A 40878-nucleotide genomic window follows, 5' to 3' on the forward strand; every position below is an offset into this window, starting at 1 on the left:
ACTAAGGTAATTTTCACCCCTGGTGTCCGAAGTTACCTCGACTTCGGACAGAACTGATATAACGTTGCCTTATACTGTTCAAAGCAGCACAAAACATCAGACGCTATTACCCGTCTGATGTTTTGTGCTGCAAGAGGAGTTTAAAATTACATATCGCCCCCTTTATATGACCTTCTGCCTTTCTGCCGTTTCTATTTGATGAAAATGGAGGTCTAGATCCTTTAATGCCGCAACAAGAGCATTTGTCGCCTTGCCTCGGTAATAGGTTTCAATCTCTTCAATTAAACCTTCCACTCCATCTTTTAGACTAACGCCCTTTAATATACGACCAATAAAGTCGCTCCCATGTTCGGTTGCTAGAGTACAAGACGCCTCGACAATTACGCCATATTTACGATCAATTTCAGCTGTGATTGTTAACGTATCGAAGACACTTTTTGCTGCCATTCCTTGCGGCAGACGAGCGTGACCTGCAATAAAAATAGTCTTTCCATTCAGCATAATAGGCCTACCTCTCGAAGGAATTATTTAAACTAGTATTGCTTCTTTTAAGTTTGTTTGTTCTGGTATTCTATTCACAACTTCTTTTCCGATTTCGATTGAAGCCGTTGCAGCAGGAGATGGTGCATTACATACATGGATCGTTCGTTTCCCTTGAATGATATGGAAGTCATCCACCATATTCCCATCGCTCCTTAATGCTTGAGCACGGACTCCAGCAGGTGCAGGGATTAAATCATCTTCTTGGATCTCCGGAATCAGTTCCTGAAGGCTCTTTGTAAATTGTTTCTTACTGAAGGAGCGAATATATTCATCAAGCCCCTCCTTCGCAAATTTCCCTGCCATTTTCCATAATCCAGGAAAGCTTAATGATTCTAGTAAATCCTTTGCATTAAAATCTGTCTTTCTGTATCCTTCCCGTTTAAAGCTAAGCACAGCATTTGGTCCCGCATCGACTTCACCGCTGATCATTCGTGTAAAATGAACCCCTAGGAATGGGAACTTTGGATTTGGAACCGGATAAATTAAATTTTTTACTAGATAACGCTTTTCAGGTTTTAATTTGTAATACTCGCCTCTAAAAGGCAAAATCTTCATATCTGTTTTATATCCTGTTGCTAGTGCTACACGATCACTGTGAAGCCCAGCACAGTTAATGACCATTCCAGCTTTTAATGTTCCGCGATTCGTTTCTATGATAACTTGATCCAATTCTTCTTTCATTTTCTCCACTTTTGTATTTAGACGAATCTCTCCGCCATTCTCTTGGATAATTTCAGCGAACTTCTCACTAACTTGTCTGTAATTTACGATGCCAGCCGCCGGAACACGTATTGCTCCTAAACCTTTAACATGTGGTTCTATTTCCTTTAATTCATATGGACCGATTCTATGAATAGCTAATTCATTTTCCAGCCCTCGATGATATAAATTTTCAAGAAGTGGTAATTCCTCTTGTTTCGTTGCAACAATTACTTTTCCGCAAATATCATGGTCTATACCATGTGTTTGGCAGAACGCAGTCATCGATTTACTTCCTTGGCGGGCAAAACGAGCTTTGAAACTACCGGGCTTATAATAAATGCCTGAATGAATCACACCGCTGTTATGCCCTGTTTGATGTTCCGCAACAAGTGATTCCTTCTCAATGACGACTACCTTCGCGTTGGGAAAACGCTCATAAATGGCCATCCCTGTTGATAAACCAACAATTCCTCCGCCAACGATTGCAAAATCATACATTTTCATTAGGACCCCTCTCTGTTTTGATTTTCCTATAGAAGTAAGGATTACATTGAGTCCATATAAACAGTCTTCACTTCTGTATAAAACTCAATAGCAGCTTTTCCTTGTTCACGACTGCCGGAACTAGAATTTTTACATCCTCCAAAAGGCATTTGTGGTTCTGCTCCCGAAGTTTCCGAGTTCACATGTACAAGTCCTACTTCCGCATCTTCAACGAAGCGGCGGGCCAATGTTAAATTGTTTGTGCAGATGGCTGCGCTAAGACCAAACTCAGTTTCATTTGCCATTTCCACTGCTTCCTCGTAATTTTTGACTTTAAACAATGCAAGAACGGGACCGAAAATTTCCTCACGGGCAATCACAGCATCTTTAGGCACGTTTTCAAAGATTGTTGGTTTTACATAAAAACCATTTTTTAATTCTTCATCTTCCGGGATCTCTCCACCGCAAAGCAGCGTTGCTTCTGATTTCCCCTTTTCGATCATTTCGAGCACCCCATCAAGCTGTGCTTTTGATACGGCCGGCCCGATAACGGTTCCCTCGTGAAGCGGGTTATCAATGGTTAATTCCTTCGTACGCTTTACAAGCCTATCACGGAATGACTCGTAAATCCCTTCTTCGACAATCACACGACTCGTTGCTGTACATTTTTGACCGATAGATTTAAATGCTCCGCCTACAGCTATTTCAACCGCTCTTTCAAGATCCGCATCATTTAGAACAACTAGCGGATTCTTTCCTCCCATTTCCATCTGAACCTTTTTTCCGTGTTCTACAGCCTGTTTTTGAATCTGCCGACCCACTTGGTTCGAACCGGTGAAAGAAATGGCTTTTATATCTGGATGGTTCACTAATTCATTCCCAATAACAGATCCTCTGCCAAATACACAATTAAGGACACCTGCTGGCAGACCAGCTTCATCAAAAGCCTTCATAACGTGATAGACAGATTTCGGTGTTAAATCAGCAGGCTTAATCACCACTGTATTTCCGTATATAAGTGCTGGTGCCATCTTCCATACTGGAATCGCAATGGGAAAATTCCAAGGTGTAATTAAGCCAATAGGACCTAGGGGTGTACGGGTCGTATACAAAAATGTTTTCTCATTCGCGGAAGGTATGACATCTCCAAGTGGCTGCCGTGCTTCTGCCGCAAAATATTCGAGGATGCTTACCGCGCGATTCGCCTCCCCCATCCCTTCCGAAAATGCTTTTCCTTCTTCCTTAATTAGATCCCGTCCTATTTCCTCTATGTTTTCTTTCAAAATAGCCGCAGCCTTTTGTAAATAAGCGGCCCTTTGTTGAATAGAGAGCTTTTTCCAGGCAGGAAATGCATTTTTTGCTGCAGCTACAGCGTCGTTAACATCAGCTGCTGCACTGGATGGGAATTCCCCCAAGCCTTCTCCATTATGTGGACTAAGATTCTCTTTATATTCATTTGTAGTTGGTTCTTTCCATTGGCCGTTAATGTAATTCAAATGGCGCATCGATAAATCCTCCTATACTCTTCCTTCTATCAATCTTTTCTATTCTTTTTTTATACTAGATTACTAATAGTAGTGTCATCATCCACCCTAGCCGCCGATTTCTTCGTTACAACACTTACTCCCAACGTTACAGCAATATTGATCATTAATACGGCTAATCCTAAATCTAAATCCTTAATGACATTTGGAAATGACGGGAATAACGTTGCAACTGACATTTCTGTAATGGTTGAATATGCGACAATCATAATACTGACAATCATTCCAGCAAAGGCCCCTTGAACGGTAACAGGATTCCTTTTCCAAAGGCTAAAAAACAGTGCAGGAAATAACTGTACCATAAAACTATAAGACATAAGATATAGCGTAAGAACGGAGTTTCCGCCATTGAATGAAAAGTAAAGTCCCACCAAAGCAATGACAGGAACCAACATTTTGCTCAACTTTACCAACTGTTGATCCGTTGTATTTGGTTTCCATACTTTATAGATATTTTTAGAAAGGAGCGTTGCAGTTGCCGTCAATATTAATGAACTTGGGATAAGAGCGGCCATTGCTCCAGCTGCCCCAATCACACCAACAAACCAAGGATCAAAAGACATTTTCGCCATTTTAAACAAGGCTAAATCTGCATCTGTACCATTTAAATTTGGAACTTGAATAATAGCGGAAAAGCCGATAAGCAAGGAAAAAACGATAATAATCTGATAAATGGGCATTACCCCCGCATTCACACGCAGTGATTTAGCACTTTTAGCCGTGAACACCCCCGCTAGCATATGTGGAAACATGTAAAAGCCTAGTGCCGTCATGATCGTTGCAGAAACAAACCATGATATACTCAACCCTTGTTCAGGGAATAGTAAAAATCCACTTTTTGCCGTATTGATTGCTTCAAACATCGGCTGTATTCCGCCGTAATAATGAAAAGGAAAATAAAATCCCATAAAGACGACCACAGCCAGGATCAGAATATCTTTAATAATCGCTGTCCATGCGGCCCCATGCATTCCTGATACCGTTACATAAATTGTGATGGCAATCACCCCTACCACTATCGCCATGTTGGGAGAAATCGAACCATAGGATGCTTGGGATACAATAATTCCTAACCCTTTTAACTGCATCACCAAATACGGGATAATGGCAATAACACTTATTATTGCTACTAGAACGCCGAGAGCCGGGCTATTATACTTTTTTTCATAGAAGTCTGATTGGGAGAGGACATTATGTTTCTTCGCATACTTCCAAACGGGTGGCAACAACCAGTAAGCAATTACAAAATAGAAGCAATTAAAAGCGTATAGGGCTGTGGGAATACCAGATCTATAGGTACCACCACTTGCTCCTAGAAAAGTATAGGTAGTAAACATCTCACCCGCTAATAAAAAGAACAGTAATATACTTCCAAAACCCCGTCCCCCGACAGACCACTGTTCCATATTCATATCTTTCCCTTTACGAGCCTGTAGTCCTAACCATATACACAAAACTAGGAAAAAGAGGATAACTAGAAGGGCTGCGTTCATAATTCTTCCTCCTCCTTATTCGCTGGATCCAGCTTATTAGCAATTATCAAGAACAAAGATGTCAGGCCAACCCAGCATATAGCCCAAAAAAGGACAAATGGCAATCCAAGTACATATGGTTCCACTCGATTAATGACAAAAAGTGAGCCCAAAGCCGGTATTAAAGTTAATAGAAAAACCTTTTTCATATTTCACCATCCTAATTTGAAATATATAAAATACACTAAACGATATGTTTTATTTGGATAGCCAATATTTGAACCTTCTGACAATTAAAACTCCATCAAACCATTTTCCTCTTTGAAATGGAAAGGTATCTAATCCTTCATTGCCATTTATTGCTTCTGCACCACTTAGACTTTTTTAAATCTATTGCACTAGTTTATCAGGCTCCCCATTTGTTAAGACGGTTGTAGCCACTTTCTTTCTTGTAAATTTAAAGTAGTAAAAAACATAACAAGCGATAACAAAGCCAAATCCAATATAAAGCGATGTCCGCTGCGTTGGATCAAAAGCAGTAAACACGACGATTCCTACGCACATGAGAAGGCAGACAATTGGAACCAGCGGGAAGAAAGGAACTTTATATTTCAAATCCGCAAGCTTTCCGCCACCCGCAATATACTGTTTGCGGAATTTATATTGTGCAAACGCTATGGCCATCCACGTTACTACCCCTCCAACACCACTAATCGCAAGCAGGACAACAAATAATGTCTCTTCTGCTATCACACTGGTAAGCAAGGAAAGTAAAGCAAAGGCGAGTGTCACAAGCAAGGCGTTCATAGGAACACCGCGTTTGTTTACCTTACCGAATGCTCGCGGTGCCTGACCGCTTTGGGAAAGTGAAAAAAGGATTCTCGTACAAGCAAACAAACCTGTATTTCCCACTGAAAGGATCGCCGTTAATATAACAAAGTTCATAATATCAGCCGCATAAGGAATTCCCGTCATATCGAATACAGTTACAAATGGGCTTTCGAGCACACCCGCCTGTTTCCACGGAACGATCGCTGATAAGACAAAAGTGGCTAGTACATAGAAAAGTAAAATTCGGACGATGATACTCCGGATTGCTTTTGGTATACTCTTATCGGGATCTTCTGTCTCACCTGCTGCAACTCCCATAATTTCTGAACCCATAAAGGCATAAACGACTGTCATCACGGATATAAAGACGCCGATGAAACCTGTAGGAAAGATTCCGTCACCGAAAAAGTTTGAAAAGTAAGGGGCTGATTGTCCCTTTATAGGAACCAAACCGAAAATCGCTGCCCCGCCAATGACAATGAAAAAGAGAACAGCTACTACTTTAATGGCTGAGAACCAGTACTCCATCTCAGCAAAGCTTCTTGTAGTCAAGGCATTGATACCGAATAAAAGTAAAGAGAAAACGGCACACCATACCCATACCGGTACATCTGGAAACCACCTGGCCATCAGCAAACCGGCTGCAATAAACTCTAATCCTACATAAATGGCCCAGCTAAGCCAGTAAGTCCAGCCGATCATAAACCCAGATGCAGGGCCGATAAACCGCTCAGCATGGGCCTGAAATGAGCCGGAAACCGGCATTACGACGGATAGCTCCCCAAGACAAACCATAACCAAGTACATTAGCAAGCCGCCGAATAAATAGGCGGTAATAGCCCCAAAAGGTCCGGCTTCACCAATCGCATATCCCGATCCTAGGAAAAGACCAGTTCCAATAACTCCCCCTATAGACAGCATAAATAAATGCCTGCTTTTCATCGAACGTTTTAATTCTACTGGTTGACTTCCTTGTTCTGGTTTCATCCAATTCCCCCTGTATTTTTTCTATCCGTATCAGAGATAAGGCAAATCATAACCCATTTAATTACCTGCTTATCTGACTGCTTCCTTTTCAGACATGCTTGTAAACTCTACTAAATCACTGACTTCAGGTTTAAAAATTTCATACGCAACATCCCGCTGATATCTGTTTTGTTTCTTCGCTTCTGAAAATAGTTGATTGGTATTTTTTCGGCATAGCTTTTCAATATCATCCATCACTGCCTGCGTGTCTGGTTTGACCAGTCCAAAAATAACAGCGTCGTAAAATCGAATTGCCCCTAGGTTCGCAACAAAATCATTCACAATGTCAATTCCTCTTTGTTTGATGATTTTATCTCCTTCAGAAGATACGGGTATATTAGCCGCTTCAACAATCAAACTCGCTTTAACTCTATCCGCATTAGACTTGTTGATCACGTCCTCTAATGCACAGGGGATAAGAATATCGCAATCCACATCGAGCCACTCAGAGTTTGGCCTTACCGTATAGTTTGGTGCAAAAGAATCTTGGTCCATTTCTCCATATACATTCTTATGGTCGATAAGTTTTTGAATATCCAATCCTTCATCACATGTGACTAACAGGTTCGCGTCTGAAATTCCGACGATGTTGTAACCTAGTTGAGAAAGTTTCAATGCACAGCTTGCCCCTACACAGCCAAAGCCTTGGATGACAACCTTCGCGCCGTCCTTACCATTTTTAAACTTCCAAGCTTCATCTGCTGAAAACGCAACACCATATCCTGTGACAGCGTCATTTAAAAGTAATCCATCAATTCTTGTTTTCATCAGCCCATCAAAATCCTTGATTCCTTGAAGAATCGCAGGATTTTGTTTCATTGAATTTGTCAGCGGGATGTCGATGCCGAATTCGTTAAAGATTTGTAGTACATCTTCGTACTTCGTACCTAGGTCACTTCCTAGAGATACCCCGCTATCAATATAAGGCATCATGGCAATTAAAAATCTCCTTAATACGGCATTCGCATCTGGAGCTTTATAATCATATTTAATTCCTGCCTTACATCCTCCTGTCGTTCCGCTGTCACTAGCTACGTACTTATAAGCCATCGCTTTGGCCAATCTTTCAACCTCTTCTTTTGTTACTGTCGGATGCATTCTCGTACCGCCGCCTGTATATCCTTTCACGAAATTATGAACAACAAGCCACCCTTGCGCGTTCGTTTCTGTATCATTCCACTCAACAATTAAATATGGTTTAGACATTCCAATACCTCCCTAAAATTTCTTCTTTCTACCATCCTACAGCACTATTAAAAATACTATTAACACTATGAATTTGTTGTTATTACGCTAAAAAAATAAAATACTATTCAAACCAGCGAATAGGCACAGGATCCAGATTAATGTTAATCTGTTTTGTTTCCTGGTATTCATCCAATCCATACGTACTTAGGCTTCTGCCGATGCCACTTTGTTTATATCCGCCCCATGGCGCTTGAAGATTTGTAAGATGGTAAGCGTTTACCCAGGTAATGCCGGCACGAACCTTTTTGATGACACGTAAGGCTTTGTTTTGGTCTGTAGAGAAAACAGCACCAGCAAGTCCATATTCTGTGTCATTGGCAATCTTAATGGCCTCATCTTCATCTTTGAATTTCTGAATCGTAACCACTGGGCCAAAGATTTCTTCCCTGACAATCCGCATATCGGCCGTTACATCGGTAAAGACGGTCGGTTCAATGAAAAATCCATCCTCTAAACCGTTACCCTCGATTCTATTTCCTCCAAGAGCAAGATTCGCACCTTCTTCTTTACCAATCTGGATGTAATTTAAAATACTCTTAAAGTGCTTTTCACTAACAATAGCCCCCATTTGGGAGTGCACATCATGTCCAGGACCTACTCTAATCTTTTTTGCCTTTTGTATATATTTCTGAACAAATTCATCGTAGAGCCCTTCTTGGACAAGAATCCGGCTCCCAGAAGAACAAACTTGACCAGATCCCATGAAAATGCCAAATAAAGAGTAATCAAGTGCTGTTTCCAAATCGGCATCATCAAAGATGATATTCGGAGATTTCCCTCCCAGCTCAAGGGACACTTTTTTCATATTACCTGCTGCTGCTTGCATGATATGACGGCCGACTCCTGTGCTTCCAGTAAAGGAAACAATATCTACATCTTCACTTTCAGCAATCGTCTGGCCAACAATCGGTCCATCTCCCATAATGAGGGTAGCTGCTCCCTTTGGTAAATCGGACTGATCCATCAGTTCAAACAATTTTACTGCTGTCATCGGAGTAATTTCTGCTGGTTTTAAAAGGATACTATTACCAGCCGCAAGTGCCGGTGCAATCTTCCATACACTCATTAATAAGGGAAAATTCCAAGGGACAATTAATCCTGCAACTCCGATCGGTTCCTTAATAATCAATGTCTGCATATTTCCGGAGGTTTCATAAACCTGGCCGTTAGGCACATTAAGCAGACCTGCATAATAACGGAATGTATTCACGGCCTCCTCAACATCCGACTCTGCTTCTCTTTTCGTTTTTCCATTATTCTGTACTTCTAAATCTCTTAATTCATCACTGTTTTCCTGTATTAGATCTGCAATCTGGAGTAAAACAGCACCCCTCACCTGTGGAGATTGATCAGACCATATTCCACTTTCAAACGTTCTTTTTGCTATTTTGATTGCCTCTTCTGTTTCTTCCTTCGTAGCGCTCGGTGCCCTGGCGATGACTTTCTGTGTAGCGGGATTAATAATATCAAGTTTGTTCGGGCTACTTGATTCTACCCATTGCCCATTTATATATTGTTTCAATTCTATTGTCATAACTTTGTTTCCTCCCCACTTGCCTTGGCTGGCTTATCCTCATCACATGTAAGCGCTCTATCAAGTTACTAAACCATACACAATCTTTGATAGGCTTTAGGACCCTGCTGAATTTAGCTATTCTGATCACGATCAAAAGCGAACAAACTATTTACTCTTTTTAAATTCTGTCTTAACATTTTCCAATAAGTGTTTATCTGTTAAAACATCGTATCCCGTATAAGCTAATGCTAGTGCACCATTAACAAGGGCTTGACGGCCTTCTTCTGAAACTGTACGATCAGCAAATTCCTGGGTATGCAATACTAACTCTGTATCATTCAATCCAATAAAGGGATGAATTGCAGGTACAACACGACTTACATTCCCCATGTCCATAGATCCATTACTATGTTCAGAAGCTAGAATCGGTTGATCGATGATTTCTTTTAAATTCTTAGTGAAAGCTTGGGATAGATTTTGATTGGTAACCATATTATCATAGCTTATTTGATAATTTGATATTTCAAGTTCGGAACCCGTCATAAGGGCAGCACCATTTGCGATATTTTTCACTTTTTTTACAACTTCATCTAAAGTGGAACGTTGTTTTGCTCTAATATAAAATTGAGCAACGGCTAAATTTGGAACAATATTCGGGACTTGACCACCTTCAGAAATAATCCCGTGCACACGAACATCTGCCGGCAAATGCTCACGAAGTGCATTTATACCATTAAAAAGTTGGATAACACTATCAAGTGCATTAATTCCATGTTCAGGAGCCGTCGCTGCATGCGATGCTTTTCCTTTATATTTGAATTGAAGGGCATCTATCGCCAACGTTGTTCCACTTGCAACGGATACATTATTAGGATGGAGAATCATCGCAACATCTACACTTTCGAATACTCCTTCTTGACTCATTGGAACTTTGGCACCATTCGTTTCCTCTGCCGGAGTACCTAATACGACAACGCTTCCCCCTATTTCACTTATCAGCTTGCTAAGAATAATACCAGCGCCCACACTCATCGTGCCGATCAAATTATGTCCGCACCCATGGCCAATTTCAGGTAAAGCATCATATTCTGCTAAAAAGGCGATTGTAGGACCTGCTTTTTTACCTTTAAATTCAGCTTTGAAAGAAGTTGACCGGTCAACCAATCCTGTTTCAATCCGAAAATCGTGTACAGACAAAAAGTTTGTCAATAGTTGCATGGATTCAAATTCCATGTCGCCAAGTTCAGGATTTCTGTACATCTGATCGCTGATTTCCCATAACGTTGACTTTATTTTATCTAATTCAAGTTTAAGTAGATCCCTCACCTTTAACATTACCGTCCTTATTTTTCAGATTATGTTTTCTGAATATAACCAGTCATTACATCGGAATAATAATTGCTATATAGTGAATTACTGGCCATATTACTTCATATGGCCACCAATTCTATCTTACTTTTAATAGACACATAGGCTCTTTAAGAGCGAGCGGTTCATTAGCTAAAACTTATCCCTGTTTTGGACGGAAAGAGGCAATGTATTCGTCCGAATCCTTGTATTCCAATACTCCAACTGCCTCTACATCTACTACAACCATATAAGGCTTTTTGCTTACGATTGCATTTGCTAATCCTGCTCTGAACTCTTCAACACAGCGAACTTTCTCGGATTCGAATCCCATTGATTTTGCCAGCATGACGAAATCAGGGTTTTTCAAGTCTACAGATATACGCCGGCCATATGCTTCTTCTTGATAGTATCGTAAGATTCCATATCCACCATCATCGAATAATAGAATGATAATCGGCGCATCCTCCTGAATTGCTGAGATCATCTCACTTGAATTCACCATGAATCCACCATCACCAGCAATAAGAACGACTTTCTTTTCCGGCTGACCAATTTTGGCGCCAATCGCCATTGGCAAACCTTGTCCGATTCCGCCGCCTGTCATGTAGAGGTAGTCTCTTGGTTCATAAATATCGAACAATTTATTCCCCCACGTGTATCCAGGAATCGTTACGTCCGTCACCAAAACTGTATTCTCAGGCAGATGTTCACGCATAATATCCGCCACTTCACCATAAGGCCCAATTTGGCTTCGAAGGTCATCACGTACAGCCTGACGGACTGACTTCACTTCATCAACATAATCTGCATCAGGATGGATATCCTTATTGGCCAAAAGACGATTAATCTCTTGTAAGACTGCCTTGGCATCTCCGTTCAGTGTATACAATGTATCAAAGTTACGATTAAAGGCATTCGGGTTCAAATCAATATTGATGTGATTTTCCGGTACCGGAAGTGTCCATCCATTCGTTTCACTACCACGGAAACGGACCCCAACACTAATAAGTAAATCCGACTTGTTTAATAGTGCCTCCACTTGAGGGAAAAACGCAAAGTTACCGATGCAAAGCGGGTGGTTTTCAGGGATAGACCCTTTTCCGGATTCACTTGTAACAACCGCAGGCTGAATTTTATCTACCAGCTTTTTCAGTTCCTCTGATGCACCTGATGCAATTACCCCATTGCCTGCCCATATGATGGGTCTTTTTGCTAAAGCAATCCTTTCAACAACATCAGCAGGAACATTGAGTTTTACCTCCTGATTTTGAAGCGCTTCCATTTCAATCAAATGATTGTTAGGAATAATCTGTGCCTGGAAATTCGTTGGAATGGAAACAGTTACCGGACCTGTTGGTACCGTCAGCGCTTCTTTGATCGCTTTACGCATAAACGGAATGATTTGCTTTGGACGCTTCAACAAATAAGCTGCTTTGTTGACTCCCTCCATCATTTTTAACTGGTCTTTCGCCTCGTGGATATAACGTTGATCCGTTCCAATATAATTAGAATCCGCTTCCCCAGTAATGTGCAAAACTGGCGTGCTTGAGTTCCATGCTTCTGACAATGAACCTGCACCGTTCCCTGCACCAGAACCTGTACTTGTGATGACAACACCCAATTTTCCTGTAGCACGGGCATAGGCGTCAGCCATGTTGACTGCTCCGCTTTCACCACGGGCAGTAACGGTCCGGATGTTTCCATCCCTAAGGATCGCATCATAAATTGGCATATTGTGAATACTAACGATTCCAAATACTGCTTCCACTCCTGCTTGCAGGAGTTCTTTTACAATGGCATCCGCAACGGTGAATTCTGTTTGGTAACCTTTAACATTGGGTTCTGCAACGGCTGTGAATTCTGTTTGATTATTCATTTTAATCCTCCAAATATGTCTAGTAATATATTTCTATATAAATCTATTTTCATATACACGAAGGGGTACGCTATAGCATTCCTTCTTTCACGTTCATAGCTTCTTCATAAAGGTTGTGAAAAAATTTTAGTGCATACTCAGTCGGTGAATACACTCCATGCTTGAAGGCATTCGTATGGAAACCTTTTTGCAATAACTCTACAAGGTCGAAATCCTCTAATCTTACCTGATCGACAAAACGAATCAGTTCCTCTTGCTCTTCGCTAATTTTATCCGATTTAAAGTAGTAGCTATAGATGGCAAGTGATTTATCCGGTGTCAGCGGTAAGATTTGACTTATCGTCATATTGCCTTCTTTTCCAGGATAAATGCTCACCATCAAGTTGGGCCATACCCAATAGAAATTGGCGTGATCTTCTTGTTGTTCATTCGATTTATTGGTTAACTCTGAATATTGGCATGAGAAATTGCCATGTAAATCGATGTGGTAATTTTTCATATCGAATGTTTTTGAAAATTCAGGATGGGCAATCTTACAATGATCACACTCAAGATAATTATCAATAACCGCTTTCCAGTTAGCTTCAATGACCCTTTGGTTTACCCGAACCTTTTTCAAAGACTCCAAGAAAGTGTATCTTTCCAGATTGGCCATAAATTCTCCGTACGTTTCTTCCATTGGTCTTGCTTCTGGGTTCAAATTTATGAAGATCATGGACTGGAATACTTCAAGCTTTACTTGTGGCATACAGCTATGGTTTCCTAATTCTTTTGTATCGAAGTTTGGCGCCCTATTTAATTTCCCGTTCATGTGGAATGTCCAGCCGTGATAGGTGCAAGTGAAAACCTTTTTATTTCCACACTCGTTTTTTTCCACTTTGGTTCCTCTATGCGGGCAAATGTTGTAAAAGGCATTCAATTCATTGTTTTTATCCCTGCTAATGATTAATGGCTGATCTGCTATATCAAAAGTAAAAAAATCCCCCGGTTTTTCCACCTGGCTTGTGTGTCCAGCTAAAACCCAGCTGTCTTGAAAGATTTTTTTCTTTTCCTCTTCAAATATTTGCGGATTCACATAATTTTCGTACGGGAGAGTGTGCTCCAGGGTATTCCCTGTTAACGGTTTCATTTGTTGTTCCTCCTTTTGTCATTCAAATCCTTTAAAGTACTTTTCATATTTTATTAAATGCAAATTTCGTGCCAACTATCTTTTTAACTAAAAAGCCGAGATTAATAGGATTTTAAAAAGAGGAAGTGAGTTCATTTGTGTTCACCGGCTGACTTTCCCAAGGAGATATTCCTATTTCCGCCACTTTTCCGGCTATTTACAATTCAAAATATTTCGACTACTATTAGAGTGGATGTGATTATAATCACACTTTTGCCTATTTTAACACTTTTCTGAATACAGTCAAACTCACTCTGAGTTCCATTGAACTCAGAATATGATTTTCGGGAGGTTCCTTCATGACATTATCCAATTTTCTAACCGATTTAGATTTAAATATGGAAGCGCTTATAAAAATCTTAGATTATTCTTCTGACGAAATCTTTGTATTAAATAAGGATAAGAAAATTATCTATGTGAATGATGCCTGTAAAAAGCATTATGGGTTAAATAAGGAAGACGTTATAGGGAAAACGAGCATGGAATTTGCAGATAAAGGCTATTGGTATCCCTCCATTTTCCCCGATGTTTTGGAAAGAAAAGAGCCCATTACGATTAAACAAACTACCATCCTCGGTGCGGAACTGCTCACCTCTGTTGTACCTATCTTAAATGATCAAAAAGAAGTGGAATTAATCGTAACGACCGCAAGGGAATTACAAAGTTACAAAATGCTGAAAGTAAAAGAAACGGATTCAAAAAATAGTAAAGAACCTGAAGATCCATTTGGCAGCAGCATTATTACAAATAATGAAAAGGTGAAAAATGTGCTGAAGTTTGCCAAGAAGGTGGCAGCTGCAAACTCTACTATATTAATTCTCGGTGAGTCCGGAACAGGTAAAAGCATGTTAGCCCAATATATTCATGAAAACGGAACTAGAAGGAACGGCCCCTTTTTAACCATCAATTGTGCTGCAATCCCTGCTGAATTAATGGAGTCCGAACTTTTTGGCTATACACCTGGTTCTTTCACGAATGCAAACCGTTCCGGTAAAAAAGGGATACTGGAATCCGCAGATGGGGGTACGGTGTTTCTTGATGAAATTGGGGACATGCCTATGCCTCTTCAGGCTAAAATATTGCAAGTTATTCAGGAGAAAAAATTCATTCCCATTGGCGGCAATAAAGAAAAATCAGTCGATATCCGAATTATTGCCGCGACCAATAAAGATTTAAACAAAATGGTAACAAACAAAATGTTTAGAGAAGATTTATATTATCGGCTGAACGTAGTGGATATCAAAATGCCTCCGCTTCGGGAAAGGCAAGAAGATATAGTCCCGCTCATCTATAATTTCTTATACAAATTTAATCGAATCCTTGAAATGAATAAATTAATTTCTAAAGATTGCCTCGATTGGCTTACCCATTATTCATGGCCCGGAAATATAAGACAATTAGAAAACCTAATAGAAAAGCTTGTCATTGTCAGCAATGATGTCATCGGTATTGATGACCTGCCCGAAGGCATTTATAACCAAGGACTGGCCCAAATTGAAAATACTGCTCCTGCTACCCTTAATGAGGCCGTCGAATTGGCAAAAAAAGAGATGGTTCGTAAATCCTATAAAGTGAATAAAAGCTCTAGGCGCGTGGCCAAGGATCTGCAAATCAGCCAGACCTATGCGGCCAGATTGATTAGAGAATATTGTCAGGACTAGTTCAGGAGTGGTCAATCTGATTCCTGAATCCCAATAAGCGGAGAAATTCCGATTAAATTTGGAAATACCCATATTTCCTTAATAATAAGCGGAGTTTTTCCGCTTATTGTATCCAAATCCTTGAATTTTGTCCTTTTTAAGTCAGTTAACTGGAATATCTCCGCTTATATCTGCTTCTTAAGCTTCCTCTATAACAATAGCCGGAAATTCTCCGCCTATGAATTTTCAACACTACTCGAAAATCAACAATGAATAATAACAGAGCCTTTTTATAAAAACTGAACAGCCAATCTCAAAGAAAGAATCCATTTTGATCAATCTTTTTTTCAAAATGGATTTTTTGGTTTACCATAGAATGCGAATTTGTAAGAAGTTTTTAATCAAACTTTATTCCAAAGCTACAGTTAGTCCAATGCGCTGCCAAGCGCACAAAAAACGGCTCAACCCTAAGGTTGAACCGATTTTTTGCTATTCGATGATATAGATTTCAACAATCTTGGTATTGCCTTTCGTATTGACGAATACATCATAACGTCCTACTCGGTAAATTCCCTCAGCATTATTTTTGATAAGAATGGTCTCAGTAAATTTCCCGCTTCCCTTACCGTCTGCATAGACTTCTTCGATGGTGATGACCAATTCATTCTGATTTCCTATCAACTCGTTGACCACTGCAGAAGCTACCACAGTTTCAATAGTTTCAAGATTCTCAATGGCTCCTTCTAAATTAGCAAGTGCTTCATCCAGTTCTGCTTGTGTTGTAGCCTTTTCTAATGCTTCTTCTGCTGTTCTAATTGCTTGATTTAAAGTCTTAAATGAGTCTTCTGAGTAATCCTTTGGATTAAGCTGCTTAGCTTCCGTGATCAAGGATTCTAATTTAGTTTTGTCTAGGATTGTAAATATTTTTTCTAGGGTACCTTCGTATTTTGCAATACCCGTAATGACGATTTTAGCTTCACCGGCCTCAACGTTATTTTCATATGTTACGCGATAGTCGATGCCTTCTTCAAGTACGGTAGAATCTAAAGTAACAGTTGCTTTAGGAGTTTTTTCATTTCCATCATATGAAAATGAATCTTGATCAAGTGTAACTTCTGCACTTTCTAATGATTCTTTTGCAGCAGCTGCTTGACGAAGCCTAATTTCTTTTGCTGTCATAAATCGATTAGCTTGACCTCCATCACCGTAGGATGACAGGGCTGTGAGTCGTACGAATTTGGCTTCTTTTGGTTCGTCGAATGTTGCAATCGACCATGTATCCGTTTTACTTGACCAATTACCAACTGATACCTCTTCCCATGTTTCATTATCTAAAGAAATTTCAACTTTATACTCATTTACAATACCGTTACTATTGCCACTACGTGATAAATAACGGAGTGCATCAATTTCTGTTACTTCTTCCATTTCCAAGGTAATCCAGAAGTTTGATTTATCTGTCCCACCCCATGGAGTATGGAATATTGTAGATGTTTTGTTATCCACAGCAAAATTAGGGTCACCTTCTGTTGCGTGATTCTTGTGGTAAGCTCCTGCAGTTGCCGTAGTTTTTCCATATGGATAGTCTCGGGAATCATCATCTGCTGGTAAATTCATATCAGGTGCAGGTTGATCTAAATTAACCGTATAAATTTCTCTGGTTAAGTGATCTTCTGATTCTGTAATAATGCGAATTACATTTTTGTATGGTTTCAGTACTGTTACTGCAACGTTTTTATCACTTCCTGCTTCAACAACTGCTTTTTGGTATTCAGTGTTAATCACTTTATCTTTAAGTTCTTTAGGTGAGACACTGTTACCATTGAGTAGTAAATTATTGAGTGTTGCTTCGGCATTTACTTTAAGCGAACTATGTTCAACACGTAATTCTACCTCTGAAAGTCCGACCGCTAATTTCTTACCAGCACTATTGGTTCCAGGATTACTTGTTAAGACAATCTTAAATGCAACAGCTGGAACACCATTGAAACGATAATTTATTTTCGTAATATTCGGCGTACCTGCTGATGTTTCTCCACGTGTTTCTTTTACGTTTTCTAACTTTGTCCAGTTTGCGCCCTCTGTACCTTCATTGGACCAATATAGTTCTACATTTTCAGGTAAACGCGCAGCCCAAGCATCTTGATAGAAGTATAAGTCTGCAGATCCTAAGAATTGTGCCGTTGCATAGGTGAAAATAATTTCTGCTTTGTTATGTCCTGTTTGAGCCATATCATAGTTTGTCCAAACAGAAGGATTTGGTCCTGATTGAACCGTTTTGAATCCTGTTTTACCATCGATAATGGCTTCCAAACTATCAGATTGCAATTCTGTTGATATATCTTGTGTTAATGTCAATTTATTACCTGCTATATTATCACCTAACGTAACCTCTGCATCATTAACGCGAACGGACGCCGTTACAGGAATTGCTTCACCAAACACGGTTGAAGTTCCTTTAATGGTTACAAGTCCTGGCTTTTTATAGTTTTCAGCATCTTGAGTTTCCCATTCTACTGGGAATTCAGTTTTTAAAACATCACCGTTCTCTAAAACAAGCGGTCTACTTGCTGGCAGGTTCACATTGTCAACCCCTGTTGCAGCGGCTAGTGAGTAGTTTAGTAGTGCACCTACTGATTCAATTACTGTAACATTCGTTAAGACACGAAGATTAAGCTGATCGACATGACCTACAACATTAACAGTTCCAGGTTTATCAAACATGTTTTCTTCAATATCCCATGTAATTGGATGAGTTTCTTCCGTTCCATCACTAAAAAGTATCTTTGTTTCTGATACAAGTTTTGGTTGGTATCCTAATTTCACATAGTAATTTTTAGGCATTGTATACCCTATGACATGTTTTTCTGTTGATACTTCAGGATTAGGTGTGGTTGTAATGGTTAGACTTTGACCTTTGATTCCATCAGATTCTACATGAAGTGTCATTGTTCCTGCAGCCGTTGTTGATTTTACAATAGCAACCAGTTTTCCGTTAAATGCTTTACGTTTGCCACTATCATATGGTTCATGATCCACCTGGTCACCATTGTCAAGCGCCATCAGTTCCCCATCACCACTTACACTTACATTCATTAAGTTTGAAGCGTCCTCAACAATATCACCATTTTCATCGATAACATCAATAGTAATATAGGACAAGTCACGTCCATTAGCCACAATCGATTCGCGATCTGCTTTAAGCGTTAGTTCAGATGCCTCTTTAAATGTAGTCACACTGTCACGGCCTTGTGTATCAGTGATCACATTGCCATTTTCATCATAGGCCTTAGCATAGACCGTTCCATCTGCATAAGGAACATTCCATGTTAGATAGAGATTTCTGAAATCTTGAGCCTTTTTATCACTACCCTCATATACCTGATACGTATGCCCTGCATCTGTCGTGTATTGTGTGAATGTTTTCTTGCCCAGCGATTTTTCTTCCCCTTGGGCATTTTTAAAGAATAATTCAACACTTCTTGCATCACTATACACATCAACACGGACATTCCCATTAGTATCGATATTAACCATATCTCTTTTCCAAGCTGGAAGGATATGAAGCGTGTTTACTTTATCATTCCATTGTGATTGATAGAAATAGAATCGATCCTTTGGAAGACCTGCTGTATCAACAATACCAAAATAGCTTGATTTTGGTGAAGGCCAACCTCCTGTGGCACCTGAACCCACGTTATTCCAAGGTGTCGGTTCTCCAAGATAGTCAAAACCAGTCCAAACAAATTCTCCCGCCATAAAGTCACGGGTAATAATTGTATACCATGAATCCGCTGAAAGCTTACCCCATCCTACAGTTGACTCATCATAAGATGTTAAGTGCTTATCATAATTTGAAGGTTTATACACTCCACGACTGTTGATGGATGAGGCTGTTTCTCCACCATACATTTTCCACTCTGGGTAATTTTTATGAAATTGGTCAAATTGATTTCCATTTGCATAGTTAAAACCAACAGTGCCACCAAGTTGTGTCAATTTGTTACCAAAGCTTATTGCCTCATTCCAGTTTGCTTTCAGTTTGTTGTCACCAATCGTAGCTGGACGAGTTTGATCAACTTCTGCAACCCATGTTGCTAATTGCCCTAAAATAGTTGGATATTCAGTATATGGACCACTATTACCTTCCATCACTTCATTACCTGTTGACCAGCTAATGATGGATGGTGCATTTATACCGCGGCGAACCATGGTCTTAATGTCAAATTCTGCCCATGTAATATCTGCAGTTGCACCCAATAATGGATTATCACCAACCGATTTTTTAAACCATGCAGCATAATCATTGGAGTTACCATTTTTGCTGCTTATCCAAGTATCAAATGCTTCATCAATGATGAGCACACCTTTTCGATTTGCAATTTCAATGAGTTCATCAGCTGCAGGGTTGTGTGTAACACGGATTGCATTGACACCCATATCTAACAAGATTTCGACTTGGCGTTCCATCGCGCGAACATGCGCTGCTGTACCCAATGCACCTTGATCAGAGTGCATACTTACACCTTTTAATTTAACGGCTTCTCCATTTAAATAAAACCCTGTATCTGTTGTAAATTCAAACGTTCTAAAACCATAGTCCGTTACATATTCATCAATAACCTTATCATCGACTACCACTTCTGTAACAATTTCATAAAGTTGCGGATTAGATAAAGACCAAAGTGTTGGTTTATTTATTTTCAAAGGAACACTTGATGATACTGAGCTATTCGCCTTTATGTTTAATAAGCCACTTTGTTCACTAACGATTCTATCTTCTGAACCTTTTTTACGAATGCTTTGTTTGACAACTGCATTCACATCTTCAGAGGACTGATTCAAAATTTTAGCATTAACCTCTACATCAACATCTTTACCTACTTGATTTTTAAGATTTGGGGTTAATACTTGAACCCCATAATGATCAACATGAACATCATCTGTTATTGTTAGATGCACATTACGGTAAATACCACTTCCTGAGTACCAACGGCTTGATGGAAACTTATGATTAACACGAACCGCAAGCACGTTTTCCCCATTGTAATTGATATAGTCAGTTAAATCATATGAAAATGGTGTATATCCATTTGGATGGTCACCCAATTTATGTCCATTAATATACACACTTGCATTCATGTAAACGCCACCAAACTCAACAACAACACGCTTGTCTTTACTGGCTTCACCCAGTGTAAATGACTTACGGTACCATCCAATACCACCAAGCTTATAACCACTCTCTGCTTCACCTGCTTGGCTATAAGATAGACTCAAACTGTAATCATGTGGCAATTGCACATCATCCCATTTTGAATCATCATATGCATTCAACTGAGCATTACTTTGTTCACCATAAAAAAACTTCCAATTATCATTAAATAATTGACGACGTTTATTATCACTTAAATCTGTTTTATAGATAAAAGTTTCAGGCGAACTAATTGAATAATCTTCTTCCGCTGCGTTAACAGTATTTTGATTCCCATTACCTGCCAGTAATAAAACAATTAATAACCATACAACTGTTTTTTTTATTTTCCCCCACATATTATGCCTTCCTCCTGAGTTCAACTTAATCTAATATAAATATATATAATAGGCACAACTCATAAAACTCTACTCTGCACAAGCGATCTATTCAGCACTACTAGATTCAGAGATACATAATACAAAGAGGGACATCTCCATTGTCCCACTGCTATTTTTTCTGGTACAGAACCTACCTTCCCTTTGCCCCACTATTTTCCTGCTCTGTTTTTGTTGTAGATATCGAAGCCTACTGCGAGTAAAAGAACTAGCCCCTTGATTGCTTGTTGCCAGTCAATACCTACACCAATTAGGGACATGCCGTTATTCATGATTCCCATGACAAGTCCACCAACAATTGCTCCAATGACAGTTCCAACACCACCAGCCATTGACGCACCACCGATAAATACCGAAGCGATTGCATCTAGTTCAAGCATGTTACCAGCTGCAGGTGTTGCAGAGTTAAGACGGGATGCAAACATTAATCCAGCCAATGCTGCGATGATACCGTTGTTAACGAATACCCAGAATACAACACGTTTTGTTTTAACCCCAGATAGATCAGCCGCTTTCTTGTTACCCCCCGTTGCATAAATGTGACGACCCATAATCGTATTCTTCATGATGAAGGTGTAGATGACGATGAGAATAATTACAATGATTAACACTGTTGGAATACCCTTATTTAACGCCAATTGATACGCAAACCAGTTAATAACTACGACGAGCAATGCTAGTTTTGTTAAAGGAAGCCATAAAGGACTAACCTCTTGACTATAGGATAACTGGTCTTTACGATTCTTAAATTCCATATAAATTAGGATTAATGATAGAGTAATAGACAATATGATGGTTAGTAAGTGTAATTCCCCTGACCCAATAGCAGGTAAAAACCCTCCACTTAGCATTCCGAATGAATCTGGAAAAGGCGCAAGGGATTTTCCATCCAATAGGTATAAGGTTAATCCTCGGAAAATTAACATACTTGCTAGTGTAACAATAAAGGATGGCAGCCCCATATATGCAATCCAAAACCCTTGCCAAACCCCGATTACCGCACCAACAACAAGGGATAAAATAATAGCTAACCATACTGGCACATTATGATTGATCATCATTACGCCGGCAATGGCACCGACGATTGCTACGACAGAACCAACGGATAAATCGATATGTCCCGTAATAATAACTAAGACCATTCCAATCGCCAATACAAGGATAAATCCATTTTGGAGGATTAGGTTGGTTAAGTTTAATGAACTAAATGAAATACCATCTGTTAGGATCCAAAATAATCCAGCAATGAACACCAGTGCAATGATCATTCCATATTCACGGATATTGTTGCGAAATAAATTAGTTAGTGTTTGCACGTTTAGTCCCTCCTGCTCCTGTCATATAACGCATCACGCTCTCTTGATTCGCCTCTGCACGATCAAGTTCACCCGTTATACGACCTTCATTCATGACATAAATACGGTCTGAAAGTCCTAACACTTCAGGTAGTTCTGATGAGATGACAAGTACACCCATTCCTTCAGCCGCAAGTTCATGTATGAGTGAGTAAATTTCAAACTTTGCTCCTACATCGATTCCACGAGTAGGTTCGTCCAAAATTAAAATGTCTGGCTCCGTAAAAATCCACTTGCTTAATACAATTTTTTGCTGATTACCACCGCTTAAATTACCAGCGAGTTGAGCCAATGTTGGTGTTTTAATGTTTAATCTTTCCCGTAAAAGCTGCGCTTCCCGGAATTCTTCATTTTCATCGATGACCGAATTTTTCGAAACTCGCTTGAGATTAGATAGCGTTATATTCCGTTTGATATCATCGATTAAATTTAATCCATATGTTTTCCGGTCTTCTGAAACATAAGCAATTCCATGCTCAATCGCTTCACTTACCGTATTTGTTTGGATTTCTTCTCCATTTTTGTACAGTAAACCCGTAATTTTTTTCCCATAGGTTTTACCGAAAATACTCATCGCAAGCTCGGTTCTACCTGCTCCCATTAGGCCTGCTAATCCGACAATTTCTCCACGTCGAATATGAATGTTCACATTGTCAATGACTTTTCGGTCACGTTGTAAAGGATGATACACATTCCAATTTTCTATTTCAAAAATCTTTTCCCCGATGTTAGGTACCCGCTCTGGATATCGGCTTGTCAACTCACGACCTACCATTCCTTTAATAATACGTTCCTCAGTCGCCTTTCCACCCTTAGCCTCGAACGTTTCAATGGTTTGTCCATCTCGTAAAATCGTGATATTATCCGAAATACTAGATACTTCATTTAATTTATGTGAAATTAGAATGGAGGTAATTCCTTGTTTTTTCAGTTCAAGCAGGAGCTTCAATAGATTTTCACTATCTGTTTCATTAAGCGCCGCTGTCGGTTCGTCAAGAATTAATAGTTTTACATTTTTTGATAAAGCTTTTGCAATTTCAACAAGCTGTTGTTTTCCAACTCCAATATCCATAACTGCTGTGTTCGGAGATTCTTTCAACCCAACTTGTTCTAATAGTTTTCTTGCTTCTAAAAACGTATCAGGCCAATTGATAATACTGTTTGATTGTCTTTCATTTCCAAGAAAGATATTTTCAGCAATTGATAAGAAAGGGCTTAATGCCAATTCTTGATGAATGATAACAATGCCTATTTGTTCACTTTGCTTAATATCTTTAAAGTGACATTCTTCGCCTTCAAAATAAATACTACCCTCATAGGAGCCACTTGGGTAAACACCACTTAATACTTTCATCAATGTTGATTTTCCAGCACCATTTTCACCCACTAGTGCGTGAATTTCGCCCTTTTCAACCTTTAAATTTACGTTATCTAAAGCTTTAACCCCTGGAAATGTTTTTGTGATGTTACGCATTTCTAAAATATAATCAGGCATATCCTCACCACCTCGTTAAGTATCACGAATGAAGTAATTTAGTGGTGATCGAAATCACCACTAAATCAAGTTTCTTATTTTAAGTCGTCTTCTGAATAATATCCGCTATCAATTAACAATTCTTTGTAATTGTTGATGTCTACTGATACAGGGTCAACTAAGTAAGAAGGAATAACCTTTTTACCATTATCGTACGTTTCAGTATCATTCACTTCTGCTTTCTCACCAGCTAGAATAGCTTCAGTCATTTTTACTACAATAGCAGCAAGATCACGTGTATCTTTGAATACTGTTTGTGTTTGTTCTTCTGCAATAATCGATTTAACAGAAGCAGACTCTGCATCTTGTCCAGTTACAATTGGAAGTGGAAGATCAGCAGAACCATAACCTACTCCTTTTAATGCTTGAATAACTCCACGGCTGATTCCATCATATGGTGATAAGACAGCATCTACCTTTTCAGAACCTGAATATGCTTTACTTAAGATGTTTTCCATACGAGATTTCGCTGTATTTCCATCCCAGCGCATTGTTGCAGCTTGTTGGAAGTCTGCTTGTCCACTTTGGACAACTAATTTTCCGCTATCGATATATGGTTTAAGAACAGAGATCGCACCATCCCAGAAGAAATAAGAATTATTGTCATCTGGTGATCCACCAAAAAATTCAATATTAAATGGTCCAGCTTCTTCCTTAAGTTTAAGTGCTTCTTCAATATAAGCAGCCTGTAACACACCTACCTGGAAGTTATCGAATGTTGCATAATAGCTTACATTTGGTGTTTCCATAATCAAGCGGTCATACGCAATTACTTGAATGTCTTGTTCAGCTGCTTTGTCTAATACATTCGTTAATGCCGTACCATCAATTGATGCCACGACTAGAACTTTTGCGCCTTTTACAATCATATTTTCAATTTGTTCGATTTGTTTATCAACATCGTCTTCTGCATACTGTAAATCTGTTTTGTAACCAAGTTCTTCAAATTTCTTCACCATATTGTTCCCATCATCTACCCATCGTTGAGATGATTTCGTAGGCATGGCAATCCCAATTAGTTCTTCCTTAGAGCCTTTCTCAGATCCTGAAGATTTGTCATTTCCACTACATGCCACTAACATAAAGATCAAACTTACGATTAGTGCTAAAAAACTAAATTTCTTCATAATTGTATCCCCTCTCACCCTCTATTGTCTGACTATTAATAAAATAGCATTTTTCTCTTATGTAAGGCTTTACATAAATTTAAACACTTTTTTCAAAAATTTAAACTATTTTTAATATTTACTATTCAAGTGTTAGACAGCTCTAGAATTTAGCCGCCTATATAAAAAATGCACCTTCTGCTGAAAGTGCATTTGTGAATGGTGTCGATCAATTTTTAAATTGCATCGGAGATACGCCGACTATTTTTTTAAAAGTAGTACTAAAATAGTGTTGGGAATCATACCCGACAGCTTCAGCTATATCACGAATGGATAGTTCCGAAGTTTTCAATAAATCAACCGCTTTGTTGATTCGCATTTGGGTTAACAGGCCAACGTAGGAAATACCTAGTTCGTGTTTCATCATACGACTTAAATAGACTGTTGTAATATGTAATTCCTCAGCTACCCTTTCTAGTGTAAGGGAGGAATCCTGATAATGCTGTTTGATATAGGCAAGCGCTTGTTTAACGATAGGAGAAACTTTTATTTGCTTATCTACTTCTCTTTTACATCGATCATAGACCTTATATAAATGAATGAAGTCTAGCTCCTTTATATCTTCCATATGATAATAGATTCTGATAGTAAAATAACGTTGAACGAGATCTTCAATTTTTGACATTTGGTCCCGACTGATTGGCTCCCATAAGCATATATTTAGCAAATACGCTCTGTCCCAAAAGACTACCGCCTCTTTTGTGTCGATCATTTCTTTTGCAATATTCTCGATTGCAAATAAGTATAATTGCCTGTCAGTTTCTTGCATAAACGTTTGATTCAAATGATAATCAGGCCATTTAATTACGATAAATTGAATCGGTGCTGTTACGGGCAAGTGTAAAAATTGTAATTGCTCTTTTATTTCTTCGTTCGCTAACTGCCCTTCCGTCCAATCTTGAAAAAATCTTTCTTGGAGATGTGTCTGGTTCCTCTTAAATTGGTTGGTGGCTTGTTTTAAGTATTCTTTCTGATTACCTTCTACATCTAGTTTCCGTTGCAGCTCCATGATGATGGCTTCTAGCTTTTCAGGATTCACGGGTTTTAATAGGTAATCTTCCACCTTCAAACGAAGTGCTTCCTGTGCATAACGAAATTCATCATAACCCGATATCACCACCATTTTACAGGTTGGCAAATGTTCTCTGATCTGTTTCATAGCCTCAAGACCGCTCATGATTGGCATATTTAAATCAATGAGTAAAATATCAATCTGATGATTGATTGCTATTTCAACTGCTTCCTCTCCATCCTCTGCTTCACCAACCACTTCCATATTATATTTCTCCCAATCAACAGAAGAATGGATGCCATCACGAATAATAAATTCGTCATCAGCGATTAATACCTTCCATTTACGCATTCAATTTCCACTCCTCTTCCCATCCAATATCTTCATCCAAAATAGGTAAAAGCATTTCAATTGTCGTGCCAACCTTTTCTGTACTTTCTATCGTAATCCCGTATTGTTCACCGAATGCTAGGACGATTCGTGCTTGAACATTTAAGATTCCATATCCATTTTTACTGTTCGATTCGCCTTGATTTTCCGTTCTTCTAACAGCATCCTTGAGAGCTGCACGGATTTCTTGAAGACGTGATTCAGACATCCCGACACCGTTATCTTGAAGAACAAGCACTAATTTTCCGTTCTTTTCATATGCGCTCAATGTAATTTGACCGGGACCTCGCCGCTCTTTAATTCCGTGATAGATCGCATTTTCAATCAGAGGCTGCAAAATAAATTTTAGAACATATAACGAGCTGCTATTTTCGTCTACCTCAATCTGATACTGAAGTTTTTCACCATACCTTGTTTTTTGGATCCTTAAATAGCTTTCGATATGTTCGATTTCCTTATCGAGCGTGATGATATCTCTTCCTTTGCTTAACCCTATCCGGAACAATTTAGCTAAGGATTCAACGACTTCTGCGATATCAGTGGCTTTTTGTTTTCTCGCCATCCATTGAATGGTATCTAGCGTATTATAGAGAAAATGGGGGTTGATATTAGCTTGTAAACTTCGAAACTCTGCTTCTCGCTTCTGTCTTTCATGTCGCTCCGTTAGACGCAGTAACTCATTGATTTGTTTCAGCATTTTATTAAAGCTTCGACCAAGCATACCGATTTCATCATCTCGTTTTTCGATATAACGGACTCCGAGCTCTCCACCTTCTGCTTTACGCATAAACTTCATTAATTGTCCAATCGGTTTTGAAATCGAATTGGCTAAAAAATAAGATAACGGTATACCAAACAAAAGAATGATAAACACAAAAACAACTAAATAAAATTGGATTTCACTGATTTCATAGATGGTTTCCTCTGTTGGAAAGACACCAATGATGGTCCAGTTTGAATAGGGCGACTTTTGGTAAATGAATTGCAACTTCTGTGAATCGACTTCTTTTGAAAACGCACCTGACTTTTTTCCTTCCAACCATTCATTCGGGATTGTGTCGACTAAAGGATCTTTAGGCTGATAAATTGGTCTGTTCTGTTCATCGACAACAGTCAAATAACCTGTTTTTCCCAATCGAACATCTACCAATGTTTCTGCAACCGTCCTTACCTTTAAATCTATTAAAATGACCCCTACTACTTCCTGAGAGATCGGGTCAATGACTGCACGAACTGCCGACACAACTTCATCGTTTTTGTAGTTTACCAACGATGAGATATGACGATCTTTCGGTTGGCCAATGATTTTAAAAATCCCTTTATTTTCTACCGCTTCTTTATACCAAGATTCTTCTGTTAAATCCTTTGTAGACGGAGCATAAAGTTCATTACTTACATATTCCCCTGAGCTGTTCACTACTAAAACACCAGCTACTTCTGGTAATAAAGTTGTAAAATTACGGAGGTAGCGTTGTATTTCATATTCATTGGTTTTGTTTTGACCTGTCTGTTGACTATCATTATGGAAAAAATCTTGCATGCTTTCATTATAGGAAATAAAGTAGGTGACCCGTTGCATGTTGTTCAAGTAAAATTCAAGTGCTTCGTCCACTTTACTTATCAACTGCAGCGTATCCTTATTAACCTGCTCTTCAACGATACGTTCAACTGTCCAATTAATTAATAGCCCTAAACAAATAATCGGAATGATACTAATGATTAAAAAATGAGAGATTAGCTTATATCGAATGGGTAAATTATTTATTTGTATAAGATTTTTCAATAGAACCAATCCATTCTAAGAAGTTTATTGCGGATAATAGGATTGAACATTTTCTTTCGTCACAATTGTTACACCCGTATCTACATAACGAGGTAATGGTTCATTTTTATGATTTTGTTCAAAAATACCATGCTGCAGGTGAAATAAAAATTGCATGGACCAGTACCCCATTTCCCATGTCCCCTGTGCGATTGAGGCAGAGATAACACCATCTTTAATCATATCTAAGGTTCCTTTATCTGTATCAAAACTGATAATTTTAATCGAATCTTGGAGGTTATTCTTCATGATCGTTTGTCCGACTCCCACTCCACCATTTGCCTCTGTCACAAAGATTCCTGCTAGATTAGGATTTTCGGTAATCATTGTTTCAGCCATCTCTTTTGATAACACCGGATCTCCCCTACCATCTTTGATAGAGACGACCTTCATTTCCGGATATTCCATAAAAATCGTGTCCTGAAAACCTTGTGTCCGTTCCTGGTGGTTTAACTGATGGGGGAGTGTAATGACACCAACCTCTCCCTTTTTATTTAAAAGTTCCGCTATTTTGTGAGCTGCCTCTACGCCAGCTTTATAATTATCAGTTCCTAGGAATGAATATGCCTTGCTTTCTGGTGCGTCTGCATCAAACATGACAACCGGAATTCCAGCCTCAACCGCTTTATCAATAACAGGATTTAACCTTTCAGGATCCATCGTGGAGATTGCAATTCCCGCAGGATTTTTGGCAATAACCTGTTCCAGTACGGTAATTTCCTCGTGAACATCATATTGCGTTGCACCCCGATATTCAATCGAAACATTTAACGCTTCTGCTGCATCCTCAAAACCTTTTAACGCTCTTTTCCAGTAATCAATACCAACCATAAACGTTACCATCACGTACGTTTCATCCATATTACCGACCAATTCATAATCATTCCATGCACGTTTCACCGAACTCTTTGCTTGATAGTTATATATATATAACACAAACAAACCAATGAGCAATAAGTAAATGAAAAGCAGCTTTTTCAACTATGTAACCCCTTTCAGAAAGATCGTTAAGTAGAAGTTAAATATAATGATATGACCATTATAGCTTAAACCTTCAAAAAATTCTCATTATTTCCAGTGGCCGAGGGCAGGGAAACGGGTGGGACACAAGGACTATTCAATATGGTTTCGGAACAGTCGGTGGCTTTCTAGCTGATAGAGACTGTTTTAAGAATTTCCATTGAAAAAATCTATTATAAAAAATATGAATCTTTTATATACCTCAAGCATAAAAGTGTGTACCGGCTTTTTTCAAAATGGTTCGGAACATAATTACAGGAGGTGTATGTCTTACTTTGTGTAAGACTACTTATTGACAACTATTAACTTATTATTGATTGCTTTACTCATTGCGTTAACAGCTTTTTTCGTAGCGACAGAATTTGCGATGGTAAAAGTCCGTGTTTCTCGAATTGACCAGCTCATATCCGAAGGGAAAAAAGGTGCTGTTTCCGCTAAAAAAGTGGTTTCTCATTTGGACGAGTACCTATCTGCCTGCCAACTAGGAATCACCATAACAGCATTAGGATTAGGGTGGCTTGGTGAACCCACTGTCGAAAAGCTATTGCACCCTTTATTTGAGTATTTTCAGTTAAATGAATCACTTACCCATATTTTATCTTTTGGTATTGCGTTTGCATTGGTCACCTTTCTCCATGTTGTGATTGGAGAGCTGGCTCCCAAAACGGTTGCCATCCAAAAGGCAGAGGCCGTTACCCTTCTGTTTGCCGTACCGATTATTTGGTTTTATAAATTAATGTATCCATTCATCTGGTTTTTGAACGGGTCAGCCCGTGTTCTTGTTGGACTTTTCGGCTTAAAACCTGCCTCTGAGCATGAAGTGGCTCACTCAGAGGAGGAACTTAGGATTTTGTTATCGGAAAGTTATAAAAGCGGTGAAATTAACCAGAATGAATTGAACTATATGAATAACATTTTCGCGTTTGACGAAAGAATTGCGAAAGAAATTATGGTACCCCGAACGGAAATCGTTTCTATATCCATCGATGATCACTTCCAAGATATAATAAAAGTTATCCAATCAGAAAATTACACACGCTATCCCGTAATTGATGGTGATAAAGATAATATCCTTGGATTTATCAATATCAAGGAACTGTTAACAGAAAATATTACAATGAACCGCAACGAAGATATCAATCTGAAAAAATTCATCACACCCGTAATTCGAGTAATCGAAAACATCCCAATCCATGACTTGCTGATTAAAATGCAAAAAGAACGAACCCATATGGCGATTCTGATGGATGAATATGGCGGTACAGCTGGTCTTGTAACGGTCGAAGATATACTGGAGGAAATTGTAGGAGAAATCAGAGATGAGTTTGATGATGATGAGGTCCCAGAAATACGGAAGCTAAAGGAAAATCACTATGTTTTAGATGCCAAATTGCTTATTGATGAGGTGAACGACCTGTTAGCTACAAGCCTTGTACATGAGGATGTGGATACAATTGGCGGCTGGTTCTTGTCTCAAAACATCGATACAATAGTTGGTTCTGAAATCGAAGCAGAAGGACATATTTTTAGAGTTCTTGAGTTAGATGGGCACCAGCTTAAATACCTGGAAGTTGTAAAATTATAAACCAGAGGCAGGGTTCGGATTTAGTATCCGGGCCAATTTTTATTTAAAAAGAGGTAATTTGCTCTGCATTTTTAGAGGTGCCAGTTATCCCTTTTGATTAAGAACAAATCCTCGGGCAGGTGCGTTTGATTTGTCCTCAAGACCTGGGGTTGAGGACGAATCCTTTGGGTTGCGCGTTCGGTTTGTCCTCAAGACCTGGGGTTGAGGACGTATCCTTTGGGCTATGCGTTCGTTTTGTCCTCAAGAGCCCACATTGAGGACAAATCCTTTGGGTTGCGCGTTCGGTTTGTCCTCAAGAGGCCGGATTGAGGACAAATCCTTTGGGTTGCGCGTTCGGTTTGTCCTCAAGAGCCTGCATTGAGGACAAATCCCTTCTGGAAGCCCGTTCGTTTTGCAGAACCTATATACTTTTAATAGATAACCAATATAAATATATAAATCTTCCAAATTCACATTATAGAAAGAAATTCAACAATAAACCTCTTAAACTGGCTACAATCGATTAACTTCTACAGCTTTATTAGTTCTCCCCTTATCATTTAACCAGTTGCTTTTTATTATTTACAAAATATTCAAACTTTTGTCGAACTTTTTGGCATACTTTGTGTTCGATATTTAAAACATTTGTAGTAGGATAAATATAGTACTTTAACACTATTCATTTTAAAGAGAACCACTTCTAGACTACAATACGTCCGACAGACTAGACTTTATTGGCTGAGTATATACCAACATTATTCATATTTTAGGAGGTTAAATTGTGACCACAATTTCCGGTAAAAAAGAACTAGATCATGAATGGATTGAACTTATTAAACAAGCTCAAGAGATTGGAATCTCATTTGAAGAAATTAGAAGCTTCCTTCACAACGCTACTACACCAAAATATTCCGAAAAATAATTTTTAAAGTAGAAGGCCAGCCAATTACCGCTGAACATTTGTTAGCACTCCGACGACAGTTCTAGTTTTCCTGATAAACTATTAAAACTTCCTGAAATACTTTAATTTTTCCTGATATATTATAATCTTTCCTGATATATGGCTCTCCAACAGATTAATTATTATAGATATGTTCGCTTTAACAAACGACCCTTTTAAAAGGGATTCTCACCTGTTTTTGAGTAAATTTATTGTCGAATAATACACAGTTCACATCAATCGAGGTTTACAAAAATAAATAAGACTCTACCCCATGCGTAGAGGTAAAGTCTTTGTTAAAATTGCAATTGTTTTCCCTTTAGAGCTTAGCGGGCGTCTGGCTCCAGGACTAATTTTTCAATCGCATAAGCGACACCATGTTCATTATTCGATAACGTATGGAACTGAGCCACTTCTTTTACAACAGATACTGCATTGGCCATTGCCACGCCACAGCCAGCATACTCAATCATACTTAAATCATTTTCGCCATCGCCGATGCAGATTACTTCTTCCTGCTTAATTCCAAGTTTTTCGGCAAGTAGTTTTACTGCATTCCCTTTGCTGACACTTGGGTCTAGGATTTCTAGAAAGAATGGAGTACTTTTAACAAACGTATACTTTTCCCAGAATGATTCAGGGATGTTTGCAATAATCGTATCCAAACGTTCCGGTTCATCAATAAACATTACTTTCGGAATAAGCATGTCCTCTGGTACTTCCTCAATTGGCCGATAATGAAGATCAATTTGGTTGATATGTGCCTCATGAATAGTGTACTTGCTTATCCTTCGATTAGGGGTATATAGATTTTCTGTATCAAAGTAATGAAGCGGTGAATTGAGCTTTTGGCCTAATTCGTAAATTTCTTTTAAGTTTTCATAGGTTAAAGTAATTTGTGATTCTACATCCTGGGTGTGAGTATTTTGCACAAGGGCTCCATTAAATGTAATCACATATTCATCTTCATCATTTAATTTTAATTCCTCAATAATAGATTGCACACCAACGATCGGTCTTCCTGTACAGATAACCACCTTCACACCTTTTGCTTTAGCAGCTTGAATGGCGTCATTGACCTCTTTCGTTATTTCTTTTCGATCATTCATCAGCGTTCCGTCAATATCGATTGCGATTAATTTATACAAATCTTATCCTCCTAAGTCTTAGTTGTCAGTAAGCATATAACTATACTACAAGAAGGACAAATATTAATCCAGACAGATCAAGACAAATCCTTCGTTACTTTGGACTGTCAACTGCCGAAAGCTACAAGGTTCACTTTACACGACCTCATCGTGCTTACTGTTAATTCCAAAGACAAATCAGTAAAAATGCTTAGCATCCCACGTGACACACGAACAGAAATTATTTGAAAAGGATTTGAAGATAAAATTAACCATGCCTACGCCTTTGAGGAGGTTCCCATGGCCATAAATACCGTTGAAGATTGGTCATTTTGAACAGTCACACCACCAACTGCATCGACAATATCCTCAAAACCTTCCATATTAATTTGCACGTAATAATCGGTGGGAATATCAAGTGGCATAATCCTTAGTTTTTAAGGAGAGTTAAGTGTCCAACGATTTCCTTCGCTTCAGATTTTTCCATCGGTGGAAGTGCAATCACAGTCAAAGAACCTGCTTTGATTTCGGTTAAACCACTATCTCGAATGCTAAAAAATCCTCTTTTTTCTAACTTTTCAAGCTCGCCCTGCTTACCCTTTAAAACAATTTTCTTCATTCCAGTCTGTATCCATTCTACAAAATCATCATGCCTTTCCTGAAAAGGGGATTGCGAAGACATCAGGTTAATCGTACTGAGAGTTGCAGCATGCGCTACTTGTGCGGCTGTTTTTCCCGTCGACATTTTCAGGTCTTTATTTACAATAAAATATTGGACAAGATCTCGTTTATCCATCTCCATTTATCAGTCCTTCTATAAAAATTAATACCAAGTAAATTGGTAACCGTAATCCTCGCAGACAATTTTCTTCCTGCTAAACAGGAGCAAACGCAGTATTAACAGCACGTAATGTAATTGTAATCAATCGATTGGATAACTTCAATTTTACTAAACAAACGTTTGATTGAATTGCTAATAAACCCCTTGATATAAGCGTTTTTGGTTGTTTTCAGGAGAGAAACTTGTCGAAAGTAGGGAGGATTTTTTCAAGATAATATTACTATGTAGAATACCACCTAGAAATTAAGCAATCTTAAAGTTGTGTCACTTGGGATAGGGTTCTCTTTAATAAAATAATAATGTTCGGAGCAGAAGTGTCGAAAGGTTTTTTTATATAAACCAAGTAATGACAGGTTTAAACAAAATACACCCATTGTGATAATACTATATGAAAATTATAATCTAATTGTTGGAAAATTTTCATAATATTGGGGGATGAGTATGAAAAAGAAATTTATCGCAGGTGCTTTAACCGCCACTTTGAGTGTTGGGGCTTTCATTGGTAGTTTAGGGGCTGCCCATGCCCAAGGTGTGGACAAGGACTACATAGTTGTCTTTAAGTCAGAGTCGAGCCTCCCATCAAACTATTTAGAAACTGTAAAAAATTCTGGCGGTAAAGTAACAAAGGCATTACCAAAATTAGGAGCTGTTAAAGTAAACTCAGATAATCCGAATTTCTTGTCGGAGGTTCAAAAAAGTACAGCCGTTTTGAATGCTGGTGTGGAAAGTACCGTATATCCTGAAGCACCTGTGGACACTCAGGTTCTCGAGGAAAATTTCACTTCTAGTGCCGCTAATGACCTTTATAACACCTATCAATGGGATATTAAACAAGTAACAAATAATGGTGCCTCTTGGAATATGAAAGGTGGAACAGGAAAATCCGCCAATGATAAAGATATTATTGTAGCGGTAGTGGATACAGGTATCGACTATACTCATCCAGATATTAAAAATAATTTTGCTTACGGAAAGTCATTCGTTCCTGGGATAGATAGTGCAATGGATGAAGATGGCCATGGCACACACGTTGCTGGGTCCATCGCTGGAAATGGTCGAGTCCTAGGGATTGGACCTGAGTTAAAAGTGGCGGCGTATCGTGTATTTGGCCCAGAGGGTGGGGCCTACACATCTGATATTGCGAATGCTTTAATGACAGCAGCAGATGACAATGTCGATGTAGTCAACATGTCTCTTGGTGGATATGACTGGTTCCAAAATCCTGAGTATGCAACCAAAGATGTTGTAGCAGATGTTCGTTTATTTAACCGTGCGATTCAATACGCTATTAAAAATGGCGTGACGGTTGTTGGTTCTGCAGGGAATGCAGGTGTGGATATTTCCAGCCCTGGAAAGCTTTCTGGTGATGATAAGGGTGCTACACATAGAAGTCCAAGCAGCCAGACAATGATTCGCGTATCCGCTGGCGGACAAGAAAAGAACCTAACCTACTATTCAAATTATGGTGTCGGAAAAATCGATGTAATCGCACCTGGTGGGGATTATGGTACAGCGTGGTTAGCGACTGGTAACACAGCACTAAGAGATCGTAATAAATTATGTTTATCAACCGTTCCTGGAGGATATGCATTCTATGCAGGTACATCCATGGCTGCCCCTAAAACGGCCGGTCTTGCTGGAGTCATTATTGCAAAATATGGAAAGGATGTTTTATCTCCTTCTCAAGTAAAAAATTTAATCCAAAACTCAGCAGATGATTGGTTCAAGCCAGGTTATGATGGAGAATCAGGATTTGGGTCTATCAATGCCGTTAGTGCATTAAAATAAAAATAACACAGGTACGGTTCTCACGGTTTCATAATGGGTAAAACGCCCCGAAAAAGCCATGAGAACCGTCCCCAAGGTGTTGCAAAAAGGACCTCACCCAGGTCCTTTTTATTTTAGCAGTTACAAACACTTTCAATAAATACCAGATTGCCACACTAGTAGACTCCTTTTGACAAACAGAAAATTAATTAAATGATTGATTAGTTTAGGCAAGAACCTTCTGCTAACAAGGAGCTTCCCCACCCAGAGATGCGTAAAATGTCGAGAAAAAAACACCCTTGATTTTCAAGGGTGTTCTAGTCTTTATACTATTTTAGTTTATTACTTGTGTAATAAACTCTCCACTTACCCAGCCAGTGGTTGTGGAATTTGGTACATACACTTGAACCCAGCCGTTCTGTATGACTGGCAATCCGTTGTTTATAACAAGATTCAAATATGCACCTTTACTTACACTAGTAATCACACTTGAATCTGTTGTATTACCACTGCGAATATTTAAAGAACCACTAGCAAGGGTTACCTGAGCTAAGTTTTGAATCTCTAAATATCCACCATAAAGCCAGCCAGTTTGACCATTGACACTTACCCGGTACCAACGATAGGCGTAATTACCTGTTGAAGTCGGATTGTAATACACGTCTGTATTATATCCTAGTATTGTTATCGGTGTACCTTGAGGAACTGTCCCTATAACCGTTGATCTTAAAATATATGGTAAAGATCTTAGAGTTAAAGAAGTTGTATTAACAATTTTTGCGTTAATTCCACTAGGGAAGTTAATGATCTTATCTACCGGATATGGCAGCCCAGCTGGAATATCTCTTACCAGAGGAGGTGGAGCAATGTTTGACATCCCAAGGACACTCGCATTGGAATAATAGGAGCTATCATACAGTTTCATACCCTGCATTAGATTAGCAATTCCATTTTTCCAATTTTGATCTGTCGCATAGTTTGTATTCATCCCGATTAAATTTGGACCTGCATAATAAATCCCAGACTCATTTAGATAATCTACCCTTACCTGATAGGCTACTCTAAAAATACTATCCTGCACTGACTGGAAATAATAACCGCAAGTGAAAGGACACATATCATAGGCACCATATCCATAAAGGTTATTCTTGTAACCTATTAAATCGGAACCGCCCCAGCCAGTTTCCCAAATGGCATGAGCGACTAAATATTGTGCGTTCACACCATATCGATTCTGTGCATCTATAAAACTTTGAGCATAGTTTTTAAGTGGGCTATTGGATTGATTTTTAGCATTAAAGAAATTAACGATATCAGTTGCCGTAATATTAGCAGGTTTCATTAGATTTAATGAAAGATATGGATTTCCATTTTTAATCGTAATGCTTGAAGAAAGAGTATGACTCTTACCATTTTTTCCTGTTTCTTTAATGGTTAGCGTATGCGCTCCATCTGTGAACTGTTTCGTATCGAGTGAGTATTGGAAACCAGCGTTTGAATTAAGGTATTCCGGGAGGACGGTTGCCACATCAGGACGACTTAAGCCATACTGAGCATTTCCAATCCATTTGCCATCCATAAATACCTCAATTTTTTCTACACCGCTGCCATCCAAATACCAGCCGCGAATCAATGATACTCCATCAATGGTTGAACCGGATTTTGGAGAATCCAGAAAACCTAATGTCACTAAATGATCAAGATTTTGGATACTCACACTACTTTCAAACTGTTTCGTTGAGCCGTTCTTCCCTGTAGCTTTAACCGTAATCGTGTGTGTGCCGTTTGCATAATTCTTAGTGTCAAGAGCAAACTCATAACCACCATTTGCGTTATTATACTCAGGATAGAATCTTTGAACATCTGTCCGAGAAAGACCATAATTGGCCTGTCCAGCAAATTGTCCATCCACTAAAACGTCCACTCTAGCAATCCCGTCATCATCTAAAAACCAACCGCGTACGGTACTAATTCCCTTGATAACGGAACCGTTAGCTGGCGCATCCAAAAATCCAACCAAGTCCAAATTTACTGCATTTTTTACATTTATGTTAATACTTTGGAGTTCACTACTAGCTCCATTTTTACCAGTCTCTCTTACCGTAATCGAGTGCCATCCATTTGAAAGCTTAAACGTATCAAGAGCGAACTCATAACCACCGTATGCGTTTTGATACTGAGGTAAAACGTTTTGAACGTCGGGTCTATAGCCGCCATACTGGGCCTGGCCAAAAATCTGTCCATCAACTAAGACCTCCACTTTGGAAACACCGCTGCCATCCAAAAACCAACCACGTACATTCGTGATGCCGGTAAGCGTGGATCCATTCTTTGGTGTGTCCATAAATCCAACTGCTGGCAGATTGTTCACGTTTACTGTTTTGGTTTGAAGTTCCGTTGTCGTACCGCTTTTGCCCGTCCCTTTTACTAAGATGACGTGTGTACCATTTGTAAGATTTCTCGTATCCAGCGCAAATTCATAACCTGCATTTCCGTTTTGATAGGCTGGAAGAACTCTTAGTACATCAGGTCGGGAAATGCCGTATGTGGCTTGTCCTACACTCCATCCATCTACGAAGACTTCAACGTTGGAAATACCGCTAGCATCTAAGAACCAACCTCTTACATTCGTAACACCACTAATAGAAGCATTAGAAGTAGGAGAATCAATATAGCCAACTGGAGGTAAATTCTGCACATTTACGGTTTTACCTTGTAATGGCAAAGTAGTTCCTGTATTTGACGTAGCTGTAACGGAGACGGAGTGTGATCCATTCGTTAGTGACCTTGTATCAAAATCAAATTCATAACCTGCATTTGCGTTTTGATAACTAGGAAAAACGTTTAAAACGTCTGGACGAGAAAAACCATATGTGGCCTGTCCGACAACTTTTCCATCAACCAACACCTCTACTTTGGAAACCCCGCTGGTGTCTAAAAGCCACCCTCGGACTTTCATCATCCCATTTACCGTTGAACCTGCAGATGGTGCGTCAATGAACCCCATCGGTTGAAGGGGAATACTGTTGGCTAGCACTTTACCATTAGTAAAGATTAAGAGAATCGTAAACATGGCAGCGAACAGTATATACCTGTTTACTTTTTTGATGATGTTTATCCACCTCCGGTATAATTTATAAAACTAGGAAAAATAATACAATATTATAGTATCAAAAAAAGTCGAATCTTGATAGAGTATAGAATTTAATAGCAAAATTTGTTACTAAGTACCTAGATTGTTATAAAAATAAAGCAATAATTTCAAACAGCTAAACTACTACAATATTGTTGATTTTCTTGTAACTATGGGTATTAGAAATTCATAGGCGGAGTAATTCCGATTAACTGTTCTAAATATGCTAATATCAAAAGATTTGGCTAATATAAACGGAAAAACGTCCTTTATTTTTAACAAATAATCGGTTTTTCTCCGTTTAGCCGGAATTGCTCCGATTATTTTTCGAACACATTGAAATCAACATTCAGTTTTTAAAAAAACATCCCCAAGATTGAAACTAACATCATCCGTTAACCGTCCAATTTTTACAAATATTAACCAAAAATTAACAAAATATATATATCTAGATTACGCTAAAAATCATATAATTGTATTTGTAAGTGGACATTCGGAGGGATTTTATGAGAAAAATAGATTATGTGATTATCATGTCGCTTTTATTATTAATGTGCTTCATCGCAAAACCTTTTTTCCATTCTTTAAAAACCTTCCTAATTAGAATGTTTTCAATATAAAATAGCGTTTACCCCGCTTGCCTGATTTTATAATAAGTGGATGGCAGCTATTTTGTATATGGTAAAAAATTGGCAGGTATGATTGCCGCTAATCCATTATGTATCATGCCGGCTGCTATTTGAGCCGGCTTTTTTAATTTCCTTCATCTTACTATGGCGATTAAATCTTCCTTACTATATTGTTGAATTATGTGGGCCGCCATATTGCCAATTCATCCAATATGGCATTTATATGGCCGAGAGATGGATCTCTAAAAAGACAAATTCCGTTACATAGGAGGATTTATTGAATGTATATCGATGACAGCTTAGTGAAACAAGCGATTGAGGACAGACGCTACCTACACCAGCATCCAGAGCTTTCTGGAAAAGAATATGAGACCCATGCCTTTATTCGACAGCGGCTGGAATCGTTAAAGATTGAAATTCTAAACTACCAGGCACCAAGTGTAGTCGGATTTGTGAAAGGAACAAACGGGAACAAGACCATCGCATTACGTGCAGATATCGATGCCCTTCCCATTGTCGAGGAAGGGGATAAACCCTATATTTCAAAAAATCCCGGCGTTGCTCACGCCTGCGGCCATGACGGACATACTGCAGTATTATTAGCTGTGGCCGACTGGTTATCGAAAAATAGAGAACAGGTTGCGCCAAATATTATGCTTATTTTTCAATCGGCAGAGGAAATCACACCAAGCGGAGCAGATCAGTTAATCCAACAAGGTGTTTTGGATAAGGTCGATGCGATCTATGGGATTCATTTGTGGCAAGGGATGGAAAAAGGAAAAATCGGATTAACACACGGACCGATGATGGCTTCCGTGGATGATTTTGAAATTACTATTCAAGGGTCAGGCGGCCATGGATCCATGCCCCATGAAACTGTTGATTCTATTTATGTAGCCACTCAAGTAATACAAGCTTTCCAAAGTATCATTAGCAGGAATTTAAATCCAATTGATTCAGGAGTAATTACAGTTGGAAAAATGGAGGCTGGAACGACCTATAATATTATTCCTGAACAGGCAAAATTAATCGGTACCATACGTGCTCTGACACCGCACGCGGTAAAAACCATTCAAACGCAAATGGTGAAGTTAACAGAAGGTATTTGCCAGGCTTATGGTGCAAAAGGCCAAGTTGACTTTATTTGCGGCACACCGCCGCTCGTAAACGATCGAGAAAAGGCAGTTTTTATCGAATCGGTCATCCGCAATGGTTTTGGTGAGGATGTCTTAACATTAGTAGACCCCGTAATGGGAGGAGAAGACTTTTCTTATTATTTGCAGAAGAAGCCTGGGGCATTTATTTTTGTAGGAATGAGCGGTGAAAAGAGCCAATACCCGCACCATCATCCAAAATTTGATTTGGATGAAGATGTGTTTCCGGATGCTATTAAACTATTTATTGAGATTATGAAAAATCATGACTAAATGAAAGGTACCGGGTTTAACGCGGTACCTTTTACAGGCTGTCGGGAAAGTCTCGACAGCCTTTATTTTGACTATGTTAAAGTATGATTTGTCATCAAGACCCTGTATCGAGGACAAATCCTTGCTTGCTGCCACACGTTTTGTCCTCAAGACCCTGTAT

At 39.0% G+C, this 40878-nt stretch carries 27 protein-coding genes and 2 pseudogenes; 6 read left to right on the top strand and 23 right to left on the bottom strand.

All coding sequences use genetic code 11. The annotated features are described in order from the left end of the window. Nucleotides 1-162 precede the first annotated feature (162 nt). The 11 genes from BANA01_RS24110 to BANA01_RS24160 form a co-directional block, all read right to left on the bottom strand. Entirely contained in the window at nt 163-501 is a 339-nt protein-coding gene (locus BANA01_RS24110; RefSeq protein ID WP_063254989.1) for a DUF3870 domain-containing protein, read from the bottom strand. A 27-nt stretch (nt 502-528) separates the two neighbouring features. Continuing rightward, on the bottom strand, nt 529-1743 hold the full coding sequence (lhgO, locus tag BANA01_RS24115) for an L-2-hydroxyglutarate oxidase (protein WP_063255007.1): 1215 nt from the start codon (nt 1741-1743) through the stop codon (nt 529-531). Nucleotides 1744-1790: 47 nt separating this feature from the next. Continuing rightward, nucleotides 1791-3233 (bottom strand): aldehyde dehydrogenase family protein, encoded by a 1443-nt coding sequence (locus BANA01_RS24120; protein ID WP_063254990.1) that lies wholly within the window; start codon nt 3231-3233, stop codon nt 1791-1793. A 50-nt stretch (nt 3234-3283) separates the two neighbouring features. After that, the gene (locus BANA01_RS24125; protein WP_063254991.1) at nt 3284-4765 is read right to left on the bottom strand and encodes a sodium:solute symporter family protein; all 1482 of its coding nucleotides are present in this window, start codon (nt 4763-4765) and stop codon (nt 3284-3286) included. Then, nucleotides 4762-4953, bottom strand: a complete 192-nt coding sequence (locus BANA01_RS24130) for a DUF3311 domain-containing protein (RefSeq protein ID WP_063254992.1) — start codon at nt 4951-4953, stop codon at nt 4762-4764. Before BANA01_RS24130 ends, BANA01_RS24125 begins: the two co-directional genes overlap by 4 nt. A 181-nt stretch (nt 4954-5134) precedes the next feature. Next, entirely contained in the window at nt 5135-6562 is a 1428-nt protein-coding gene (locus BANA01_RS24135; protein WP_063254993.1) for an amino acid permease, read from the bottom strand. Between the two features lie 69 nt (nt 6563-6631). Next, nucleotides 6632-7807 carry a Glu/Leu/Phe/Val family dehydrogenase gene (locus BANA01_RS24140; protein ID WP_063254994.1) on the bottom strand — a complete coding sequence of 392 codons (1176 nt, stop codon included), beginning with the start codon at nt 7805-7807 and terminating at the stop codon, nt 6632-6634. Between the two features lie 103 nt (nt 7808-7910). Beyond that, nucleotides 7911-9383, bottom strand: a complete 1473-nt coding sequence (locus BANA01_RS24145; protein ID WP_063254995.1) for an aldehyde dehydrogenase family protein — start codon at nt 9381-9383, stop codon at nt 7911-7913. 147 nt (nt 9384-9530) lie between these two features. Beyond that, nucleotides 9531-10691, bottom strand: coding sequence for a M20 family metallopeptidase (locus BANA01_RS24150; protein ID WP_063255008.1), 1161 nt, complete (start codon nt 10689-10691; stop codon nt 9531-9533). Nucleotides 10692-10872: 181 nt separating this feature from the next. Then, entirely contained in the window at nt 10873-12591 is a 1719-nt protein-coding gene (locus BANA01_RS24155; protein ID WP_063254996.1) for a thiamine pyrophosphate-binding protein, read from the bottom strand. Between the two features lie 70 nt (nt 12592-12661). Further along, nucleotides 12662-13720 (bottom strand): aromatic ring-hydroxylating oxygenase subunit alpha, encoded by a 1059-nt coding sequence (locus BANA01_RS24160; protein ID WP_063254997.1) that lies wholly within the window; start codon nt 13718-13720, stop codon nt 12662-12664. Between the two features lie 338 nt (nt 13721-14058). On the opposite strand from BANA01_RS24160, the gene BANA01_RS24165 reads away from it, so the two are divergent. Continuing rightward, nucleotides 14059-15420: a sigma-54 interaction domain-containing protein gene (locus BANA01_RS24165; RefSeq protein ID WP_063254998.1), complete on the top strand. Its 1362-nt coding sequence runs from the start codon at nt 14059-14061 to the stop codon at nt 15418-15420. A gap of 468 nt (nt 15421-15888) precedes the next feature. Here BANA01_RS24165 and BANA01_RS24170 read toward each other — a convergent pair whose 3' ends face one another. The 7 genes from BANA01_RS24170 to BANA01_RS24200 all read right to left on the bottom strand — a co-directional run bounded on the left by BANA01_RS24170 (nt 15889) and on the right by BANA01_RS24200 (nt 29251). After that, nucleotides 15889-20952 carry a discoidin domain-containing protein gene (locus BANA01_RS24170; RefSeq protein WP_063254999.1) on the bottom strand — a complete coding sequence of 1688 codons (5064 nt, stop codon included), beginning with the start codon at nt 20950-20952 and terminating at the stop codon, nt 15889-15891. Nucleotides 20953-21143: 191 nt separating this feature from the next. Then, complete coding sequence (mmsB, locus tag BANA01_RS24175) at nt 21144-22307, bottom strand: multiple monosaccharide ABC transporter permease (RefSeq protein WP_063255000.1); 1164 nt, start codon at nt 22305-22307, stop codon at nt 21144-21146. Next, nucleotides 22291-23841, bottom strand: a complete 1551-nt coding sequence (gene mmsA / locus BANA01_RS24180) for a multiple monosaccharide ABC transporter ATP-binding protein (protein WP_063255001.1) — start codon at nt 23839-23841, stop codon at nt 22291-22293. Before mmsA ends, mmsB begins: the two co-directional genes overlap by 17 nt. Nucleotides 23842-23915: 74 nt before the next feature. Beyond that, a complete protein-coding gene (chvE, locus tag BANA01_RS24185; RefSeq protein WP_063255002.1) occupies nt 23916-25007 on the bottom strand; it encodes a multiple monosaccharide ABC transporter substrate-binding protein in 1092 nt (363 codons plus the stop codon). 208 nt (nt 25008-25215) lie between these two features. Next, entirely contained in the window at nt 25216-26409 is a 1194-nt protein-coding gene (locus BANA01_RS24190) for a response regulator transcription factor (protein ID WP_063255003.1), read from the bottom strand. Further along, nucleotides 26402-28231: a cache domain-containing sensor histidine kinase gene (locus BANA01_RS24195; protein ID WP_063255004.1), complete on the bottom strand. Its 1830-nt coding sequence runs from the start codon at nt 28229-28231 to the stop codon at nt 26402-26404. The genes BANA01_RS24190 and BANA01_RS24195 overlap by 8 nt, the downstream gene beginning before the upstream one ends. Nucleotides 28232-28255: 24 nt before the next feature. Further along, nucleotides 28256-29251: a substrate-binding domain-containing protein gene (locus BANA01_RS24200; protein WP_063255005.1), complete on the bottom strand. Its 996-nt coding sequence runs from the start codon at nt 29249-29251 to the stop codon at nt 28256-28258. A 331-nt stretch (nt 29252-29582) separates the two neighbouring features. Here BANA01_RS24200 and BANA01_RS24205 point away from each other — a divergent pair, with 331 nt between their 5' ends. Beyond that, the gene (locus BANA01_RS24205; RefSeq protein ID WP_063255006.1) at nt 29583-30875 is read left to right on the top strand and encodes a hemolysin family protein; all 1293 of its coding nucleotides are present in this window, start codon (nt 29583-29585) and stop codon (nt 30873-30875) included. Nucleotides 30876-31635: 760 nt separating this feature from the next. Next, nucleotides 31636-31776: an anti-repressor SinI family protein gene (locus BANA01_RS29280; RefSeq protein WP_235847219.1), complete on the top strand. Its 141-nt coding sequence runs from the start codon at nt 31636-31638 to the stop codon at nt 31774-31776. A gap of 344 nt (nt 31777-32120) precedes the next feature. Here BANA01_RS29280 and yidA read toward each other — a convergent pair whose 3' ends face one another. Beyond that, entirely contained in the window at nt 32121-32942 is an 822-nt protein-coding gene (gene yidA / locus BANA01_RS24210) for a sugar-phosphatase (RefSeq protein ID WP_034677494.1), read from the bottom strand. Nucleotides 32943-33086: 144 nt separating this feature from the next. Between yidA and BANA01_RS29285 the strand changes: the two are divergent. After that, nucleotides 33087-33248 (top strand): annotated as a pseudogene (locus BANA01_RS29285) (LCP family glycopolymer transferase); the annotation flags it as partial. Here BANA01_RS29285 and BANA01_RS29290 read toward each other — a convergent pair. Continuing rightward, nucleotides 33248-33340, bottom strand: a pseudogene (locus BANA01_RS29290) (LCP family glycopolymer transferase); the annotation flags it as partial. The pseudogenes BANA01_RS29285 and BANA01_RS29290 sit on opposite strands and share 1 nt — an antisense overlap. Before the next feature lie 11 nt (nt 33341-33351). Further along, nucleotides 33352-33723, bottom strand: coding sequence for an aminoacyl-tRNA hydrolase (locus BANA01_RS24215; RefSeq protein WP_235847220.1), 372 nt, complete (start codon nt 33721-33723; stop codon nt 33352-33354). A gap of 480 nt (nt 33724-34203) precedes the next feature. Here BANA01_RS24215 and BANA01_RS24220 point away from each other — a divergent pair, with 480 nt between their 5' ends. Further along, nucleotides 34204-35550: a S8 family serine peptidase gene (locus tag BANA01_RS24220; protein WP_235847221.1), complete on the top strand. Its 1347-nt coding sequence runs from the start codon at nt 34204-34206 to the stop codon at nt 35548-35550. Nucleotides 35551-35863: 313 nt separating this feature from the next. On the opposite strand, the gene BANA01_RS24225 is transcribed toward BANA01_RS24220, so the two are convergent. Continuing rightward, the gene (locus BANA01_RS24225; protein WP_082799662.1) at nt 35864-38602 is read right to left on the bottom strand and encodes an Ig-like domain-containing protein; all 2739 of its coding nucleotides are present in this window, start codon (nt 38600-38602) and stop codon (nt 35864-35866) included. Nucleotides 38603-39572: 970 nt separating this feature from the next. Between BANA01_RS24225 and BANA01_RS24230 the strand changes: the two genes are divergently transcribed. After that, a complete protein-coding gene (locus BANA01_RS24230) occupies nt 39573-40718 on the top strand; it encodes a M20 metallopeptidase family protein (RefSeq protein ID WP_034677496.1) in 1146 nt (381 codons plus the stop codon). On the opposite strand, the gene BANA01_RS30225 is transcribed toward BANA01_RS24230, so the two are convergent. Continuing rightward, nucleotides 40686-40878 (bottom strand): hypothetical protein (locus BANA01_RS30225; protein WP_218008420.1); only part of this gene is annotated, 193 nt, incomplete at its 5' end. The genes BANA01_RS24230 and BANA01_RS30225 overlap by 33 nt on opposite strands.

Source organism: Neobacillus niacini NBRC 15566 (assembly GCF_001591505.1).
Classification (GTDB): domain Bacteria; phylum Bacillota; class Bacilli; order Bacillales; family Cytobacillaceae; genus Neobacillus; species Neobacillus niacini.

Coding starts and splice junctions, on each gene's coding strand:
- BANA01_RS24155 (WP_063254996.1), bottom strand. CDS start 12,591: ATGAATAATCAAACAGAATTCACAGCCGTTGCAGAACCCAATGTTAAA.
- BANA01_RS24190 (WP_063255003.1), bottom strand. CDS start 26,409: ATGCGTAAATGGAAGGTATTAATCGCTGATGACGAATTTATTATTCGT.
- BANA01_RS24160 (WP_063254997.1), bottom strand. CDS start 13,720: ATGAAACCGTTAACAGGGAATACCCTGGAGCACACTCTCCCGTACGAA.
- BANA01_RS24225 (WP_082799662.1), bottom strand. CDS start 38,602: ATGTTTACGATTCTCTTAATCTTTACTAATGGTAAAGTGCTAGCCAAC.
- BANA01_RS24135 (WP_063254993.1), bottom strand. CDS start 6,562: ATGAAACCAGAACAAGGAAGTCAACCAGTAGAATTAAAACGTTCGATG.
- BANA01_RS24145 (WP_063254995.1), bottom strand. CDS start 9,383: ATGACAATAGAATTGAAACAATATATAAATGGGCAATGGGTAGAATCA.
- BANA01_RS24130 (WP_063254992.1), bottom strand. CDS start 4,953: ATGAAAAAGGTTTTTCTATTAACTTTAATACCGGCTTTGGGCTCACTT.
- BANA01_RS24170 (WP_063254999.1), bottom strand. CDS start 20,952: ATGTGGGGGAAAATAAAAAAAACAGTTGTATGGTTATTAATTGTTTTA.
- BANA01_RS24230 (WP_034677496.1), top strand. CDS start 39,573: ATGTATATCGATGACAGCTTAGTGAAACAAGCGATTGAGGACAGACGC.
- chvE (WP_063255002.1), bottom strand. CDS start 25,007: ATGAAGAAATTTAGTTTTTTAGCACTAATCGTAAGTTTGATCTTTATG.
- BANA01_RS24220 (WP_235847221.1), top strand. CDS start 34,204: ATGAAAAAGAAATTTATCGCAGGTGCTTTAACCGCCACTTTGAGTGTT.
- BANA01_RS24165 (WP_063254998.1), top strand. CDS start 14,059: ATGACATTATCCAATTTTCTAACCGATTTAGATTTAAATATGGAAGCG.
- lhgO (WP_063255007.1), bottom strand. CDS start 1,743: ATGTATGATTTTGCAATCGTTGGCGGAGGAATTGTTGGTTTATCAACA.
- mmsA (WP_063255001.1), bottom strand. CDS start 23,841: ATGCCTGATTATATTTTAGAAATGCGTAACATCACAAAAACATTTCCA.
- BANA01_RS24140 (WP_063254994.1), bottom strand. CDS start 7,807: ATGTCTAAACCATATTTAATTGTTGAGTGGAATGATACAGAAACGAAC.
- BANA01_RS24125 (WP_063254991.1), bottom strand. CDS start 4,765: ATGAACGCAGCCCTTCTAGTTATCCTCTTTTTCCTAGTTTTGTGTATA.
- BANA01_RS24215 (WP_235847220.1), bottom strand. CDS start 33,723: ATGGAGATGGATAAACGAGATCTTGTCCAATATTTTATTGTAAATAAA.
- BANA01_RS24120 (WP_063254990.1), bottom strand. CDS start 3,233: ATGCGCCATTTGAATTACATTAACGGCCAATGGAAAGAACCAACTACA.
- BANA01_RS24110 (WP_063254989.1), bottom strand. CDS start 501: ATGCTGAATGGAAAGACTATTTTTATTGCAGGTCACGCTCGTCTGCCG.